Origin of the sequence: Nitrospirillum amazonense (assembly GCF_029594735.1) — a bacterium.
Taxonomy (GTDB): Bacteria; Pseudomonadota; Alphaproteobacteria; order Azospirillales; family Azospirillaceae; genus Nitrospirillum; species Nitrospirillum amazonense.
Genome location: NZ_JARPAF010000004.1, coordinates 866943 through 922686, shown reverse-complemented (window position 1 = coordinate 922686; position 55744 = coordinate 866943). Strand labels below are relative to the sequence as shown.

Annotated in this window: 55 protein-coding genes and 2 tRNA genes (2 of these 57 only partly in view); 22 read left to right on the top strand and 35 right to left on the bottom strand. The window is 66.2% G+C overall.

The genetic code is table 11. From position 1 onward, the window contains the following. From P5F91_RS24865 to P5F91_RS24770, 20 genes are all read right to left on the bottom strand, one after another. Window positions 1–381 carry the 5' portion of a type IV secretion system DNA-binding domain-containing protein gene (locus tag P5F91_RS24865; RefSeq protein WP_277908576.1) on the bottom strand. Its footprint begins 1608 nt before the window's first position, so 381 of the gene's 1989 nt are visible here — the first part of the coding sequence; its start codon is at window positions 379–381; its stop codon lies off the left edge, out of view. A gap of 32 nt (window positions 382–413) precedes the next feature. Next, complete coding sequence (locus tag P5F91_RS24860; protein WP_277908575.1) at window positions 414–752, bottom strand: hypothetical protein; 339 nt, start codon at window positions 750–752, stop codon at window positions 414–416. A 393-nt stretch (window positions 753–1145) separates the two neighbouring features. Further along, complete coding sequence (locus P5F91_RS24855) at window positions 1146–1532, bottom strand: hypothetical protein (RefSeq protein WP_277908574.1); 387 nt, start codon at window positions 1530–1532, stop codon at window positions 1146–1148. Between the two features lie 1622 nt (window positions 1533–3154). Further along, entirely contained in the window at window positions 3155–3490 is a 336-nt protein-coding gene (locus P5F91_RS24850) for a hypothetical protein (protein WP_277908573.1), read from the bottom strand. A 67-nt stretch (window positions 3491–3557) separates the two neighbouring features. Further along, entirely contained in the window at window positions 3558–3806 is a 249-nt protein-coding gene (locus tag P5F91_RS24845; protein ID WP_277908572.1) for a hypothetical protein, read from the bottom strand. A gap of 62 nt (window positions 3807–3868) precedes the next feature. Beyond that, entirely contained in the window at window positions 3869–4441 is a 573-nt protein-coding gene (gene ssb / locus P5F91_RS24840; protein WP_277908571.1) for a single-stranded DNA-binding protein, read from the bottom strand. A gap of 1879 nt (window positions 4442–6320) precedes the next feature. Then, window positions 6321–7307 (bottom strand): hypothetical protein, encoded by a 987-nt coding sequence (locus P5F91_RS24835; RefSeq protein WP_277908570.1) that lies wholly within the window; start codon window positions 7305–7307, stop codon window positions 6321–6323. Between the two features lie 16 nt (window positions 7308–7323). Beyond that, entirely contained in the window at window positions 7324–7521 is a 198-nt protein-coding gene (locus tag P5F91_RS24830) for a hypothetical protein (protein WP_277908569.1), read from the bottom strand. A 25-nt stretch (window positions 7522–7546) separates the two neighbouring features. Further along, window positions 7547–8059, bottom strand: a complete 513-nt coding sequence (locus tag P5F91_RS24825) for a hypothetical protein (protein WP_277908568.1) — start codon at window positions 8057–8059, stop codon at window positions 7547–7549. 77 nt (window positions 8060–8136) lie between these two features. Beyond that, complete coding sequence (locus P5F91_RS24820) at window positions 8137–8442, bottom strand: hypothetical protein (RefSeq protein WP_277908567.1); 306 nt, start codon at window positions 8440–8442, stop codon at window positions 8137–8139. Between the two features lie 42 nt (window positions 8443–8484). Then, window positions 8485–8895 (bottom strand): hypothetical protein, encoded by a 411-nt coding sequence (locus tag P5F91_RS24815; protein ID WP_277908566.1) that lies wholly within the window; start codon window positions 8893–8895, stop codon window positions 8485–8487. Window positions 8896–9900: 1005 nt separating this feature from the next. Beyond that, entirely contained in the window at window positions 9901–10782 is an 882-nt protein-coding gene (locus P5F91_RS24810) for a Mom family adenine methylcarbamoylation protein (RefSeq protein WP_277908565.1), read from the bottom strand. Between the two features lie 116 nt (window positions 10783–10898). Continuing rightward, complete coding sequence (locus P5F91_RS24805; protein WP_277908564.1) at window positions 10899–11615, bottom strand: hypothetical protein; 717 nt, start codon at window positions 11613–11615, stop codon at window positions 10899–10901. 527 nt (window positions 11616–12142) lie between these two features. After that, window positions 12143–12370 carry a hypothetical protein gene (locus P5F91_RS24800; RefSeq protein ID WP_277908563.1) on the bottom strand — a complete coding sequence of 76 codons (228 nt, stop codon included), beginning with the start codon at window positions 12368–12370 and terminating at the stop codon, window positions 12143–12145. Next, on the bottom strand, window positions 12367–12645 hold the full coding sequence (locus P5F91_RS24795; RefSeq protein ID WP_277908562.1) for a BrnA antitoxin family protein: 279 nt from the start codon (window positions 12643–12645) through the stop codon (window positions 12367–12369). Before P5F91_RS24795 ends, P5F91_RS24800 begins: the two co-directional genes overlap by 4 nt. Next, a complete protein-coding gene (locus P5F91_RS24790; RefSeq protein ID WP_277908561.1) occupies window positions 12632–12910 on the bottom strand; it encodes a BrnT family toxin in 279 nt (92 codons plus the stop codon). The genes P5F91_RS24795 and P5F91_RS24790 overlap by 14 nt, the downstream gene beginning before the upstream one ends. Window positions 12911–13043: 133 nt before the next feature. Further along, window positions 13044–13595 carry a hypothetical protein gene (locus P5F91_RS24785; RefSeq protein ID WP_277908560.1) on the bottom strand — a complete coding sequence of 184 codons (552 nt, stop codon included), beginning with the start codon at window positions 13593–13595 and terminating at the stop codon, window positions 13044–13046. A 66-nt stretch (window positions 13596–13661) separates the two neighbouring features. After that, window positions 13662–14849, bottom strand: coding sequence for a DUF932 domain-containing protein (locus P5F91_RS24780; protein WP_277908559.1), 1188 nt, complete (start codon window positions 14847–14849; stop codon window positions 13662–13664). A 1381-nt stretch (window positions 14850–16230) separates the two neighbouring features. After that, window positions 16231–16605 carry a hypothetical protein gene (locus P5F91_RS24775; protein WP_277908558.1) on the bottom strand — a complete coding sequence of 125 codons (375 nt, stop codon included), beginning with the start codon at window positions 16603–16605 and terminating at the stop codon, window positions 16231–16233. 68 nt (window positions 16606–16673) lie between these two features. After that, window positions 16674–16853: a hypothetical protein gene (locus tag P5F91_RS24770; RefSeq protein ID WP_277908557.1), complete on the bottom strand. Its 180-nt coding sequence runs from the start codon at window positions 16851–16853 to the stop codon at window positions 16674–16676. A gap of 204 nt (window positions 16854–17057) precedes the next feature. Here P5F91_RS24770 and P5F91_RS24765 point away from each other — a divergent pair, with 204 nt between their 5' ends. Then, entirely contained in the window at window positions 17058–17363 is a 306-nt protein-coding gene (locus P5F91_RS24765) for a hypothetical protein (RefSeq protein WP_277908556.1), read from the top strand. A 100-nt stretch (window positions 17364–17463) separates the two neighbouring features. Here the strand turns inward: P5F91_RS24765 and P5F91_RS24760 are convergent, their stop codons facing one another. The 3 genes from P5F91_RS24760 to P5F91_RS24750 form a co-directional block, all read right to left on the bottom strand. Continuing rightward, a complete protein-coding gene (locus P5F91_RS24760; RefSeq protein ID WP_277908555.1) occupies window positions 17464–17925 on the bottom strand; it encodes a hypothetical protein in 462 nt (153 codons plus the stop codon). Window positions 17926–18445: 520 nt separating this feature from the next. After that, a complete protein-coding gene (locus tag P5F91_RS24755) occupies window positions 18446–19030 on the bottom strand; it encodes a helix-turn-helix domain-containing protein (protein ID WP_277908554.1) in 585 nt (194 codons plus the stop codon). A gap of 792 nt (window positions 19031–19822) precedes the next feature. Beyond that, on the bottom strand, window positions 19823–20506 hold the full coding sequence (locus tag P5F91_RS24750; RefSeq protein WP_277908553.1) for a ParA family protein: 684 nt from the start codon (window positions 20504–20506) through the stop codon (window positions 19823–19825). 209 nt (window positions 20507–20715) lie between these two features. On the opposite strand from P5F91_RS24750, the gene P5F91_RS24745 reads away from it, so the two are divergent. The 5 genes from P5F91_RS24745 (at window position 20716) to P5F91_RS24725 (ending at window position 26275) form a co-directional block, all read left to right on the top strand. Continuing rightward, window positions 20716–21345 carry a hypothetical protein gene (locus tag P5F91_RS24745; RefSeq protein ID WP_277908552.1) on the top strand — a complete coding sequence of 210 codons (630 nt, stop codon included), beginning with the start codon at window positions 20716–20718 and terminating at the stop codon, window positions 21343–21345. 8 nt (window positions 21346–21353) lie between these two features. After that, window positions 21354–21674, top strand: coding sequence for a hypothetical protein (locus P5F91_RS24740; protein WP_145609921.1), 321 nt, complete (start codon window positions 21354–21356; stop codon window positions 21672–21674). A 126-nt stretch (window positions 21675–21800) separates the two neighbouring features. Next, window positions 21801–22106 carry a hypothetical protein gene (locus tag P5F91_RS24735; RefSeq protein ID WP_277908551.1) on the top strand — a complete coding sequence of 102 codons (306 nt, stop codon included), beginning with the start codon at window positions 21801–21803 and terminating at the stop codon, window positions 22104–22106. A 598-nt stretch (window positions 22107–22704) separates the two neighbouring features. Further along, complete coding sequence (locus P5F91_RS24730; RefSeq protein WP_277908550.1) at window positions 22705–23874, top strand: DUF3142 domain-containing protein; 1170 nt, start codon at window positions 22705–22707, stop codon at window positions 23872–23874. Beyond that, a complete protein-coding gene (locus P5F91_RS24725) occupies window positions 23861–26275 on the top strand; it encodes a hypothetical protein (protein ID WP_277908549.1) in 2415 nt (804 codons plus the stop codon). The genes P5F91_RS24730 and P5F91_RS24725 overlap by 14 nt, the downstream gene beginning before the upstream one ends. On the opposite strand, the gene P5F91_RS24720 is transcribed toward P5F91_RS24725, so the two are convergent. Further along, window positions 26268–28202: a phospholipase D-like domain-containing protein gene (locus tag P5F91_RS24720; RefSeq protein ID WP_277908548.1), complete on the bottom strand. Its 1935-nt coding sequence runs from the start codon at window positions 28200–28202 to the stop codon at window positions 26268–26270. The two genes, P5F91_RS24725 and P5F91_RS24720, sit on opposite strands and share 8 nt — an antisense overlap. A 189-nt stretch (window positions 28203–28391) precedes the next feature. Between P5F91_RS24720 and P5F91_RS24715 the strand changes: the two genes are divergently transcribed. The 5 genes from P5F91_RS24715 (at window position 28392) to P5F91_RS24695 (ending at window position 32439) form a co-directional block, all read left to right on the top strand. Continuing rightward, window positions 28392–30512: a tetratricopeptide repeat protein gene (locus tag P5F91_RS24715; protein ID WP_277908547.1), complete on the top strand. Its 2121-nt coding sequence runs from the start codon at window positions 28392–28394 to the stop codon at window positions 30510–30512. A 146-nt stretch (window positions 30513–30658) separates the two neighbouring features. Next, window positions 30659–31120, top strand: a complete 462-nt coding sequence (rpsF, locus tag P5F91_RS24710; RefSeq protein WP_145609915.1) for a 30S ribosomal protein S6 — start codon at window positions 30659–30661, stop codon at window positions 31118–31120. Then, window positions 31117–31398 carry a 30S ribosomal protein S18 gene (rpsR, locus tag P5F91_RS24705; protein WP_044561423.1) on the top strand — a complete coding sequence of 94 codons (282 nt, stop codon included), beginning with the start codon at window positions 31117–31119 and terminating at the stop codon, window positions 31396–31398. Before rpsF ends, rpsR begins: the two co-directional genes overlap by 4 nt. A 12-nt stretch (window positions 31399–31410) precedes the next feature. Further along, on the top strand, window positions 31411–31971 hold the full coding sequence (gene rplI / locus P5F91_RS24700; protein ID WP_145609914.1) for a 50S ribosomal protein L9: 561 nt from the start codon (window positions 31411–31413) through the stop codon (window positions 31969–31971). Window positions 31972–32091: 120 nt separating this feature from the next. After that, a complete protein-coding gene (locus P5F91_RS24695; protein ID WP_145609913.1) occupies window positions 32092–32439 on the top strand; it encodes a hypothetical protein in 348 nt (115 codons plus the stop codon). A gap of 21 nt (window positions 32440–32460) precedes the next feature. On the opposite strand, the gene P5F91_RS24690 is transcribed toward P5F91_RS24695, so the two are convergent. Genes P5F91_RS24690 through P5F91_RS24670 form a run of 5 tightly spaced genes read right to left on the bottom strand, consistent with a single transcriptional unit; the run spans window position 32461 to window position 37156 of the window. Continuing rightward, entirely contained in the window at window positions 32461–32805 is a 345-nt protein-coding gene (locus P5F91_RS24690) for a 4Fe-4S dicluster domain-containing protein (RefSeq protein WP_145609912.1), read from the bottom strand. Window positions 32806–32816: 11 nt separating this feature from the next. Next, entirely contained in the window at window positions 32817–34424 is a 1608-nt protein-coding gene (locus P5F91_RS24685) for an FAD-binding protein (RefSeq protein ID WP_145609911.1), read from the bottom strand. 11 nt (window positions 34425–34435) lie between these two features. Further along, the gene (locus tag P5F91_RS24680) at window positions 34436–35320 is read right to left on the bottom strand and encodes an NADPH-dependent oxidoreductase (protein WP_277908546.1); all 885 of its coding nucleotides are present in this window, start codon (window positions 35318–35320) and stop codon (window positions 34436–34438) included. Window positions 35321–35340: 20 nt separating this feature from the next. Beyond that, window positions 35341–36279, bottom strand: coding sequence for an ABC transporter substrate-binding protein (locus P5F91_RS24675; RefSeq protein ID WP_145609909.1), 939 nt, complete (start codon window positions 36277–36279; stop codon window positions 35341–35343). Continuing rightward, on the bottom strand, window positions 36266–37156 hold the full coding sequence (locus P5F91_RS24670; protein WP_145609908.1) for a TauD/TfdA dioxygenase family protein: 891 nt from the start codon (window positions 37154–37156) through the stop codon (window positions 36266–36268). Before P5F91_RS24670 ends, P5F91_RS24675 begins: the two co-directional genes overlap by 14 nt. 199 nt (window positions 37157–37355) lie before the next feature. Between P5F91_RS24670 and P5F91_RS24665 the strand changes: the two genes are divergently transcribed. Beyond that, on the top strand, window positions 37356–38648 hold the full coding sequence (locus P5F91_RS24665; protein ID WP_277908545.1) for a hypothetical protein: 1293 nt from the start codon (window positions 37356–37358) through the stop codon (window positions 38646–38648). Here the strand turns inward: P5F91_RS24665 and P5F91_RS24660 are convergent. Beyond that, a complete protein-coding gene (locus tag P5F91_RS24660; protein ID WP_277908544.1) occupies window positions 38645–40732 on the bottom strand; it encodes a methyl-accepting chemotaxis protein in 2088 nt (695 codons plus the stop codon). The genes P5F91_RS24665 and P5F91_RS24660 overlap by 4 nt on opposite strands. 319 nt (window positions 40733–41051) lie before the next feature. Between P5F91_RS24660 and P5F91_RS24655 the strand changes: the two genes are divergently transcribed. Next, window positions 41052–41342 (top strand): 4Fe-4S dicluster domain-containing protein, encoded by a 291-nt coding sequence (locus P5F91_RS24655; RefSeq protein WP_211106895.1) that lies wholly within the window; start codon window positions 41052–41054, stop codon window positions 41340–41342. Window positions 41343–41353: 11 nt separating this feature from the next. On the opposite strand, the gene P5F91_RS24650 is transcribed toward P5F91_RS24655, so the two are convergent. Continuing rightward, on the bottom strand, window positions 41354–41791 hold the full coding sequence (locus P5F91_RS24650) for a MarR family winged helix-turn-helix transcriptional regulator (RefSeq protein ID WP_145609904.1): 438 nt from the start codon (window positions 41789–41791) through the stop codon (window positions 41354–41356). Window positions 41792–42054: 263 nt separating this feature from the next. Continuing rightward, entirely contained in the window at window positions 42055–42549 is a 495-nt protein-coding gene (locus P5F91_RS24645; RefSeq protein ID WP_145609903.1) for a hypothetical protein, read from the bottom strand. Window positions 42550–42991: 442 nt separating this feature from the next. Between P5F91_RS24645 and P5F91_RS24640 the strand changes: the two genes are divergently transcribed. The 3 genes from P5F91_RS24640 to P5F91_RS24630 all read left to right on the top strand — a co-directional run bounded on the left by P5F91_RS24640 (window position 42992) and on the right by P5F91_RS24630 (window position 46810). Further along, window positions 42992–43903: a hypothetical protein gene (locus P5F91_RS24640; RefSeq protein WP_277908543.1), complete on the top strand. Its 912-nt coding sequence runs from the start codon at window positions 42992–42994 to the stop codon at window positions 43901–43903. 110 nt (window positions 43904–44013) lie between these two features. Beyond that, the gene (locus tag P5F91_RS24635) at window positions 44014–45162 is read left to right on the top strand and encodes an XdhC family protein (protein ID WP_277908542.1); all 1149 of its coding nucleotides are present in this window, start codon (window positions 44014–44016) and stop codon (window positions 45160–45162) included. A gap of 4 nt (window positions 45163–45166) precedes the next feature. Continuing rightward, window positions 45167–46810, top strand: a complete 1644-nt coding sequence (locus tag P5F91_RS24630) for an NTP transferase domain-containing protein (RefSeq protein WP_277908541.1) — start codon at window positions 45167–45169, stop codon at window positions 46808–46810. A 3-nt stretch (window positions 46811–46813) separates the two neighbouring features. Here P5F91_RS24630 and P5F91_RS24625 read toward each other — a convergent pair whose 3' ends face one another. After that, window positions 46814–48028 (bottom strand): hypothetical protein, encoded by a 1215-nt coding sequence (locus P5F91_RS24625; protein WP_277908540.1) that lies wholly within the window; start codon window positions 48026–48028, stop codon window positions 46814–46816. Window positions 48029–48167: 139 nt separating this feature from the next. Here P5F91_RS24625 and P5F91_RS24620 point away from each other — a divergent pair. Continuing rightward, window positions 48168–48242 (top strand) — tRNA-Val (locus tag P5F91_RS24620). A 73-nt stretch (window positions 48243–48315) separates the two neighbouring features. Then, window positions 48316–48390: transfer RNA gene (locus tag P5F91_RS24615), tRNA-Val, on the top strand. A gap of 60 nt (window positions 48391–48450) precedes the next feature. On the opposite strand, the gene P5F91_RS24610 is transcribed toward P5F91_RS24615, so the two are convergent. Further along, window positions 48451–49203 carry an SDR family oxidoreductase gene (locus P5F91_RS24610; RefSeq protein ID WP_277908539.1) on the bottom strand — a complete coding sequence of 251 codons (753 nt, stop codon included), beginning with the start codon at window positions 49201–49203 and terminating at the stop codon, window positions 48451–48453. A 222-nt stretch (window positions 49204–49425) separates the two neighbouring features. Between P5F91_RS24610 and P5F91_RS24605 the strand changes: the two genes are divergently transcribed. Further along, window positions 49426–50412, top strand: coding sequence for an ABC transporter substrate-binding protein (locus tag P5F91_RS24605; RefSeq protein ID WP_277908538.1), 987 nt, complete (start codon window positions 49426–49428; stop codon window positions 50410–50412). Here P5F91_RS24605 and P5F91_RS24600 read toward each other — a convergent pair. Next, the gene (locus P5F91_RS24600; protein ID WP_277908537.1) at window positions 50409–52532 is read right to left on the bottom strand and encodes a putative bifunctional diguanylate cyclase/phosphodiesterase; all 2124 of its coding nucleotides are present in this window, start codon (window positions 52530–52532) and stop codon (window positions 50409–50411) included. The two genes, P5F91_RS24605 and P5F91_RS24600, sit on opposite strands and share 4 nt — an antisense overlap. 420 nt (window positions 52533–52952) lie before the next feature. Here P5F91_RS24600 and P5F91_RS24595 point away from each other — a divergent pair, with 420 nt between their 5' ends. From P5F91_RS24595 to P5F91_RS24585, 3 genes are all read left to right on the top strand, one after another. Continuing rightward, on the top strand, window positions 52953–54980 hold the full coding sequence (locus tag P5F91_RS24595; protein ID WP_145609888.1) for a serine/threonine-protein kinase: 2028 nt from the start codon (window positions 52953–52955) through the stop codon (window positions 54978–54980). A 14-nt stretch (window positions 54981–54994) separates the two neighbouring features. Continuing rightward, window positions 54995–55546 (top strand): hypothetical protein, encoded by a 552-nt coding sequence (locus P5F91_RS24590; protein WP_186291339.1) that lies wholly within the window; start codon window positions 54995–54997, stop codon window positions 55544–55546. 64 nt (window positions 55547–55610) lie between these two features. Then, on the top strand, window positions 55611–55744 hold the start of the coding sequence (locus tag P5F91_RS24585; RefSeq protein ID WP_277908536.1) for a glutaminyl-peptide cyclotransferase. Its footprint extends 673 nt past the window's final position; the window shows 134 of its 807 coding nt (coding positions 1–134); its start codon is at window positions 55611–55613; the stop codon falls past the right edge of the window.

Here is a 55744-nt window from a genome sequence, read left to right as displayed (position 1 = left end):
GCCCAACCGAACGCCGGCCATGATGTTCGATATGACCCCGTTTTTAATGTCCAGTATGACAGGTTCAGTGAGAACCCTTGAGATCCGAATTGGCTCACGCGATCCGTCAGGATATGGGAACGTAGTGACGCCCATAGGATTATCGTTGAAGCTAAATGTGAACCTTGCGACAGCCCAGGTTAGGAACACCTGAAATTGATAAAGGGTTGTGGTCTTGTACGCGTAACCGAACGCTACGGCGATGAAACAGAAGAACCCACCCTTGTACATCCATTTCACCACCTGGAGGAACATGGCCAGGTTATGATGGGTGATTTGGCCGCCACGGACTACGCCGCCGATGAAGCTGCTCTTATTCCGGTTCAGGTTAGGTAAGGCCATGGAAACCCCATCCGATCTTGATTTGTTAGCGGCTAATCCGCGCTACTAGAATTCGGTTTATCAACCAACAGGCCTCGCCTTCTTAAGGTATCTGCGACCGTACTCCTGGCATTCATAAACACATCGTCATCGACCCCTAATTTCGCAATTTCAAGGATCAATAAGGTCGCCTGAAGCTGCATGGCATTCTGCAGTTTCTGCACCTCCTCAGAGTTTTGTTCAGGGGCTCGCGGAATACCATACTCGACGCCGTATTGAAGCAACGCTCGAACCCAATCGGACGTCGTGTCAAAGCCATCTCGAGCCGCCGCTGCACCTAGACGCTCCCGTAAACCGGGACGCAATCGAATATTGTATGCGGCGAATGGCATAAAATCCCCCAACAAACATCACCCCAAGAACATCTCAAATATTGGCGGCGATATCAAGCTGCTTTACATTTGCATTACGCTGTGTAGCAGAAAGCGTTACAGCTAACAGGCTGATTTATCAGCCACTAGCATGCAGCTTCAGCTGCGGCAGGTGTGTTGCTCCTGATCCGGTACGGCATCACGATATATGGTTCAGAGCCTTCGATTCATCATTTGCCTACCATCCGGGTCGGGGACACTTAGGGTGCCGGGGCGCTTGCCATGGCTTCTGGGTAGCGGGGGCCGAATAGGCCCCCGCTGTGCCCTTAGATTTATATGTGTGCACCACCAACGTTGGGTTAAGGCGGATGGCAAAAAAGAAAGAGCGCCCTCCTTTCGGAAGGCGCTTCCATATCAGGACATGGCGCGAAGGAATGATAGGCATTCCGCTAAATTGCTGTGGCGCCTAAAGTCACTGAATTCGTGCCAGCGCAGGTCGTTCATGTCGACTTCATCATTGCCGAATTCATCTTCGTAAGGTCTGTGTACGGGATCGCAGCGGACAGTGATCCAACTCCCACAAAGTTTAGAGGCGGCCACATATTCATCGTTTCCCGACGCCGTCGGCGCGATGATGTGGAATTTATAATCTAGGCTGGTTGCAGATATATAGAAGTCCTCCGGGACGGGTTCTGCGTTTAGAACAATCTGATCGCGTAGGTCACCTAGAGTGGAATTCAGGTACCAGGTTTTGCCGTTGATTTTGATTTCACGAGTGCTGTCGGTCTTCAGAGACATCATGTTCTCCTTGTGGATGATCCGTCCTCTCGACGGCGCCCCTGTTGGGTCTGGGGTGTAGCGAAGTGTCGAGGACGCCGGCTTAAGCCGGCGCCAGCCCCATGGGCTGGGCCACGGGGAAACGATTTTTTTGGTACAAAAAAATGGTGGGTCCCGTGGATCCTCGGACGCTTCGCGGAACCTCAGGCACAATGGGGGTGTCAGAGAGAGGACCCCCCGTTTCAGAATAGAGCACGCCTTTCAGTTTGGACGCCGTTTCTTGAACTTCACAACATCGGCGCGCGGGGGGCCGGGGCCCCCAGCCGGCGCCGTCACGTCATCCTGCTGGATGGGTGAACCTGTTTGCCACGCGGTGCGGTATTGGCGCCTGGCTGCGCCGGTCGAGGGAGAGCTCCGCCACCCTCCTGGCGCTATCGGACAGCCGGCGCCGTCGCGCCAACCTGTCGGATTGGTGATCCTGCCCGCCAGGCGGGGCGGTATCGGCGCCCGGCTGCGCCGGTCGAGAGAGCGACGCCACCCACCCTCCTGGCGCTATCGGACGCGGGCACCACGCACTGTTCCTGCCGCGCTTCCTCCACCGGCGCGCGGGGGGCCGGGGCCCCCAGCCGGAGCCGTCGCGCCAACCTGTCGGATTGGTGATCCTGCCCGCCAGGCGGGGCGGTATCGGCGCCCGGCTGCGCCGGTCGAGAAAGCGACGCCACCCACCCTCCTGGCGCTATCGGACGCGGGCACCACGCACTGTACCTGCCGCGCTTCCTCCACCGGCGCGCGGGGGGCCGGGGCCCCCAGCCGGCGCCGGCGCGCCAACCTGTCGGATTGGTGATCCTGCCTGCCAGGCGGGGCGGCATCGGCGCCCGGCTGCGCCGGTCGAGAGAGCGACGCCACCCACCCTCCTGGTGCTATCGGCCGGTGGCACTGCGCACTGTTCCTGCCACACTTCCTCCACCGGCGCGCGGGGGGGCCAGGGCCCCCAGCCGGCACCGTCGCGCCATCCTGTTAGATGGGTGATCCTGCCTGCCATGCGAGGCGGTATTGGCGCCCAGCTGCGCCGGTCGAGAGAGAGGCGCTACCCACCCTCCTGGCGCTATCGGACGCGGGCACCGCGCCCTGATCCTGAGGCGCTTCACCGGCACGAGGGGGGCCGGAGCCCCCAGGTGCGGCGCCATCGCGTCATCCTGCAAGTTCAGACGCATCCACACTTTCCACATGGCAAAAGGGGGTGTTCTGAGCCCCATAGCTCAGAACACCCCCGTAAGTCGGCCGCAGGGCGGCCGGCGTTGCCTTGTGGTAAGTGTGGATGCTTCCCCGGCTCCCGTCCAGGGAGCCAGGGGTTAGGGGCGGCGCAGCAGTGTCCTGGCTATCAATGGGAGGCGCTGTTACTCGGGTACGCCCGAGTTGATCCGGGCGAAATCTATGCATCGTCCGCCCACTTGGTGCAGCCCGCCAGCGGGTTGTCCACGGCGTCCCGTAGGTTACTCCTTCATCGGCGCGCGGGGGGCCGGGGCCCCCAGCCGGCGCCGGCGCCTAGCGCTGGTTAGCCCGCAGATTGGGGGACAGTCCACCGGGTAAGGGATGCGCAAAAACGCCCCTGGCTCTGGATCAAACCAAAGCCAGGGGCGCCGATTTCATTCGCTGCAGATAGCCGCCTCGATCGCAGCAGCGTCGGCCAAGGGTCTTTCAAGTTGCATCCGTTCGATAAGCTCGTCATGAATGCGCGCGTATGGCAGAATGTGCTGGATCAGTTCCTGTGTGGTTCTGATGTCAGTGGTCAGGTCACAAGCGGACCACGCCACCACATCGGGACAATGGACAGCGGAGTGAGGATCATGCTGGATCAGCGTCATGTCCTGTACGAAATACCAGAATGATCCTTGAAACCCGTCATAGCCGATATGGACGATATTCATGGGGTGGATAGGGGCGGCTTCATAGCGGGTGCGAGCGGGGATTTGAGCGGTCATGTCTGTTCTCATCCTGCTGGCCCGGGGCCAGCTTGGCGGGATTGTGGGGTTTGATATCGGAGCTGGATTAGATGACGGTGACGACACCGGCATAGCCGTGCACGACGAACGGCTGACCATCTGTGTGGTCGATGATGGTAAACGTATCGTCCAACTCCCATTTGCCCGTCCGGGGATCGACTGTTCCTCGGACAATGGGGCCTTCAATCCGCTCTTCTTCGGTTTCGCACATGACGCGAACCGGGGTGCTGGGGAAGCCACACGCCAACCCCAAAAGCTCGCGTTCCGGCTGGGTCATACGGATAGAATTGTGCATGGTCTTATCCCTTCCGAAAGGATGCCGGGGAGGGGTTGCCTCCCCGGTGTTGGTTGTTCTTTTCAGAAGGGCACTTCGTCATCCAACTCGTCGGACGGCTTACCGCCACCACCGCTGTAGCTGCCACGCGGGCCGCTGCCCAGCGTGCCGCTGTTGGTCAGGCTGCCATGGCTGGAACCACCGTAGTTACCGTAACTGTAGCTGTGACCCGAACCACCATTGCCCGAACCGTAACCACCTTCGTACCCTCCGCCATTGCCACCCTGGCCACCGTCACGGCTGCCCTGGGGATCGCCCAGCAAGGTGATCTCACCCCGGTAGGGACGCAGCACCACCTCGGTGGTGTACCGCTCGACACCCGACTGATCCGTCCACTTGCGGGTTTCGAGCTGGCCTTCGATGTAGACCTTGGACCCCTTTTTAAGGAAGCGCTCGGCCACGCCGATCAGCGCCTCATTGAAGATCACCACCTGGTGCCACTGGACCCGTTCCTGCCGCTCCCCGTTGCGGTCCTTCCAGGTTTCAGAGGTGGCGATGCGTAGGGTGCAGACCTTGCCGCCGTTCTGCATGCTGCGAACCTCGGGCTCCTTGCCCAGGTTGCCGATGAGGATGACTTTGTTGACGCTGCCGGCCATGTTAGAGGTCCTTTACTTTCGGGCAGTGGGCCATTCCCGCCGCCTCATAAAAATATATTGCCTCAATACTTGCGACATCGCAAGTCGCATACTTAAGCACCGCAAGCATAGACCGCTACATGTATTGCATGACTAGCCATCAATACTTGGCATCACCCTTGCGATTTTCTGCCTGAATGCAAAGCCACAGTGGAGTTGCCTTGGGGGTCGCCCGAGCCCCACGAAGGTGGGGTCGGGTGCCGGCACGACGGCCGGCGTCAGCCGGCCGGCGCGACCCCTGCGCTGGGCAGATGACGACCACGGTCAAGCTTGATGGGGATCGGTGGCGCGCAGCGACACGCCTGCTCGACCTGCCCACGCGGTCACCGATGACGGCTGCCCGTGCTTCCGGTGAAACTACCCCTTCCCCTGTTCCAGGCTCAGCATCACCAGGCGAGGCGCCTGGGCCCCCTGCCCTGCCGCCGAGGTCCACCAGGTCTTGATGGGCCAGCCCCGGGGCAAGGCGCTGCACCCGCCGGCGTGCGCGCCGGCGGCGGGAGAACCTGGGCTTGCTGCCGTCCACCGGCTGGGACTGCCCCCCGGCCGCCGCCAGGCGCCGGTGGCCACCGCATAGGTCAGGATGCAGCTGCAGGTTCTGCGCGCCATCGGGGGCCACCAGGTGCCGCCCAGGCCCTGCGCCTGGGCCTGGCCAGGCCGACGGCCTGGCTGACCAGCTGGGCGCCGCGGCGCCCTCCGCATAGTAGGCCCCGGGTGAGATTTACCGAAGGCCGAGACCCGCTGCTGGCGGGGCTCGGCGAAGCTTGGCCCTGGGCGCCGTAGGCGGCCAGGGACTAGGGCCCGTATGGGCCCGTAGCGCAGTTGCCGAACCTGCCCGCCAGAGGCGGGCACCAGGCCCATGTTGGAAGCCGCCTGCCAACCTGCTGCCAGGGGTTGCTAAGCCCCACCTGTAGAGCTTCTGGGCCAATCTGGTTCAGGGCGCCATGTAGCGGCGCCAAAGACGAAAAAGCAGCTACCATTGCCGACGCGCTGGGTGTTCGGTCCCAACCGGCAATGTCGCGTAGTCCCTCAAAGACTGCCGCATCCACACTTTCCACAGGGCATGAGGGGCTGTTCTGAGCCCCATAGCTCAGAACAGCCCCGTAAGACGGCCGCAAAGGCGGCCGGCGTTGCCCTGTGGTAAGTGGGGATGCTCCCCCGGCTCCCGTACAGGGAGCCAGGGGTTAGGGGCAGTGCAGCAGCGTCCTGGGGATCAAGGGGAGGCTCTGCTCTCGGAGGAGCCTGGGCTGAACCAGGCAAGAGGGAGGTGCTGCGTGGCCCCTGGTGCGGGCCGGTATCGGCCCGCTGGGGGCGTCCTAAGGGCGCGTCCCTCTTCGGCGCGCGGGGGGCCCGGGCCCCCAGCCGGAGGCGGCGATCGGTTTTCTGGCGCTGAACGCGTGGCCGTGCCGTGAGCGCATCCGGCGCCCGGGCTGGGCCGGGCGAGAGAGGTGGTGCGTGCCCCCAGGTGCAGGCCAGCATCGGCGCGCTGAGGCTGTCCTTGGGGGGCGCGACCTTCACCGGTGCGCGGGGGGCCCGGGCCCCCAGCCGGAGGCGGCGCTTGGTTCCTTGGCGCTGAACGCTTGGCCGTGCCCTGAGCACATCCGGCGCCCCGGGGTGGGCCGGACGAGAGAGGTGGTGCGTGGCCCTGGTGCAGGCCGGCATCGGCCAGCTGGGGCCTTCCTTAAGGGCGCGTCCTTCACCGGCGCGCGGGGGGCCGGGGCCCCCAGCCGGAGGCGGCGCTTGGTTCCTTGGCGTGCCGGGAGCGCATCCGGCACCCGGGATGAGCTGGGCGAGTAGAGGCGCAGCGTGCCGCTTGGTGCCGGCCGGCAAACTGGCGCAGGCCCTATAGCTCCTCGAGCTGGAAACGCTTCGCCAACTCAGCGCGCAGCTGCTCCACATACTCCAGGTTTGGATGCGACTGGATCAACTGCAGAAGGGTCGGGCGAGTATGTGTGCGCGGGTCGGGCAACTCCTCGCGTTGATCCGCCCATTCGAGAAGATGACGCGGAAACCGCTGTACCGTGCTTGCCGCCATATCGACTGGTTGCCACCGTAATCGGACTTGTTCCGAGAGAAGCCCCAGACTCTCCACCGTCCATGTGTCTTCCGGGATGCCGCAATCCTTGGCTACGTCCCGCAGGGTTTCGTCCAGAAGCTTCAGGCGCCTGGATAGGGTCATAGGCCGGTGCGCTGTTCCTCCCCGGCGGGAAACAGAGAGTAGATTACGGATTTCGTGGTCAAGTCGGCTGGTGATGCCGGCCAGGCCCGAATACCTGCCACGGAACCTCACCAGGTCGGCTGGTGCGCGTCCTGAGTTGATTTCCCGATGGCTGGAGAAACCGGCGGCGGCGAACTGCCTGAGCATCTGGTTTGCGGCGGCCAGTACGGCGTCGGCGACTGGTGCCGGGATCATCTCGGCCGGAACCTCAAACGGCGCGAGGAACGCGGCCAGGTCCTTCAACAGGATCGGTGTGACAGGTGGCAAAGCCCCGGCCATAGCGGCTGCGCGTCTGGCGATGGCTCCCGCCATGCGTTCCATGCCGTCGATATTGAAATATCGGGTGGGCCCGGCTTCTAGCCGGGCGAATAAAATATTGGCGTGGCGGATGTCACCGGCGGCCGCGCAGACGCTCGCGGCCTGAGTTATCCGCCGGGCTTCGTCATCTGACCAGGCGGCGTGTGGTGCCGGCGTTGCCATAAGCTGGGTTGGTTCTTCGGCAACGGTTGGCGGGATGTCATCCCCATCGCCCTTCGAGGCGACGCCGAAGGCTGTCGCGATTTCCTGCACTGATCCTGTGCCGGTAATGCGGCCGGGCTTCATCGCGTTCACTTTGTGTTCAATCCTGTCACCGGCCGTCGACCAACTGGGCTTCCGGGATGAACGCGGCCGGCAGGATCAGCATACGCTTGCCTCCGTCAACGCGCTCGACCTCAAGCAGCCCCTCAAAAGTCCGCTCATCGCAGAGCCTGATCACGCGGACCAGGTTACCGCTTTTCCGGAATATGCCCACGGCGCCGGGGGCGGGAATGGCGTGGCTATCCATGCGAGGTCCTCCCTGATGGGGATGATTAGTCGATGACTTCCAGCAATTGGCTGGAAGCTGCCGCCTGACGCAGAAACTGATCGGCAAGCCGCTGATGGTTGGGCATCGAGGCGGCGGTTTTGGCGTCTTCGCGGTAACGCTCCGTTGCCACTTCCAGGGCACCACGGATGATATGCCGCACTTCATCTTCCCGGGTCAGATCCAGAAGGTAACGCGGAGCGCTGCGGATCAGCTGCGTCTCAACGATCCACACATCCAGATCATCGGCGGAATAATGGCCTAGCTCGCGCACCGCTTCGAGGACATGTGACCGGACAATGTCGGTGACCCCTTCGACCAAGCCGACGACCTGGCCGTCCTGACCATACCGGAGGTAAGTGCGAAGCGGATGAGGAAACTCCCCATCGAGCACCAGGCTGGGCAGCATGGCATCCAAGATGCTGTTGGCTTCCTTTTCCGCCAGTTCCTTGGTCTCGCACACCATCATGATGAGGCCCGGAACCACAGGGTTGACGCCTTGGGCAACGTAGATCGGCATGGGATGTTCCTCTTTTTTGATCGTGGCATTAGCCAACGGTTAGCGGCTTGTGGGCCTGCTCGAACGGATAGACTTGCTCAATCTTCAAAATAATCTGCGGCTTCACCGAGTAGGTATTTCCCGTCTTTGCCGAATATTCCGGGCCTTCGATTTTTGACGGAAAGTATCACGTTTCTCAGCTTCACTCGTCCACAGATATAGAGCATTGCCAGGTCAAGGATATATCGCTTGGTTATGGGAACAGCTGTTTCGCTATCGATGCGTGGTTTGCTCAATACCGCGTACGACATGGCCCGTACTTCCCACGCCGCACATCTCCAGATGTCAGCAATATTATTCAAAGCGCGAGTGACCGCCGAATAAGTTTTATTTGGTTTTGTCATGGCCTTACCCCATACCCTGCTGACTTTTTACAACCATGGCCCTTATGGATGGCGTCCGCAGGGGCAGTCGTACGACTCAATGCCTGTTAGACCACAATATATTCCCTCCTCCTCGTGCATTCCGTCGCCGTCATAGTCTTTATCCTCACCGTCGTCACCGTCCCGCTCATAGTAATCATCACTTTTATCCTCGGCGATGTCCTTTAGCGGCGCATTTGCCTCTTCAATAATTTCCAAGTAACCGGACGATTTAAGGGAGGATACGGCGACCTCTTTAAATTCACATGGGACATAATGCATTAAATTGTCCACGGCACGGCCAAACCTTTCCGCGTAAATTTCATAGTACAGGCCACATCCACGGTATGCCTCTTGAGCACAACGCTCCAGTTCAGCCGTGAATACGTCTAAATCGAACCCGGTGGCAGCAAAGGCGGCGATGGCGCTGGACATTTATTTCACCGTTGGGCCTGTGGCAGTGGGCCAATCCCGCCGCCTCATAAAAATATATTGCCTCATTACTTGCGACATCGCAAGTCGCATACTTACGCATCGCAGGCATAGACCGTTACCTGTATTGCATGACCAGTCGACAATACTTGGCATCACCCTTGCGATTTTCTGCCTGAATGCAAAGCCACAGTGAAGTTGCCTTGGGGGTCGCCCGAGCCCCACGTAGGTGGGGTCGGGTGCCGGCACGACGGCCGGCGTTAGCCGGCCGGCGCGACCCCTGCGCTGGGCAGATGACGACCACGGTCAAGCTTGATGGGGATCGGTGGCGCGCAGCGACACGCCTGCTCGACCTTCCCACCTGGTCACCGATGACGGCTGCCCGTGCTTCCGGTGAAACTACCCCTTCCCCTGTTCCAGGCTCAGCATCACCAGGCGAGGCGCCTGGGCCCCCTGCCCTGCCGCCGAGGTCCACCAGGTCTTGATGGGCCAGCCCCGGGGCAAGGCGCTGCACCCGCCGGCGTGCGCGCCGGCGGCGGGAGAACCTGGGCTTGCTGCCGTCCACCGGCTGGGACTGCCCCCCGGCCGCCGCCAGGCGCCGGTGGCCACCACATAGGTCAGGATGCAGCTGCAGGTTCTGCGCGCCATCGGGGGCCACCAGGTGCCGCCCAGGCCCTGCGCCTGGGCCTGGCCAGGCCGACGGCCTGGCTGACCAGCTGGGCGCCGCGGCGCCCTCCGCATAGTAGGCCCCGGGTGAGATTTACCGAAGGCCGAGACCCGCCAAGCGGGGCTCGGCGGAGCTTGGCCCTGGGCGCCGCAGGCGGCCAGGGACTAGGGCCCGAATGGGCCCGTAGCGCAGTTGCCGAACCTGCCCGCCGCCGGCGGGCACCAGGCCCGCCTTCCCCTTTATCCTATTCCTGACAGTGTCACGACGCCGATCGGCGCCTTCCCCGGTGCCTTGGGTCACCTGCGACCGCCCCGCCTACATCCGCAAGGATGGCCTAGGTGTCAAAGTGACCGCTCAGGGGTGAACAGAGAGGGCTGATACCAGACGGGGGCCTGCCTGAGCTGGCTTAGCTTGGGATAGGGCGCAGGGTCGGGGTTTGCGCTCAGCGCGGCCGCCTTGGCGGCCTTGTCCAATGGGATGACGTAGACGATCTGGCCCGGGTGGCGGACGCGGCGGAAGGTCGGGGCTTGAAGGACACGAGATAACCAGGCCCGGGGACACTCACCAGGCCGGCGCGGGTCGGCGCCGGCGGCCACGAGCTGGGCGGCGGCATAGTCGCGGCCGACATCGCCCGCCCGAATCTTTGATAGGGCACGCTCGCTGACGACTTGCCCGGCCCGGGTCAGCCAAACCCATCTTGGTGAGGTGCGGCCGCAATGCAGGGCATTGGTCGCCTGGTAGATTTGCCCGACGTGGGCGCCCTTGGTCAGCAGCCCGCCGGCGTCCCGGCGTTCCATCGGGTCGGAATAAGATACGATGGAACGGACGGACTTGTGACGCTGCACCAGGTCGAGGGCGCGGGAAAGGAACCACGATTCCCCGTTGTAGGGTACTTCCTCGTCGAGGCAAACAAAGCGGCCTAGCTCAACGCCTTCGGCCTGACCCAATCCGGTGTAGCGGGGCACCACGGCGGCCTGGGCCGGCACGCTGAAGGCGGCGGCGCCGACGAGCTGGGCGCCATGCACACCGGCGTCCAGGAACAAGCCGACGCATAGGCGGACGGCTGGCATTGTGCGGCTGTAATGGTGGGTGGTGATGAAGCGCCGGGCTTGATCGGTGCTGATCACGTCGACGGCGTAGCGGGCGGGTTGAAAGAGGGCGCGCGCGGGCTTGGCCCAGCGTTCGGCGCCCTGCCGCCATCTTTTCTCGGGCGTGCTGAACATGGGCGGATCTCAAAGCGGTTGGCTTGGTGCCGAAATTTCATCCCTGCGGCGCGAATTGCCTGCGGGGCGCCGCCGTCTAAAAGGCCGGCGGCCGTCGGCGGCCGCCGGCCGGCTGATCAGGAGAACTCGCCTACGCCCTTGAAGCCTTCGGCCCGCCGGCTTTCTTGCCGAATTTCGCTGGATAACCGCACATCACCGTAGTAACGACGGTCAAAATAATCCGAAGAACTGTCACTATTGTCGCGGTTATAAGCGTTGTGGATTGCTTCAAGTACGGAAAGCACTGCCCCATATTCAGGGCTGTACATTTCCTTTCCAGCAAACCGATAGTTTGGTGCGCCCCGGCTTTGGTTTACCCAAGCGACATATTCGGGGTTCCAAACCACCATGCCGGGCGGAAGCGCATTAATGGTGACGTCTACCGACGCCCCGCCAGAAAACAAGCTGAAACGCACCGACGCTTTCACCGTTTGGGGCAGCCGCCCAGCCTTCTGGGCATCCTTGATGTCCTGCCGGATGCGGGCGGCGATTTCCTTGTGGCTCAGGTTGCGGGTTGCCTCGAATTTCGACCCGCGCGTTTCGTTGGCAGGATCGCAATACGCAACCTTCGGTGCGCGGGAAACCTTGCTTTCCCCGGCAGTTACCAGGGCTTCGGCGAGGACTGCGGCCAATTGTTCACCACGATCGGAGGTACCAAGGACGGTTGAGAGCGTCAGGCGCGTCTGATCAACCTTCCTATCATGCGTCGCTTGGGCTTCCGCCGCCCGGCGGCTGTTTTCTTCCTCCACGCGCCGGGATTGCTTGAACGACGCGAGCGAAACAATCGTGGTCATTGTCTTATTCCCCTGAGGCAAGGCAGCGCTTCCGAACAGTAAATAATGAAGCGCGCTTGCCTTCTTTTATCCTGGGCAGTGGGCCAATCCCGCCGCCTTATGTAAAAGAGAATACCTCAATTAATACTATGGGGCAAGCACACAATAGGGTTTAATTTGACGTTATAAACTTACAACATTCGTTTCCTTTGCAGATATTGAGTAAAGGCCTCGACGTTACCAAAATCAATGAACAACCTGCGCCATCATTACCTGAATACGTCAAGGACAAGCGTTCCCGATATGAACACATTCCGGCCAATGGGCGTGTGGTTTGGCTGTCCAGGAAATGGCCCGCGTCAAGGCGGGCCTGATGCTGGTGGGGGTCTCGGCTCGTAGCCTGTTGGCTGGGCTGGGCTCGCCGATGAAGAGGCCTGCGATGTTTGGCCAGGTCCCCGGCGCGTGGGGGGCCGGGGCCCCCAGCTGGCGGCGGGCGCCAGGCGGGGGCCTCATTCCATCAACAAAAGGGGGGCGCCTAGTATCAGATCTCAACGAATGACGGCACCAGTCGTCAGCAGTTTGATGTTGCCGGCAGTCGTGTACCTGAACAGATGCTCCTGATTGTTGCCGTCCTTGTAGACACCACCCTTTGCGGTCGCTGTCAGGGTGTAATATTTGAGGTAATTGGCTGACCAATTCCACTTGGGGACTACGGTCAAGCCATTGATCACTATTGGAACCCCGGCTTTTGCACCAACCGTCTCAGCTTTTTTCATGACACTTCCCTTTGACTGTCGATGAACTGACGCAAAGCGTCGTTGATGCGGCCTTGGTACCCGGCGCCCTGCCGCTTGAACCAGTCCAGCACATCGGCGTCCAGGCGCAGGGACAAGGGGACCTTAACCGGCCGGAAGAACCGGCCTCGTTGTCCGCCTGAAAAGTCGGTGATCTCGGGGGCGTCGCTGGTGTCGATGGGGCGGGTGTCTCTGTCCAGTTCGTCCAGTTCAGCTAGAAGCTTGGCGGATATCGGTGCAGGGTTACCCTTTTTCATAGTGTTTCCTTTCTGCGGGCGTTGCCCGGCGGGCTGTGATGATGCGGCCTGAACCGCCATCAATCGGATGATCGGTATGAACGACGAAAAGGACGGTGGGCCGGTCGGCGTAGGGGCGGCCTATGGTTCTCCACCGTTCCTCATCGGGATGGGGATCGGGGTAGGACACCGCCCAGGGGTCGCCCAGGGCTCTTTCGGCCTGTTCGAAACTCACCCCATGCTTTGCCTTGTTGATTCTGGCTTTGTTTGGGTCCCACGTCCACATTTCCCATCTCCTGTATATACTTAACTGTATATACAATTCCGTATTGCGTCAAGCGCTTTGTTGCTCATGGTATGGCGATGAATAAAAAAAGAGCGGACCATTTGGGCCCGCTCCAAGTCTGCTCCTAATAAATCTATCGCCTACCCTGTTCCTGACTATCGCGCCTGGATGTTTCATCCAATCCAACGCTTGGGTAAAAGCGTCGTGGGCCATCGGGAGGGTTATAGGCGTCGGCAATTGCCGTCAGGCACTCGCACAACAGATGGTATTCACGGGTGAAATACTTCCATACTTCAAACGGGGGATCGCCCTGGGGGTGTCCTTGCACCCACTCCAGATAGGCGGGGTTCCACACGTTGAAGGTTGGCGGCACTGCGGTGATGGTCAGATAAATGACGTCGCGCGCCCGCCCAGAACGGACGGAAACTTTCAGTCCCGCCGGCAACCGGCCCTGTCGTGTTGCGGCGCGGATGTCAGCCCTGATGTGCTGTGCGATCTCGGCCCTCTCCTGGTCCTTGGTGGCGTCGTAGCGGTTCCCCGTCTGGGCGGCCCGTGGGGCCTGGCCCTGGGCGGGGGCCAGGTCGAGAAAGCTCAGCTGAACCGCAATCATCAGAAGGGCTGGCGCCGCTTCCATCGGCTGACGGGCCTGGTTCCGGTAGGCGCAGAAATCGACAACATCACCCATGATGTCACCCTTGAAGCATGGTGGTGTGGGGGGATTGGGGGCCGTATCACACGGCCCCCGCTGGGATCAGCGTGTTACTCGCCGCATCATGCTGGCGGCCTTTTCTTCGAGTTCGATGCGCTGATCCTGGTGCCCGTCCCCACGGGCGACGGCGGTGATCCCTTGCACGAAATCATAGACGCTGGACGCTTCATGCCCCTCCTCGGCGAGAACGGTATCGAGGATGCTTTTGGCGGCCTTCTTGCTGAACCCGTTCCGCTTGAGGAAATTCAGGCGGTCATCTTCGTCCTTGGCCACGATCTGGGCCTTGGCCGCATTGATGCCGTCGATGAAGCCCTTGGGGCTGCTGTTGGCGAATTCGGACAGCGCCGGGGCGGCCTCGAACATGAAACGGCTCGCGGCGTGCTTGGAATGCCGGATCGTGAGTTCCTGCACCCCCTCAACCCCCCAAAGATTGCGGTTCTGGCACACCCCACGGAGGTAGAATGTTCTGATGCCCATGGTGGTCTTACCGACTTCCGAATTCCAGGCGTAGAACCCCCGGAAATAGATGTCGGGCTGACCATCGGGCAGAGTGCCGGCCTCAATCGGGTTGAGGTCATCGACAAGGAAGATGAAAACGTCTCGGTCCGACAGATAGAGGGTCGTGGTTTCCTTGGTGATTTCCCCACAATGGGGCCGATAGATCAGTGTGGACCAATCGATTTGCCCCGGCACGCGCCACCGGCTGTCACCCGCCCCGTTACCGGCAAAGGTCATGATGGCCTTGACCAGTTCGTGGTCGTAGATGCGCCCATATTCCGGGCTGGTCGCGGCCCGCAGTTCCATGGCGCCGTTACCCGTGGCGTACGTCTTGATCATTTCCGCACGGTGATTGATCAGGCCATGCTGCATGTTGATGCCGGCCAGGAAGGCGGGGAGGTTCCGCAGATACCCGGCGGGGGCGCCAATAAGGCTCGCCAGCTGGCCGAAACTCCAATGGTTGGGGCGGACTTCCTCATCACCGGGCAGAATGAGGGTCATCTTTTCAGCGTTTTCCCTGCCGGCGTTCACCCGGATGTCGCGGGTTTCCATCGTCCGCTGCTTGCTGAACTGCGAACGCATCAGAACCGTGTTGTACAGGGCGTCCAGGCTCAGATAGCGCTGATCGCTGGGGCGGCTGAACCATTGCGAGCTGACGGCGCCGTCGCGCTTCCCCTGGAAGGGGTCGACCTTGTAGCCGGCGGCGGGGTTTTCGATGATCGGAGCAAACATTTATTTTTACCTTTTTATGGGCAGTGGGCCAATCCCGCCGCCTCATAAAAAGATATTGCCTCAATACTTGCGACGTCGCAAGTTGCATACTTAAGCATCGCAAGCATAGACCGCTACCTGTATTGCATGACAAGCCTTCAATACTTGGCATTACCCTTGCGATTTTCTGCCTGAATGCAAAGCCACAGTGCAGTTGCCATGGGGGTCGCCCGAGCCCCACGAAGGTGGGGTCGGGTGTCGGCACGACGGACGGCGTGAGCCGGCCGGCGCGACCCCTGCGCTGGGCAGATGACGACCACGGTCAAGCTTGATGGGGATCGGTGGCGCGCAGCGACACGCCTGCTCGACGGTCCCACCTGGTCACCGATGACGGCTGCCCGTGCTTCCGGTGAAACTACCCCTCCCCCTGCTCCAGGCTCAGCATCACCAGGCGGGGCGCCTCGGCCCCCTGCCCTGCTGCCGAGGTCAACCTGGTCTTGATGGGCCAGCCCCAGGGCAAGGCGCTGCACCCGCCGGCGTGCGCGCCGGCGGGAAGTACCTGGCCTTGCTGCCGCCCACCGCCTGGGACTGCCCGGCCGCCGTCAGGCGCCGGTGGCCACCACATAGGTCGGGACGCAGCTGCAGGTTCTGCAGCGCCATCGGGGGCCGCCAGGTGCCGCCCAGGCCCTGCGCCTGGGCCTGGCCAGGCCGTCGGCCTGGCTGACAAGCTGGGCGCCGCGGCGCCCTCCGCATAGTAGGCCCCGGGTGAGATTTACCGAAGGCCGAGACCCGCTGGCGGGGCTCGGCGGAGCTTGGCCCTGGGCGCCGCAGGCGGCCAGGGACTAGGGCCCGAATGGGCCCGTAGCGCAGTTGCCGAACCTGCCCGCCAGAGGAGGGCACCAGGCCCTATCCTGTTTGGGGATGCTTATCGCGCGCCAAGGAGCAAACCAGGCAGAAGAGAGAAATCCGCCAGCTAAATGCCTACTTGAGGCGACCAAGAGGTGACCAGGCTAAGGGAGCCGCGAAGCCGTGGACTTGAATAGATCGAAACCACATCGAAGGGATGGGCCCGTAATCAATACCGCGTCGGCCTCCAGACCGAGTGCCCTAGGAGCGATACCGACGTGTCGATGAGCTGAATCAGGAAGCATGAAGTTGATGGCCTGTCATTCCGGCGTGGCCCCATGCTCGGGCTTCATGGCCAGCGATATGGCCCAGTCTCTGGTGGCGGCATTCCACGGTCGACTGATCCCTGAGGCATGTTCTGAAGGGAGGTTCGGATTGTGCGACCACGAACGCGCGATCTGGGCTGACGTGGAGAGGTGCGTAGTGGTCGTACAGGTTGACGCATTCGGCGCCACCTGAGTGGTCGACTTGCCCCATGGATTAAGGGTGTCGAGCTTCAGGCAAGGCCGAACTTAAAGTCGGTGAAGTTGCCATAAATCATCCGCAGGGAGATTTTCCACCCGATGTCCGTTTTGATCGCGACGGCGGTTTCCCAGACACCGTCGAATTTATACCCGAGCTTAAAGGTGTTCGCATCGACTTGAGATGAGAAAGGGAAGACGAAGCGATCGGGATTGCTCATGAAAAAGTTGTCGCCATCCAAGATGCATTCATCCGGGATCTGGTCGAGGATGTCAGGGACGGGACGACGGACACGCCAGAGGCGACCATAAATCGCCATCGTGGACACCTTGGCATCGAGCAGGATGTCGTCGCGTGAGCGGCGAGTGTCGAGACTTTGTTCGGTGACGGGGAGAAAGGTGTCGGGCATGGTAATCCGCCTTACGGATAAAGCCGCACTGGAGGCAGGGTCGAACCACTGGGGTGCCCTGCCTCGCGTTAGTGAGGACGCATGTTGCCAATCGACAGAGACATCGACGACTCGCTGTTGACGTAGCTGTAGAACCGCCGGGCCCGCTTCTCGGGCGGGGTGTTCTGCGACGTGTGGCCGAAAAAGCTCGGAGCGATGATCGGCAGAACGAGGATCAGGATGATGATGATGGTGAAGATAGTGCCCATGATACCCTCCGTTGTTAGATGCCGCGGATGCAGAGGCTAAGTCCGCCCGCGAACAAGGGCGCCCTCCGGGCGCTTGCTTGCCCTTGTTCGCACAAGGGCGGCTTGGCCTCAAATATGGAGCGGCCTATCAACGGAGGGTGGCACCGGCGCGTTGACTTTGGCATCCTGTGACCCCTGTTCATGATTCGACTCCGGGAGATTGCTGTGTCCACTGTCCGCGAAACGCTGAAAAAGCTTGAGGCCGAAAAGGCTGAACTGCAGAAAAAAATTAGCGAAGCGCGATCGGCCGCCTTGTTGGAGATTGGGGCCATCTTCGAGCGGGAGGGATTACTCCAGGAGCTGGACCTGGAAGTTATCACCGGCATCGCCAAGGAGCTGGCCGCGATGTCCGCAGACGACCCCCGCATCGAGGCATGGCGCAAAAAGGGAACTGAGGTTCCTCGGCGTGGCCGCCGCTCCACCAAAACTGTTCCGAATTCGGAAGCCCCTTCCAGTCGCGAAGCCGCGTAGGGGAGCGTCCTGGATTTTAGCGCCATGATACCCTCCTTTCCCGGTTGTTGGTCTGTGATTGGGGGCTGAAAGCCCCCAATCACAGGAAACCTGTTGCTCTTCACTTCATGCTATCTGCCTGAGCCTCCGCGCTGACAGCAGCATCCGCCATTTGCTTTTCCTGGACCATTTGCTGGATCAAATCGTCAGGTATGACGGCATAGGCGCTCAGCAATTCGACTAAATCTTCCAGCCCGGTGATGGGGCGATCCAGATCGGTGGTCGACCAGGCGACGATTTCAGGAGCTGGATCGTGCCATGGCGGCCGTCCGGTGACGACCACGTCGACGTTCGGTTCTTGACCTGGTGCTGTTATAGCCTTCAAGAAACCTGGAAACGCAGCGTTGTTGGCGGGCAAGGCGATACTGGGCATCATCAGGAGGTCCAGCCCTTCCGCCTGGCGCTGCAGGAGCTGGGCACTCAGGACGATGTACCAGTAGGATCCAAGGTAACCATCGTACCCGAGGAAGATGCGGTGATCGGCGTTGAAGCCGACCACCTCGTGGCGCGTGCGACCGAGCATATTGCCCTCACAAGTCAAGCCCCTGCAGCCCCGGCCGCTGATGCAGCGGGCCAGGACAGGGATTTTGAGAAGAATAGGTGGGTGGCGTCAGGTGACCTGGTGGACAAGCGATAGCTAGTCCCGCACCGACGAACCTACGTTTCCGCTCGCGTCATGAGGGGGAATGCGAGAAATCCGGAGCTATGCCCTGGGATTTCATGGCCAGCTGAGCTGATCCATTTCATGTGGATTCTCCACATCTCGAGCAGTGGGCCAATCCCGCCGCTTCATTTATGACTATGCATCACCAGGAACAAAAAGGCAACTCTTAGTATCAGGGAAACTGAGGTTCACGCCAAAATTTATGCCGGCATGACTAGCACCAGGTCACAGCAGTCGCCTATAAGCCGGGCGACGGGTTCGAGCCTGAAAGAGGCAGCCCTTGCATCAAAACGAAGGTCTATGAGGCGGCTTCGCCAGCTGGTGACTAGGCCCTCCCCTGCCCTATTACCGTAGGCTACATCTCTCCGAGTGCAGTCGGTTACAGAGCATCGCCGGAGCTATAAGAGCGGAAGGAACAATTGGCGCCTTGAAGTGTCAGCCTGTCTGCCACTCGATTGATAAAGGATCGCTGCATCCCAAGCGCGGGCCAACCAAGCAAGTTAGCCTGAGGCGTAGTTTCGGCGACGAGAAGGGTGACATCACGCTGGCCGGCCTTCCATTCATCGGTCTCCATGTACGCTTTTGCCATAAGCTCGGCTTGCTCATCGAGCCTCGCTATGTATCCCCTCATGGCTTGGAGGATGCCTTCAGGTGCGGGGTTCCGTCCCTTATCATAGTGATAGATTGTGTCGTTCCGGACGGAAAACACAAAGGCAGCCTCCGACCTGGAGAGGCCGGTACGTTCGCGCAATGACCGGAAGAGGGACATGGTGTTACCCGCAGCACACGCAGAGGGGAACTGCATTACCAAGGATGGGGCGCGCAGACAACCAGGCGCTACATGTATGGCCCGATGAAGGGCTTTTAATAGAAGGTTGCCGTACCTCAGTGGAGGATTGAGGTACTTGAGCGGCTGGCTGTAGAGCTGATATCCGTCAAAGGCGGGGCTGAACTGGTAGTTCATGCTTGGCACTCAATTCCTGCAGTGGGCCAATCCCGCCGCATTTGGTTATTATAGCCGCAATATAGGTTGCGGCAAATATTATACTACAACTGATGGGTTTTACTTGTCTTGGGCGTTTTGGTTGTCGTGTTGCGCTACCATGGCCGAATGAACGTCACGCAGTCGTATGGTTTACCGGCCACCATCCCAATGGGAGGAATCATAAATCGAAAAGCATCCCATTGGGATGGTGGCCAGTGTTCAGAATTCGGAATTCACCAGCTGTACCATCGGCTTCTGCTGGTTGGGAGAAAAGAGAGTCGCTCACCCCAGCCAAATTTTTCGCAGGTCCGAGGACGATCATACCCCTACCCTACTTCAGCGTCACCTGTAGAGGCGCTGCAGCCATTCAGCGTCCTGTAATGGCCCGCCTACCTCGCAGTTGCCGGCCGTCCTCGTACATGTCAGCCTGATTGACTGGGAACCCCGAGGCTCTAAGAATCTCGAGGATGATTATGCGGATGGGACGCCCTTCCTCCTTCGCCCTGGCGGCGATCGCATCCCTTGTGTAAGGCGGGATGTCGATCTTGAACGGCACCTGTACACTGGGTATCTCCTCGGGGAGGAGACTGGGAAGGTCCGCAGCTTCTCTGAAATCGGCGATAGCCACATCTGTGCTTGGAACAGCATTGAGAGCTTTCCAATCATCAGTCGGAGCCTCGCTTGCTGTTGTGGCAGCCGCGGGCTTGATGATGACCCCCAGGTCGGTAGAGCCCAACCTGGGAGCGTCAGGTCGCTTTGCCATTGCCATCCTCACGCTGCACTGGCGGCGGCCGCCCGGGCCACCTGGGAAAGGACTGAAAGAATGTCGTTTGCTATGCTCTTGATGTTGAGGGCCGCGTTGCCCTCAGGATCCGTGATGGACGGGCTCTGCCCATTGTATGTTAGCTCTTTAAAGGCGGTCCGATCCATAAACGGCGTCGGCAGCACGCCGATTGAGTAGCTTTGCAGGGCGCTTTTTGTGTGCTTGGCGACTAAGGTCTCCTGCATGACCGGCCAGCGGGATAGCAGGAATCGGGTTTCGATCTTTCGCCCAATTGTTTCCTCAGCTGCCCTGGCTAATTGGGCGGTTTTTGCGCCATCCCGAGCGTCCATACGGGAGGGTTGTATGGGTATAATGATCAGGTGAGCCCGGGTAAGGGCCATGAGGGTTAGCTGGGAGGCAATACCCGGGAGGTCGAGAAGGATGAAGTCGTTTCCCTGCGCCTCGCTCAATCTCGCATAGAGATTTCTTTCGTCCGTATTGGGGAAAACGGTTATTGGGGCATCCTGCCTTGCAGCATTGTAGAAGTTGATAATATCGGACGCGTGCCCGTTTGCATCGCAATCCAGAATGGACACCGTGTGTCCACACGACCGCAGATACTGCGCGAGAGATGTGGTGATGGTGGTTTTTCCACACCCCCCTTTATGAGAGGCAAATGCGATAACGGGCATGTCCAACTCCTAATCTCATCTGGCCACATACTCGCACGAAACACGAACCCGATCAAGCGAACCCGATCAAGCGAACCCGATCAAGCGAACCACAGCACGATCTGGACGAGGCCGCCAAACGCACCGCCGCCGGCCTCACCATCCTGACCATCAACGCCCTCATCGCCCTGGTCGCCAAGGTGAAGCCGGCGTCGGGCGGTAAGCGCCCGGTGGCGGAGGAACTGCCCCCGCCGCCGGCGGACCCGCCGTTGCCGCCAAAGGTGCCCAAGCCCGACCTGAAGACTTTACGGGAGCAATATGCCGAGCAGATCAAGGATGCTAAAACGTTTGAACCCCAGGGGCTCACTCGTGAAGAGGGAAAGCGGTACTTGGATAGCGAACAGGGGGCGCAGCTCCTGCAAGAACTTAGTGCTGCCGATCCGAAAGCAAGTTTCAGTCAGGTTTACGAACGCGGTTTGGGCATGGTCAGATCAGGATCAGACATTCCAGAGCTGCGCAAAATATCAAGCCCGTTAGTTAAGATCGTTCCCCAGGGGGCTAGCGTTACCCCTTACTCACCATATTTCACCACCATGGAACATTTGGATGAGGCGATAGCGTCGGGAAAAGGATTGGATGAATATTTGGCATTACCGATAACTAGCAGCGCACCCACGTATGACATTTACCAAATATCACCTCTCACTCAGGTGGATTCACCGGCGGTTTTTGTGAATAAAGTGGCACCTACGAGTGAGCTTGGTGGTTTGGTGCAGCACGTTGGCGGTGCGACACAGTACATCGTGCCAAATAGATCATTATGGGGAAGTCCGATCAAAATCGGATCGATAGGAAATTAGAGGAAAAAATGAATCAAGATCTTATAAAGAGACTTGCGACTGATCTAGAAGCGTTGCTGTGGCGTTATGCGAATCAGGAGGCGGAGGCAGCTTCCCTATTGAAGGAATTGGAGCCTATAATTCGAGAGGCGAAGTCGGGAAATATTATAGTACCTCTCGAAGATGTTCCGGGGGCGTGGCTTTTCATTGAGGGAAAGTTGAGAAAATATAGTGACCTCGAAGATGTGTACGCGCAGTTCAAAATTCAGGTCGTGGAAGCGGAAAATCCGACATTCAAAAGAATACGGGACGAATTTTTTAGAAGGAAGGCTGAACGGGAGAAAACCTGATATCGGATTGAAATTTCCATTGGCGGCCATGGCTGTGCAGCAGCGGTGTCAATCACGCCATCCGGATGCAGGGAAAGCGTGGCTGGCATTGCTCCCTATCAAGCCGCCTCCTACGGGAGAAGGACAATGGATCAGGAGCGCCTCAAGCAGTTCGCCCTCGAACTGGAAGACGCGGCACGCCGCTATGCCGCAATGGACCCGGAGGTGAGATCCTTCGCTGGTTCGGTCGAGGGTGTCAGCGCCGACGCAAAAGCGGGAAGGATTCTGACGCCGCTCGAACATATACCTGGGAACTATTATTTCAGTGAAGGTACTCTGCGGAAGTATCGCGACCTCGAGCACGCTTACTCCAAATTCCAGATAGAGGTCACAGGTGGTGAACCGCCAGCATTGATCGCTTTCAGAAATAGGGTGAACGCCCAGAAGAATTAGCTCCTTATGGTAAGGATCTATTGGGATTCAATCATCCGTGCCCACCGGTATCATCGGTAAAACTGAAACATGGGTCATTCCGCCTTCGGTAGCGCATGAAGCGATTGCCAAACCCATCGGAGACGTTGGAAAACTCGAGCAGTTACTGGGCTTGGATCCAGGATATCTTGGCAGTTCTCCAGTTCGAGTGGACATTCCGGCATCTGCCGGATACCGCATCCCCACAGGAAATAAGTTCGCGGCAAATAATTTCTGGCGTCCGGGTGGGCTCACGTGGCCAGGAGGCCTACCTGAAGCTGTTATATATCCCGTGACACCGATTATCTCCTGAAAGCCGCCCCTCTGGCGAGACCGTCGGGCGGCGGGTTTGAGGTTAGCTTCAGGCGCACCTTCGGCGGCTTGGAAATTCCGTTTCGGCGGGGCCGGCGCGACGGTAGAATGCGTCCGTCCAGCCTACCCTGCCGCCCGTCCCCCTCCCATGCCCCTGCCCAGGCCCCGGATCCTTCTGGCCGCCCTGTTCCTGATCTGCGCCGGCGCGGCGGCCGCGGGCCTGATGCCGTCCCACCCTGCGCCCCATTTGGGTCCATTGCCTACCCCCTTGCCCAACGACATCTATGTCTGGCAGCGCGCCTGGACGTCCGCGCTGGGTCAGGCCATGGACCAGGCGGCGCCCGACGTCGCCGCCTGGCGTGTGCTGGCGTCGGAGGTCTCGGCGGAGGGGCGGGTGGCCCCCGCGCTGCTGAACGATGCGCGGTTGGAAGCCTTGCGCGCGCACCTGGCCGGGCGGCCGGTCATCCTGGTGGTGCGCATCGACGGCCGGTTGAGCGATACCGATTCCGCCCCCCTGGTGGCGGCGGCCCTGGCGCCGCTGGAACGCTGGCGCGAGGCCGGAGTCGCGGTGGCGGGGCTGGAGATCGACCATGACTGCCCGACAGCGCGTCTGCCCTTCTATGCCCGCTTCCTGACGGACCTGCGCGCGCGGCTGGGCGGCGGGGGACCAAGTCGCGGGGACTTGGGCGGCACGCGCCTGTCCATCACCGCCCTGCCCACCTGGCTGCCGGCCCCTTCGCTGGCCGACGTGGTGGCGGTGCCCGATGAGGTGGTGCTGCAGGTCCATGCCGTGGCCGCCCCCACCGACGGGCTGTTCAACCCGGCCCAGGCCGCCCGCTGGGTCGCGGCCTACGGGCAGCGCTTCGGCTCGCCCTTCCGCGTGGCGCTGCCCGACTATGGCGCGCGGGTCAGCTGGAACGCCGACGACAGCCTGGCGACGGTGGAAGGGGAAACGCCCCTGCTGGGCGGCGGCGCGCATGCCGCGGAGCTGATGGCCCGGCCCGCTGACGTGGCCGCCTTCCTGAAGACCTTACGCGCCGAGGCGCCGCCCAACCTCAAAGGCATCGCCTGGTTCCGCCTGCCCACCGCCGAGGATCGCCGCGCCTGGTCGCTGGTCACCTGGGCAGCCGTGGCGCGGGGGAAGACGCCCATCGGCCATATCGTCGTGCGGGCCGAGGCCACGGCGACGCCCGGCCTGTCATCCCTGGTACTGGTCAATGACGGTGCCGCCGATGCCGAGGTGCCCGCCGGCCTGGACCTGCCGGCTGCGTGCCCCCTGGGCGACGGTGCCAACGGCTATGCCCGCGATCCCCTGGCCCCCCAACCCCGCCTAGTGCGCCTGTCCCCCGGCCTGCTGCCGCCCGGGGAGCGCCGGGCGGTGGGCTGGCTGCGCTGCCCCGATTCCCCCTCACCGCTGGTGATCCATGTCCGCCCCTAGCCCTCGCGTCCTCACCCTGTCCGTCCTGTTGCTGACCGGTGTCGCCGGCATCGCCATCGCCTGTGGGCCGGATTTCCCCTGGCAGTTGCTGGACCGCCGTGAGGTGACGCTGGCGGAGACGCCGGCCAACCCCTTCGCCTGGGAGGCGGCGCATTTGGTGCCCGCCCCCACCGACACGATGAAGGCGGTGGAGAACCGCTGGGCGACCGATGATACCCGGGCCAAGCTGCGCACCGACGCCGAAACGGCTGGCTTGCCGGCTGACGCGCCGGCCCTGATCGGCGCCCTGCGCGCGGCCGGGAACGGCGACAAGGCCTATGCCCTGGGGGAAAAGCTGCCGGCCGCCGTACGGCTCTACACCGCCGCCGCCGTGGACTATAAGGCCGGCCGACTGGACCAGGCCGCCGCCCGCTTCCAGGCGATCCTGGACCTGCCGGCGGCCGATGGTGCCCCCCGCGCCGTCTGGGCCGCCTACATGCTGGGCCGGGTGGCGGCGAAACGCGACCAGGCGGACGCGGCGGTGGCCGCCTTCGCCAAGGCCCGCGCCCTGGCCGAAGGCGGCGCCCCCGACCCCCTGGGCCTGGGCGTGGCCAGCCTGGGTGAGGAGGCGCGCATACGCCTGGCGCAAGCGGGGCTGTCCCTGGTGACGACGGCTGAGACGGATGACGACACGGTGGCGGGCAGCCTGCCGGCCACCCTGCGGCTTGAGGCGACCGGACCACTCAACGTACCGGCGCTCGCGCAGGCTGTGGCGCTGTATGCCCAACAGGCTGCGCACGACTCCTATCAGGGTGTAGCGTCCCTAAACATCATAGCGAATCATCTTCTGAATAATGACGACCTTTTAGACGCCACGGTTACCGATCCACTACTTCAGCAACTCTTGGCCATCCATGTTTTGGCCTTTGAAGATGATAGACGCCGTTTACACGTTTTACACACGGCCAACGACCCCGCTCCCTATACCCCCCATTTAGTTTGGCTAAGCAGCGCACTGCACATGGCCCATATCGGCGAACCCGATGGTCCTGTGCCCGCAGCCACCGATCGATTGGCAGCACTTGCTTATCGTCGAGGCGACTATGAGTCGGCTGCCCGCCTGGCGGCGATGAAGCCGGGGCCGCTGGCCAGCTGGGTCCTGGCCAAGCTGGCCCTGCAGAAAGGCGACCTGACGCAGGCTGCCAAATTCTATGCCGAGGCCTCCGCTGCCTTCCCAACCACCGGTGATGGTCCGCTGCCAGCGGCGAAGCGCAACCGCCTGGTAGGCGAAAGCGGTGTAGTGGCCCTGGCGCGGGGCGAGTACGTGGCGGCGCTGGACCAGCTGATGCCCATGGCCGACACCTATTGGGGCGACGTGGTGCACATCGCGGAGCGCGTGCTGACCGTCGATGAGCTGAAGGCCTATGTCGATGCCAAGGTGCCGGCCAGCGTCGTCGCCGGCTGGACGCAGACGGTCGACAACAAGCAATGGCCCAACACCCTCCTGGACACCATGGGCGTGGGCTACAAATACGATGAGGAGGCCGACCGGCTACGCTACCAGGGCGCACCCCTTGGGTTGCGCAGCCTGCTGGCGCGCCGCCTGATGCGGGCGGGGCGGGGCAAGGAGGCGCTGGCCTATTATCATAATCCGGCCGTTGCCAAGGACGCGCGCGCCTACCTCGATGCGCGGGACGATGCCGGCAACGCCTGGTGGGCCGCCAGCCGCGCCCGCGCCTGGTTCCAGGCGGCGCAACTGGCCCGGACGAAGGGCATGGAGATCATGGGGACGGAGGGCGTGCCGGACGAGGCCGCCCTGCAGGGCGCCTACGATGCCGGCATCGGCCAAACCACGCTGCCGCCCGCCGGGGCCCCGTACGTGACGGATGGGGAACGCAAGCGCTTCGCCGACAGCGCGCCGCAGCCGGACCAGCGCTTCCACTATCGCTTCATCGCCACCGATGCCGCCGAGCATGCGGCCGACCAGTTGCCGCACACCAGCCAGGCCTATGCCGCCACCCTGTGCTGGGCGGTGACTTATGCGCAGGATCAGAGGATCGCCACCTGGACCGACGATCCCGCCACCATCGAGGATCCCTACTGGCAATCCGTCGTCCGCCGCATCATCGAGCGCGACAGGCAGGCGCAGGGCCGGGTGGCGGCCCTGTATCAGCGCTACCTGAAGACCGGCCCCTACCAGCCCTGGGCGGCCCATTTCGGCCGCGCCTGCCCGGCGCCGGACTTCGACGCCGCCGCCAAGGAGTGGTGGCGGGCGCCGGCCCGGCAGGCACATCACTGGACCCGGCAGAACCACCGCGAGGCGCTGATCGGCGGTGCGGCGGTCCTGGCCGTGCTGGTGGCCGGGACCGCCCTGCTGCTGGTTCGCCGCCGGCGCTCCCCTTCCGCCAAGGGCGTCAGCTGAGGAAGTAGTCCAGCTCCTTGCCCTTGTCCCCGGACAGGTAGGCGTCCTGCCACTGGTCGTTGGTGGACAGGAAACCGCCTTGCGGGGTGCTGGGGGCCGGCTGTCCCTTCAGCAGGGCGTCCCGCTCCCGCTCTTCCAGGATGGCGCGCTGGCGGTAGTGCTCATAGACGTCCAGGACATGCACGGCATAGGCCTGGGCCAGCGGCTGGTTGCCCTGGATGATCAGCAGGTTGTCGTCGTTGGCGTAGGAGGCCTTGTAGCCCAGGTTGTGGCTGCCGGTGATGACGACGCAGTTGGGGGAGAAGGGGTCGATCACCACGATCTTGTCGTGGATGATGGCGGCCCCGGCGGTCAGCAGCTCGGGCTGCAGGTCGCCCGTGGGCATGTCGACGGCGGCGGCGCGCACCACCAGCACCTGCGGCGCGTCCTTGGGCGCGTAGACGGAGGGCTTGGGGATCTTGGCACCCTGGGCGCCCTGGGCATCCGTATCGTCGCCCGTGTCATCGCCGCCGCTGGCATCCCCCTCGATGGGCAGGGCCTGCGGGCTGCTGACGGCGCCCATGACCATCAGCTCGGGCCGCTGCTTGCCCAGGTCCACCGCCGCCTCGATGATGCTCTGCTTGCCTTCGACGGAGGGGTAGAAGGTCAGGAACAGGATGGCGTGCTGCGCCTGGTCCATCAGCTGGAAGACGTCGGCCAGATCCGGCGGCGTGGCCGACGTCTTGGTGGTAGCCAAGGTGGTCGGCGCGCACCAGACGCGGGGGTTGCTGGTAGAATCCGGATAGGCGTGGCCGTCGGCCCGGCGCAGGGGCTTTCGCTGGACATTGTGGTTGGGCGCGCCGGTGTCCGCCTGCACCGGGAAGCTGGCCGTGTCCGCCTTCAGCCGGTTCCAGTAATCCAGGTAGACCTGCGCCAGGGTGGCGTTGTGGGTGATGATGGTGTTGTTGGACTGGGTGCACAGGCCCGTGGGCGTCCAGTTGGTGCTGCCGGTCAGCAGGGCCAGCGGCCGGTCGCCCGCGTCGGTGCGCACCAGGAACTTGTTGTGGCCGATATGGGCGCTGTTGTTGAACAGCCGGTCGATGACCTCCCCCGCCGTGCCGCGCAGGGTTTGGCGCGCCGCCTGGTTGGTGCGGTCCCAGACGGGGTTGGTCTTCGTCGCCTCCCCCGCTGTCGACAGGATCGGGTGCAGGCGGTCGCCCAGCCCGGTCAGGCCCGCCACCAGTTCCTGGTCCGACAGTTCATAAAGGGCGGCATAGACCTTGTCGGTCGGTCCCACCTGTTCCAGGAAATCGGTCAGGGTGGGCAACACGTCCCCGGTCAGGAAGGTGCGGATGGCGTTGCCCGGCTGCCGCACCTGGTTCAGGACATAGCCCTTGCTGGGCGCCTGGCCGGCGGGGGTGTGCAATTGCTGGCGCAGATTCTGCGTCGACAGGATGCCGTTGGTGAAGACGGCGGTGAAATCATCATAGGTCCAGGTGACGGTGATGGGGTTGGTCACCATCGCGTCGCCGCAGATGAACAGCGGCCGCGGCGTCCCCGTATAGGCACCGGGCTGCGCGCTGCTGAACGTCTCCGTCCGCTTGACCCAATCGGCCACCGCCTCCCGCCCGAGCGCCGCGTAGCCAACGGGGATGATCTCATAATGGCAGGTGAAGGGCTGGCGTATCGACAGGCTGTCGCGGCTGCGCCGCAGGGTCAGGTCGCGCCAGGAGAATTTCTGAATGGGCCAGACGCTGGTGTCCTGCTGCTGCCAGTTCGGGTTGGACTGGTCCGTGAACGCCACCCAGGTGGGCAGCAGCCGGCGCTCCCCATCCGCATGCACGCGCGTGATCATGAAGCCCAGCAGGCCGTCGATGCGCGTGGCCGGGCGCCACGCCAGATAGGCCACTTCGTTGTTGCACCAGGCGCGCGCGGGAACCTGAGACATGGGCGACCTCCGTCACGATAGGAGAGGTCATGGTGCGCCCGGGATGTGACGGTCACGACCATAGCGTGCACGCCTGTCGATGTACTTCCTCGGGTAGAGTTTGGGGGGTTGGGCCTGGAAACCGCGGCGCCATCGACGGGGGGCTGTCGGCAGGCTAGTCTGCGGCCTGTCATCGCGTGGGGAAACGACATGAACCGCAACCAGCGCCGCCTGGACAAGAAGCAGGGCGCGCCCGCCGTGCCGGCGGTGGCGCAGATGCTGTTCAGCCAGGCGACGCAGTACCAACAGGCCGGCCGCCTGGCGGAGGCTGAGGCGGCCTACCGCAAGGTGCTGGCGCAAGCCCCCCGCCATGCCGACGCGCTGTACCTGCTGGGCGTGATCCACCACCAGACCGGCCGGCATGCCGACGCCGCCGACCTGCTGGGCCAGGCCGTGGCCGCGAAAGGCGACGCCCCGCACATGCAGGCCGCGCTGGGCACTGTGCTGCTGACCCTGAACCGGCCGGCCGACGCCGTGGCGGCCTTGCGCCGCGCCCTGGCGCTCAAGCCCGACCAGCCGGAGACGCACACTACCCTGGGCAACGCGCTGAAGAACCTGGGCTGCCTTGACGAGGCCGTCACCCATTATGAGAGCGCCGTCGCGCTGAAGCCGGACTATGCCAACGCCCATAACAGCCTGGGATACGCCCGCCAGGCGCAGGGTCGGCTGGATGAGGCCGCCGGCCATTACCGCCGCGCCCTGGCGCTGAACCCGCGCCTGATCCTGGCGCAGATCAACCTGAGCAAGACGCTGATGGCCATGGGCGACCTGGCGGGGGCGGAGACGGCGTTGCGCCAGGCCCTGGCGCTGGACGCGGCCCATGCCGACGCGTTGAACAATCTGGGCGCGGTGCTGCAGGCGCAGGATCGGACGGATGAGGCCACGGCCTGCCTGCGCCAGGCGGTAACCCTGGCGCCCGACGACGCCGACGCCCACCTGAACCTGGCCCGTGTGATGGCCAGCGACCTGTTGGTGCGCGACCCCGGTCTCTTGCGCCAGGCCCTGTCGCATGCCGAGCGGGCGCTGGCGTTGCGCCCCGGCCATGGCGCCACGCTGGATGTGCTGGGCACCATCCTGCAGCGCCGGGGCCGCCTGACGGAGGCGGAGCGCCATTTCCGCGCGGCGCTGGCCGTGACACCCGATGACGCGGAAATCGTCCACAACCTGGCCACCACCGTGCAGGCCCTGGCCCGCCAGGATGAGGCGGAGGCGCTGTACCGCCAGGCGCTGGCCCTCAACCCCGATCATGCCGACGCCCGCTATTGCCTGGGCACCACCCGCCTGGCCGCCGGGGATCTGGCCAGCGGCTGGCCGGATTATGAGGCGCGCTGGCGCGGGCGGCAGCTGGCCCCCTTCTGGCGCCCCTTCCCCGTTCCGCAATGGCGGGGCGGGAGCCTGGCAGGCAAGCGCCTGCTGGTGTGGGGGGAACAGGGCCTGGGGGATGAGATCCTGTTCGCCAGCCTGCTGCCCGACCTGCACCGGCGGGTGGCGGCGGAGGGTGGGCAGCTGGTGGTGGAGTGCGCGCCGCGCCTGGTGGGCCTGATCGGCCGCGCCCTGCCGGGCGTGGTGGTGCGGGCCCCAACCTCCGCCCCCGGTGCACCCACGCTCACGGACATGGACCTGCACCTGCCCATGGGCAGCCTGGCCGGATTGCTGCGCCCCCGCCTGGCCGACTGGCACGGTGGCGCCCCCTTTCTGGCCCCGCGCCCGGATCTGGCCGCGCTGTGGCGGGACCGGCTGGACCAGCTGGGTCCCGGCCTGCGCGTGGGTATCAGCTGGCGCAGCGGCATCCGGCGCGGCGACCGCGACGGCGCCTACACCACCCTGGCCGACTACGCCCCGGTGCTGACACTGCCCGGCATCATTCCCATCACCCTGCAATACAGCGCGCCGGAGGAGGAGCTGCGGCCGGTGGAGCGGGCCCTGGGCCTGACCCTGCACCGCTGGTCCGACCTGGATTTGCGCGAGGATATCGAGGGGGTGGCCGCCCTGACCGCCGCACTGGACCTGGTGATCACCGCGCCCACGGCGGTGGGGGAACTGGCGGGGGCGCTGGGTGTGCCCTGCTGGCGCCTGGGCACCGACCATGACTGGTCCATGTTTGGCGCCGGCGCGCGGCCGTGGTTCAACACCATGGCCGTCATCCCGGCGGCGCCGCAAGGGCCGGCGGCGGCGGGCTGCGTCGCCCTGGCGGCGCAACGTCTGCTGGCGCTGACGGGGATGCGGGCAGACTACCTTTTCCCTTGCCCCTCGGACGGCGTTCCTATATAAGCCCGCGCTTCAACCGCTCCTTGCCGGTGCCTTTGCCATGGCGCCGGCTAGGTCCGTGCGGCTGGCCCACCCCCTGGTCCCCGGAATGATCCGGCGCCCCGGGCGGGAACAGCGGCGGACCATGTAACAGCCATGAGGAGTATCAAATGGCTTTGTATGAGACCGTGCTGATCGCACGGCAGGACATCACGTCCGCCCAGGTGGAAGGCCTGACCGAAACCTTCACCGGTATCCTGAAGGAGAACGGTGGCCAGGTTGCCAAGGTCGAGCAGTGGGGTCTGAAGACCCTCACCTACAAGATCAAGAAGAACCGCAAGGGCCACTACGTCTACTTCGCCCACGATTCCGCCCCGGCCGCCGTCGCCGAGATGGAGCGTAACATGGGCCTGAACGAAGACGTCCTGCGCTTCATGACCACCCGCATCGAAAAGATCGAGGAAGGTCAGACCGCGATGCTGTCCAACAAGGGCGATCGCGGCGAGCGTGGTGAACGCGGCGAGCGTGGCGAGCGCGGTCCGCGCCGCTTCGAGGATCGTGGTGACCGCGGCGATCGCGGCCCCCGTCCGCCCCGCCGCATGGAAGCCTCTTCTGAAGGAGACCGGGCATGAGCTTCGGCACCCAGGGTAACGCCGGCGCCCCGCGTCCGGCCGGTGGCGGCGGTGGCCGTCGTCCGTTCTTCCGTCGTCGCAAGACCTGCCCCTTCTCCGGTCCGAACGCCCCGGCGATCGACTACAAGGACGTGAAGCTGCTGTCGCGCTTCATCTCCGAGCGGGGCAAGATCGTGCCCAGCCGCATCACCGCGGTTTCGGCCAAGAAGCAGCGTGAGCTGGCCCGCGCCATTAAGCGCGCCCGCTTCCTCGCCCTGCTGCCTTACATCGTGAAGTAAGGAGTAGGAACGATGGAAGTCATTCTGCTGGAGCGCGTCGAGAAGCTCGGCCGCATGGGCGAAGTGGTCACGGTGAAGCCCGGCTTCGCCCGCAACTACCTGCTGCCCCAGAAGAAGGCGCTGCGCGCCTCCAAGGACAACCTGGCTTTCTTCGAGAGCCAGAAGGCCAAGCTGGAAGCGCAGAACGCCGAGCGCAAGGTCGAGGCCGAGAAGGTCGCGTCCAAGATCAACGACCTGTCGGTCATCATCATCCGCCAGTCTGCCGAAACCGGCATCCTGTACGGTTCGGTGAGCGCCCGTGACGTTGCCGAGGCGGTCACCGCCGCCGGCACCGCCGTGGAGCGCAACCAGGTCGCCATCGACACCCCGATCAAGACCCTGGGCCTGTTCAAGGTCCGCCTGGTCCTGCATCCGGAAGTGTCGGTGAGCATCACCGTGAACGTCGCCCGCACCACCGAAGAGGCCGGCCTGCAGGCCGCCCGCGGTGGCATGGTCGCCGGCCAGCGTGATGACGAGGACGAGGAAGAGGTGGTGGAAGCCGCCGACGAGGCCACGGAAGAGACCGAGGCCTGATCCTTCGCCGGATCATCTGAATAACAGGACGGCGCGGTTCTTCGGGACCGCGCCGTTTTGCTTTTGCGCTTCCGCCAGTCGCCGTCTAGCCTGCGCTGAATTCTGATGGGGATGGGGATCATGGCAACGGAAGCGGGCGGATTGCGCCAGGCGGCCAAGTGGGTGGCCATCATCGGCTTGGCCGGCAACCACGTGCTGGCCTACCAGCAGGCGGTGGACCGCATCCGCGCCCCGTCCCGCGCCCTCGCCGACATGGCCGGCGCCATCGGCCAGATCTTCGGCCAGTCGCCCGACCGCTTCAAGGCCGGCGACCTCAGCCTCGGCGACAAGATCGACCTGTTCGTGAACCCCTACACCTCCGTGCGCGACATGGCGCATTGGGAGGGGTTGAACCACCTGCTGTTCTGGCCGGGCCTGGCGGCGTTGATCCTGTTCCTGATCCTGACCTTCGGTGGCAAGCGGGCGTAACGCATCCGGGCGTAACGGCCCTCAGCCCGCCCGCGCCCGCGCGAACAGCTCGCCCATGCGCCAGTGCAGGTTGGCATGGGCGGGGTCGCCTTCCCATTCGTTCCAGCCGGAATCGCGGCGGAACTGGCCCAACAGGCCGGACGCCATGATGGATGCCGCATCCACGGCCACCGGCTCATCGCAATTGGGCGCCACGTACAGGGCGTCGGCCTGGCAATACAGCTCACACAGGAAGCAGGTTTGACAATCCTCCTGCCGGGCGATGAGGGGCAGGCCATCTGTGCCGCGCTCGAAGACGTTCGTGGGACAGACCTGGACGCAGGTGTCGCAACGAGTGCAGCGGTCGTCGACCACCAGTTCGATCATGGTCGTTCCCCTCAGGCGACGTTACTGCGCCGGGCCGGGCTGCGCTGAGCTGGGCCATCGGCGCGCACCCAGACGGTGTCCAGGCCGCCCGACAGCAGGCGATGAGCCAGGTCGGGGTTGAGGCCGGGCGCATCCTCCCGCCGGTGCAGGCCGCGCGTCTCCCCCCGCGCCAGGGCCGTGGCGGTGCTCCAGCGGGCGCAGGCGACCAGGGCCGCCGCTTCGCGTGCCCGCACCCGGGCGGTGGCATCGGGTCCCGGTGCCAGGCGGTCACGGGCATCGCGCCACAGGCCATCCAAGGTCGCCAGCGACTGGGCCAGGACGGGCCCGCGCCGGAACAGGATCTTGTCATAGGGCAGCATCTCCGCCCGCACCCCCTCCGTCAGGTGGCGGGTCAGTGCCGCCGCGTCCTTCAGGGCGCCCGCGGTGGGGCGCAAGCCTGCGCCGCCAGCGGCTTCCACCCCCTGGTGGGCGCGGCGCCCCCGGGCGCTGGCCAGGCGGGCGGCGGCCTGGCCGGACCAGGTGCCCGACGACACCGCCCAGGCGGAGTTCTGCGCCCCGCCGCCGGAGGTGGCGCCGGCGATCAGTTCCCGCGTTGCGGCGTCGCCGGCGGCATAGAGGCCGGGCACGTCGGTCTGGCAGTCATCGTCCACCAGGCGCAGGCCGCCGGTGCCGCGCACCGTGCCCTCGCCATGCAGGGTAATGGGGAAACGCTGGGTGAAGGGGTCGATGCCCTGGCGTTGGAAGGGCAGCAGGATGGCGGGCTGGATCTGGGGCAGGATGGCCCGCAGATCCGCCGGCATGCGCGCCAGCGTGGCATAGACCGGGCCGGCCAGCAGGGCGCGGGCCAGCGGCAGCGTCACGTCGGGGTTGCCGCCGGTGTCGATCTGCCGGCCGTCGGCATCGAAATAGTCGGCGAAGGCATAGGAGGCGGAGCGGGTCTGGGTGGAATGCCGCTCCGCCACCGTATGGTAGGTGGAGAACTCCATGCCCGACAGCCGGGCGCCCGCCTCCGCCGCCATCAGGTGGCCGTCGCCGGTGTTGGTGCGGCTGCCCAGCAGCTTGGACAGGAAGGCGCAGCCGCCGGTGGCCACCACCACGCCGGCGGCGCGCACCGTCCAGTTCCCGCCCTCCCCCTGCCGGCGCAGCCCGCGCGCGCCGGCGACGGAGCCGTCGGCATGCAGCAGCAGCTCCAGGGCTGGACTGTGGTCCAGGATGCGCACGCCCGAGGCCTCGGCATAACGGCGCAGGGCCCGCAGGTACTCCGGCCCGCGCAGCGACTGGTAGTGCGGCACACCACCGGCGGTGACCGAATGCCGGTAGTAGTCCGCCAGCGTGGGCAGCGTACGCCAGGTGGTGTCGATGATGCGCGCCATCCAGCGCGGGTCGGCCAATCCGAGGGCGCGTGCGTCCCGGTCCCGCACCGCCTGGGCGCGCTTCTCCGGGTCCGGCGGCACCCACCAGTGGTTGGGCCCAGCGGTGGCGGTGACGCCGCTGGTCCCGCAATAGCCCTTGTCGGCCAACACGACCTCGGCCCCGGCCCGCGCGGCGGCCACGGCGGCCCAGCATCCGGCCAGGCCGCCGCCGATGATCAGCACATCGGCTTCCAGATGAAGCGACATGGGGGCGGGTCTCAACGCAGGGGGAAGCCGAAATCCAGCAGCGTCTGGCGCAGGCGGTGACGCCCGGTCAAGGCGGCGGGTCCGCGCACGCGGTTCGTCACCGTCTCGCTCCAGTCCGGGGCGGCGATGCCCTGCTCTGCGTAATAGGCGCGCACCTGGCCGTCATAGTCGGCGATGGCGGCCTCGGCCCCGGTGGCGTCGTAGCGTTCGTGATGCAGTACCACGCTCTGCGGCAGGCGGGGCTTGATGCCCGTGGGCCGGGCGGGATCGGCATAGCCCACGCATAGGCCGAACAGGGGCAGCACCTTGGGCGGCAGGCCCAGCTCCTGCGCCACAGCCTCCGTCTCATTGCGCAAGGCTCCGATATAGACGGTGCCCAGGCCCAAAGATTCCGCCGCCACCACGGCGTTCTGCGCCGCCAGGGTGGCATCCGTGATGGCCACGATCAGGGTTTCCAGATAGTCGAGCCCCGCCGCCTCCCCCACCTTGGCCTTGGCCAGGGTGTCCAGGCGCGACAGGTCGGCCAGCCAGACCAGGAACAGGGGCGCCTGCTCGATATGCGCCTGGTTGGCCGCCCAGGCGGCGAAGCGGCCTTTACGCTCCGCATCGGTCACCGCCACCACGCTCCACGCCTGCAGGTTCGACGAGGTGGGGGCCGACTGCGCCGCCGCCACCAGGGTCTCCAGCGTGCCCTGGGGCAGCGGGTCGGGCCGGTAGGCCCGCACCGACTTGTGCGACAGCAGGCCGGTCAGCAGGTCGTTCCACTGGTCCGGGCCCAGCGCTTCCGCCTCCAGCGGCACAGCGCTGCCGTAGCGACGGCGGAGCAGATCGGCGACCGGGTGGTGGGTGCGGTCACGGCGCTGGGCGAAGGCCGGAACAAGGGTGACAACGCTCATGGGATCGGTCTCCGCGACGATTAGGGGTTCAGCGAGAAGCTGCGGTCGTAGGTGGGTGCCACGTTCACGGGACGGGGAATGACGCCGGCCTCGAAGTACAGGTCGGCCACGGCCTGGTGCACGGCAACGGCGTCGTCCGTCACGGCCGGCAGCACGATCACCTGCTGGCGGGAAAAGGTGAGGGTGGCCACCTCGATGGGCGTGCCGGTGTCCCGGGCATAGGCCTCCGCCTGTTCCTTGCGGTGGGCCTGCGCCCACTGATAGGCGCGGCGGACCCGGGCGATGAAGTCGGTCAGTTGGGCGCGCTTGGTGGCGATGGCGCTGTCGCTGGCGACGCCGCATTCCACCTCGCGCACGGTGCCCTGGCTGCCGACCAGGATGCGCATGTGGTCCTGCAGCTGGGCGGCGGCGACGTAAGGGTCCCAGATGGCCCAGGCGTCGATGGACCCGCTGGTCAGAGCCGCCTTGGCATCGGCCGCCGTCAGATAGACCAGGGTGACCTCGGCCAAAGGCACGCCCGCCTGCTTCAGTGCCGCCACCACCAGCAAATGCCCGGGCGAACCGCGCACTAGGCCGACGCGATGGCCGCGCAGGTCGGCGACCGTGTGGATGGGCGCCTTGTCCGGCACCACGATGGCGCTGCCCCCTTGCCCGAAGTCCCAGACATTGATGGTCTTCAGGCGGGCACCGGCCGCCAGCGCGAAGGTCGTGGTGGCATCGCCGACATAGCCGAAGTCGATGGCATCGGCGTTCAGCGCCTCCACCAGAGGCGCGCCCACGGGGAACAGCGCCCATTCGATGCGGTAGGGCACATGGTCCAGTTCCCCCGCCGCCTTCAGCAGCACCTGCACGGCGCCGCGCTGGTCGCCCACGCGCAAGGGCGCCAGCTCAGCCGCCGACGCCGGCACGGCGAAGGCGGCCAGCAGCGCCGCCAGGACCAGGCCCTTAAAGATCCGCATAATGAGCCTGGTCGGCGATCAGCACGCGCTCCACCACGCGGGGGAAGTCGCCGTAATTGCGCACGGCGTAGTGCACTGCGGCGCGGTTGTCCCAGAAGGCCACGGAATTGGGCCGCCAGGAGAAGCGCACCTGGTATTCCGGCCGCTTGTATTGGGCGAGGATCAGGTCCAGCAGCTCCCGGCTTTCCGCCAGCTCCACGCCCAGGATCTGCGGCTTTTGCGAGTAGTTGACCCACAGGATGGTGGCGCCCGTCTCGGGATGGCGGCGGGCCACGGGGTGGGCGACGATGGGATAGTCCTTGCCCGCGCGGTTCAGCGCCTCGCGGAAGTCGTGGGTGACATGCAGCCCTTCCAGCCGGCGCTTCACCGCCTCCGGCAGGCCGTTGTAGGCGGCCTCCGCATCCACCCAGATGGTGTCGCCGCCTACTTCCGGAATGGTCACACCGCGCAACACGGCACCCCAGGCGGGGACCAGGCGCCAGCTGGTGTCGGTGTGGTATTTGTCTTCGTACGGCGTCGCGACCTTGCCGGCCTTGGCCGCGGCGGCCGCCCGTTCCTGCTCGTACTTGGCGAAGTCCGCCGCCGTGATGCCGTGCACCTGCGGGTTCTTGTCCACGCCGGCGGTGGTGGGGTGGGTATAGATGGGGCCGAAGCGCGCGGCGAAGGCCACCTGCTGGTCGCGGGTGATGTCCTGGTCGCGGAAGAACACGACCTTGTGGCGCAGCACAGCCGCCTTGATGGCGTCGCGGGTGGCATCATCCAGAGGGCGGGACAGGTCCACGCCGCTGATCTCCGCCCCGATGGTGGGCTGCAGGCGGCGAATGACCAGGTCGCCCGCCTGGGTGCTGTCGGCTTGCTTCAACGATACTACGCCCATGTCATGCCTCCGGCTGGGCGGCGGCAATGGATCTGCCGCCGTCGATGGGAAATCGGGGTGAAGGGATGTCGTGAAGGGGAGTGTAGGACAGATCAGCCGGTGAGAAATTTTAGAAATGGTGCAGGCCGTCTTTCGATTTCTTAAATGCCCGTCTTGGGTTAAGGCTCTGCCGTCCCCAGGTGCTATCGGGATGCCATCTATGCCGCGACCCCGTTTTTCCTATGTCGTCCTACTGGCGCTGACGTTGCTTTTCAGTGGCCGGGCCGGGGCCGCGTCCAATGCTGCCTTCATCACCCTGGTTCCCGAGAGCGATGGGCTGACGGCCGCCTATCACCTGGACAGCCCCGTCACCAGCCTGACCCTGGGCCGGGGCCCGGTCGCCTGGCAGAACCCGGTATGGCGGGTCGAGACGCCGGGAATGGAAATACGGGGCCCGGAGGTGCGGGCGACCGACGGCCACGCCTTCAGCGACTTCACCCTGCGCATCCAGGAGGACCGCCGCTTCGTCGACCGCACCTATCCCGTGCTGCTGCGCCTGGGGGATCGCGGCTTCCTGGTCTACGGCCCCTTCCTGATGGCGCGCTCGGCCGGCATCGGCACGGGCCTGAAGCATGGCATCGTCACCACCCTGCCGACGGGCAGCCAAGCCCTGGGCGGCTATTTCTTCGTCGGCCCCGCCGACTATGTGACCCCCGTCGACGCCAAGCGGCCGGATCTGGGGCGCCTCATAGCCCGGCCCGATCTTCCTGACGCGTGGCGGGCGGAGGTGACGCCGGGCCTGTCCCGCGCGCTGGCCTATTACCGAGCACGCTTGGCGCCGCGCGACGCCGTATCCCCCATCATCGTCTACCAGGACCGGCCAGCCCCCTTCCTGCGGGGCAGTGTCACCGGCGGCGGCATGCTGCTGCTGCAGATCGGCGGCGTCTGGCGCGTGCCGCGCCTGGAACTGAAGCCGGAGCGGGACCGCCTGCTGGCGCACGAGGTCTTCCACCTGTTCCTGCGCCGCCACGATGCCGCCGACTTCCCCGACTGGATGAACGAGGGGGCGGCCGACTACGCCACCGGCCTGGTCACACGCCACGGCGCCCTGCCCACCTTAGGCGAGGTGCAGATACAGCTGGACCTGTGCGTCACCAGCCTGGGCGACCGACCGCTGGACAGCCCGGCCACGGTGGCGCGCAACCGCATGCCCTACGCCTGCGGATTCATCGCCCACTGGCTGGTGGACAGGGCGCTGCGGCAGGGACGCACGGACAGTGACGCGGCCCTGTTCACGCTGTGGGCCGACATGGCGACGCGTGACGGCGTCACCGCTGGCGACAGCCTGCGCCAGGCGGCGGCCCGGGCTCCCGCCGCGGCGCGAGCGCTATCCCTGCTGTTGACAGGGTCTGGCGGCGGCCGCTGGGCCTTGTGGGCGGCCGCCGTGTCGGAAACGGGGGTCCCGGCCCGCTACACCGACGGCCCGGACCCCCGCGTTCTCCTATCGCCTTAAGCCGCGCGAATACCCGCCAGGAAGCGGTCCACCGCGTCGCGCAAGCGGTCGGCGTCGCCGGTCAGTCCCTGCGCCGCGCCGTGCATGTCGGCCACGGTCCGGCCCGTCTCCCCCACCGCGGCCGAGACGTCGGCCACGTTGCGCGAGACGTCGCGGGTGGCGTCGGCGGCCTGGCGGACGTTGCGGCTGATCTCACCCGTGGCGGCGGCCTGCTCCTCCACCGCGGCGGCGATGGCGGTCGACACCTCGCTCATGTTGCGGATGGAATGACCGATGGTGCCGATGGCGCCCACCGCCTGGTCCGTCGCCTTCTGGATGGCATTGATCTGGGCGCCGATCTCATCGGTGGCCTTGGCCGTCTGGCCGGCCAGCTGCTTCACCTCGTGCGCCACCACGGCGAAGCCCTTGCCGGCCTCCCCCGCCCGGGCCGCCTCGATGGTGGCGTTCAGGGCCAGCAGGTTGGTCTGGCTGGCAATGTCGTTGATCATCTTGACCACGTCGCCGATGCGCTGCGCCGCCTCCGCCAGGCTGGCGACGGTGCCGTTGGTCTGCTCCGCCTCATCCACCGCCCTGGACGCCATGGAGCTGGAATGGGCAACCTGCTGCCCGATCTCGCGGACGGAGCTTTCCATCTGTTCCGCCGCCGCCGAGACGGTCTGCACGTTGCCCGAGGTCTGCTCCGCCGCCTCGGCCGCCGCCGCGACCTGGGAGGAGGTGGCGTCCGCCATGCCGCCCAGGGCGCCGGCGATCTGGGTCAACTGGTGGGACGAGGCCTCCACCGATCGCAGAACCTCGCGCACCTGGGCGTCGAACTCGCCCACCAGGGCGTCCACGGCGCGGGCGCGGCGCTCGCGCCCCGCCTGCTCCGCCCGCTGCGCGTCCTCAAGCCGCTGGCGCTCCAGCGCGTTGGCGCGGAAGGTGCCCAGGGCGCCGGCCAGGTCGCCGATCTCATCCTGGTTGTCGGCGTAGGGGATCTCCGCCTCCAGATCCCCCCGCGCCACGCGCAGCATGACGCCGGTCATGGCCGTCATGGGACGGGTCACGCGCCGGGCCACCATGACCACGCCGCCAACCCCCAGGCCCAGGCACAGCACCAGCAGCACGCCATCGACGATCAGCCGCCGCAGGGCCGCCTGCCCCTCATCCCGGGCCAGGTCGCGGGCGGCGTCCAGCGCCGCCATGGGCACGGCAGCCAGCACCTCGAACGAGGCGTTGCTGCGCGCCATCCACTGGTCGAGCGAGACCGGTGAGGGCGTGCCCGCCAGCACCGCCTTCTCGATCTGCTCATGCAGCCCCATCACCTCCTTGAAATAGGCGGCTTCAGCCGCGGCCATGGCCTGACGCACGCCATCGGGCACGTCCTCCCGCAGGCTCAGCGCCTTGGTCAGGCGCCAGCCGGCCTCCAGCTGGCCGCGCAGGCCGGCGGACTGGGCCTGCATGGCCGGGGTATAGGTCTGCCCCTGCAGCACGAACATCAGGATGTTGCGCTCCAGCCCCGCCGCGTCGCGGGTGACGTAGGAGGCGTCCTTCAGCGCGATCAGGCTGGCGAAGGCCGGGCTTTCCCGGCTGATGCGGGCGCCCAGGGTGGTGCCCACCGCCTCCAGCTTGGCGACCAGGCCGTCGGAGGCGGCGTTCCAGGTTTTGAACAGGTCGGCGGGGCGCTGGTCCTGCGGCTGCAGGACCGCCTTGTCGGCGACGGCGCGCACGTCGTTCAGCGTCTGGCGCGCGGCCGTCAGATCGGCCACGCCAGCCCCGGCGCCGCAGTCCAGGTCCGCGCACGCCGCCAGCACCTTGTCCATGGCCGGGTTGGACTTGGCCCGCAGGCCCGCCACCTCGGCCAGGGCCGCGGGGGAAGCCGTCGTCTTTTCCGGAATCAGGCGTTTGAACGCGCCCCGTTCCAGCCGGGTATTCTGCAGGGCGCGGAAGACGTCACCCACGGCATCGCCCATGCGGGCCGTGCGCGCGGCGCGGCGATAGTCGGCGTACGCGCCCGTCGTGGCGATGCCCAGCACCACCACCAGCACGGCCAACAGAATGCCCAAAACGGCGTTCAACAGAACGGCGATGCGCACGGATTTCAGCATGCCAAACACCAGACCCCCCCCTGTCCCGCCGGCGCCGACACGGGCCGGGCCCTCCTCGCGGGACTACAGGGTTATGGTGGGCGTCGCCTCACCCTTGGAATAGATATCCTGATGTATTGCTATCAAAGGCGAAGCCCGGTTCGGAACGCGAGCGGTCGCATCCAGAACGGCATCCACCACGGCGCGCGACCAAGCCTGGCGCGGCTGTTTCCTTAGGCTCGGACGCCCGGGCGTGGAGCGTTTGGGGACGCGAATTTCCGGGCGTGGGACGGCCCGGTACACTGACGCGAGTGACCACCCGTAGTCACGGAGGAATATCTTGGCCGACACCGCGTCTTGCAAGCAGCCCCCAGGCATCATCGTCCCGCGCATCGACCGCAACCGCTGCGAGGGCAAGGACGACTGCGTGCGCGTCTGCCCCTATGACGTCTTCGAGATCGGCGTGCTGCCGGCGGCGGAAAGGGGGGAACTCAGCCTGGGTGGCCGGGTGAAGGGCTTCTTCCACGGCTATCGCCAGGCCTTTGCCGTGCGGGCGGACCAGTGCCGCGCCTGCGGCCTGTGTGTCAGCGCCTGCCCGGAACATGCGATCACCCTTATCCGCGCCGCGTGAGGTGGGGCGCCCTACCCCTCCAGCCGGTCGAACAGGGTGCGCAGCAAGGGCGAGAGGCGCCGGATCTCATCCCGGTGCACCCGCGACAGGCCGGCCAGCAGATCCTCCGCCGCTGGGGTCAGGCTGATGACCACCTGGCGCCGGTCCTCCGGCCCCGGGGCGCGGCGCACCCAGCCGTTGCCCTCCAGCCGGTCGATCAGGCCCACGGCGCTGTGCGGGCGCACGCACAACCGCTCCGCCAACTCCCCCACCGTGACATGGTCGCGGCCAGGATACCCCTTAATGGCCAGCAGCGCCTGGTGCTGCTGCGCCGTCAGGCCGGCGACGGCGGCCGCATCCTCGCTGAACGACAGGAAGCGGCGCAACACGTGGCGGAACTCCGCCAGCAACTCGTAATCCGCCTTCTCCAGCGGATCCGCCCGCTCGGGCACGGGGGGCGGGGTGGACATGGGGCGGTCGCTCCTTACAAGCCTTGGCACACCAAGAGAGCGCCCCTGGACCGGGAACGCAAGGCAGGGCTGAGGGAAGGCCTCTTCATAAATATCGTATTGCGATATATTAAGGCCACGGCCGCCTACCGGTGCTGTGACGCGACAGTAACCGGCTGGCACGGCGCGACCTGCTGGCGGTCCGCACCGTCAGCCACCTTCACGAGCAGCGGCGCGAGGCGCTGCTGCGCCTGGGTGGGCGGCAGGCAAGCTGACGCCGCCTCTCAGACCGTGAGTTCCACATGGTGGATCTCACCGTTCTGGGCCATCAGGGCCTGCAGATAGGTGGAAATCTTCCGGGCGCCGTCGCTGTGCACCGCCAGGCATTGCCGCAGGGCGTCGGCCAGACGGGCATTCTCCAGCCGTTCCGCGTCGCTGAGGTGGGCATGCTGGGGCGCCAGGTGGTCCACCACATGGTCCAGCTCCCGGCCGGCGGCCGGCGACGCCACTGGGGCCCCGCTGCGCACCAGCCCCCGCAGGTTCTGGCGCAGCCGTTCCTCATGGTCCGGTTCCAGCGCGCCGGTGGGGTCGACCTCATCCACGATATCGTCGAACAGGGAGCGGCCGTGACGCGCGCCCTCCTCCGGGGACTGACGACGGCGCCGGTCACGCTGCCGCGCCTCACGCTCCTGCACCGCGCCCACACGGTCGATATGAAGGGTCGCCGCCGGCGGCTGGGCGGGGGCAAGGTCCAGAACGGGCAAGGGTGCGACGATCATGACGCCTCCACGGTACAGCGAATCGGGCATGTCCACAAGAGAAGCACTTTTCATCGTTAGTAGAAGATGATGATTACGGCCAAAATTCGTCAATATCGCCGGCATGGTTACTGACCTCCGCCAAAGACATCGGCCTTGGCGCAGAAATCATCCCCGTGCTTTTTTAGGAGGCGGACCAAGGGGCGCCTATGCCCATTGGGGAACATAGACGGCGTTTCCCACCGCGCCGCGACCGGATCACCGGCCCTCCGAGAACCCGTCGCGCCAGCTGGAGGTTGCAGGCGCGCGGTATATCGCCCACGCCGTATATCGCCCACGACGGCTGCCCGCGGTGATTGATAGCCATTTTCCATCAAGGGGCTGTGCTGTACCGGACGAGGGCTTGCCCCGGTGGCCGGTGCCCAGTACGGTCGCGGGAAACGGCAGAACAAGGACGTCCAGGATGGACATTACCGGCGAATACTTGGTCGCGGCCCCGCTGGATCTGGTGTGGGTGGCGTTGAACGACGCCGAGCTGCTGCGGCAGAGCGTGCCGCCGGGCTACGACAGCACCATCACCCTATCCGACCTGGACCCGCCGCAGGGGTGCGTCCTGCACGGCGATGGCCAGCAGGCCGCCGTCCGCCTGGTGGACGCGGGGGACGGTCAGACCCGGCTGGTGTTCAGCGCCACCGTCGATGCGGACGCCGAAGCGGACACCCGCGCCTTTTTCGCCCATCTGACGGGCCTGCTGGCCACGGCCGCCACCACCAACCCCGCGCTGGTTGCCGATGTGGCCCTGGCCGAACCCGCCGTGGACGCCGCCGCCATCGCCGAGGCGGTGCCGGCGGATGCCAAACCCAAGCGCACCCGCACCAAAAAGGCGGTCGAGGTTCCCGCAGCCGGGCCAGCGACCGGACCTGAAACAGCGCCCAAACGCGCGCGCAAGCCCAAAGCGGAACCGGCGCCCGCCGAAGTACCAGCCGCCGACCAGCCCGCGCCCGCCGAGTCCATTCCCCTGGTGGAACTGGCCCCCTTGACCGAGGCCATGGCCCCCACCCTGGTCGCGGCGGCCCAGGATGGCGCCGCGCGCGACGAGCTGGCGGCGCAAACGCCCGAACCGGCCGCCTTGCCGCTGGAACCGGAAACCCACGCCCGCGCCATCGAGCACCAGGTGCGGCCCACGGAGGCCGAAGCCCTGGGTTCCGCCGGCATCTCCCTCCCGCCGGAGCCCGCGGCGCCCGAGCCCTCGGCGGACACGGCGCAGCCGGCCCCGACGATGGCCCATCCGGTCACCCACGCCGGCCTGCGGCCCATGATCTGGATCCCCCTCCTGGTGCTGGTCCTGCTGTTGCTGATCGTGCTGATCCGCTAAGCCAGCATCATCGAGCACCCTAGGTCGGCCCCGCAGGCTGGCAATCCACGCCCCGACGTCCTATCTGGGAAGGGGCCCGGGCGCCCGCCCAAAACCGCGTCGGTATACCCATGACCCTCGACTCCCCCGTTCCCCCTTCGCCCCCGGAGGCATCGCAGGACGCCGCGCGGGTCAACGCGCCGGTGGACGAGCTGTCCATCCTGCGCACGGTGGAGGGCTGGCTGGCCCGGGGCCAGGCGGCAGCCATCGCCACGGTCATCGCTACCTGGGGATCCTCCCCCCGGCCGGTGGGCAGCAAGCTGGCCGTGGACGCCCGGGGCGGCATGATCGGCTCCGTCTCCGGCGGCTGCGTCGAGGGGGCGGTGGTGGAAGAGGCCCTGCGCGCCCTGGAGGATGGGGAGCCGCGGCTGCTGACCTTCGGTGTGCCCGATGAGCGGGCGTGGGAGGTTGGTTTGGCCTGCGGCGGCACCGTGCGCATCTATGTGGCCCCCATGGGCCCCGGCCACGGCGCCTCGCGCCGGCGGCTGCTGTCGGCCCTGCTGGCCGCGGCCGACGCCAAGCGACCGGCGGCCCTGGTCACCGACCTCGCCACCGGGCAGCAGACCCTGGTGGACGCGGAGCGGCAGCAGGGTGAAACCGCCTTGCCGGAGGCCGTGCGCGCCCAGGTGCTGGAGGCCCTGACCCAGGATCGGTCCGTCCTGATCGCGCCGGAGGAGGTCGAGGGGGAATGGTTCGCCCAGGTATGGAACCCGCCCCTGCGGCTGATCCTGGTGGGCGCCGTGCACATCGCCCAGGCGCTGACCCCCATGGCGCGGCTGGCGGGTTATGAGGTGACCGTGGTCGATCCCCGCGCCGCCTTCGCCAGCGCCGCCCGCTTCCCCACGGGCGGCGGCGTCACCCTGGTGCGGGAGTGGCCGGACGATGCCGTTGCCGCGCTGGCGCCGGACCGGCGCACCGCCGTCGTCACCCTGACCCATGACGCGAAGCTGGATGAGCCGGGCCTGCGCGCGGCCCTGGAAAGCGACGCCTTTTTCATCGGTGCCCTGGGCAGCCGCAAGACCCACCAGCGCCGTCTGGAACGCATGGCCGATTTCGGCCCCACCGCGCTGGAGCGCATCCACGGCCCGGTCGGCTTGGACATCGGCGCCCTGACCCCGGCGGAGATCGCCGTGTCCATCCTGGCCGAAATGACCCTGGCCCTGCGCGGCGCCAAGACCGCCCGGCGCCAATGCCAGGCGCCCCAGGCAACCGGACGCTGACACCATGCGCTTCGGCCCCCTGCCCGTCGCCGATGCCGAGGGGGCCGTTTTGGCCCACAGCCTGAAGGCTGGCACGCTGCGCTATCCCAAGGGTCGCCGGCTGTCGGCGGCCGACCTGGCCGATCTCGCCGCCGCCGGCGTGACGGAGGTGGTCGCCGTACGGCTGGATCCCGACGATGTGGGGGAGGACGCCGCCGCCGCGCGTATCGCCCGCGCCGTCGCCGGCGCCGGCCTGGCCCTAACGCCCGCCACCACCGGCCGGGTGAACGTGATGGCGGAGACCGGTGGCCTGCTGCTCGTCGACGCCGCCCGCCTGAATCGCCTGAACCAGGTGGACGAGGCGGTGACCGTGGCCACGGCGGCGGCATTCTCTCCCCTGGCGCCGGGCGCCATGGCCGCCACCATCAAGATTATTCCCTTCGCCGTTCCTGACGGCCTGGCGGCCCGCGTGGAGCAGGCGGCCAGGGGCGACGTGCCGGCCCTGCGCCTGGCCCCGTGGCGCGGCGTCCGTGCCGGCCTGGTGCAGACCCGCCTGCCGGGCCTGAAGACGGTGACCCTGGACAAGACGGTGGCCGTCACCGAGGCACGCCTGGCCCAGGTGGGCGGCACCCTGGTGGCGGAGCGGCGCCTGGCCCACGACGCTGCGGCCGTGGCCGGGGCACTGGCGGAACTGTCATCCCTGAACCTGGATCTGCTGCTGGTCATCGGCGCCTCGGCCATCACCGACCGGCGCGACGTGCTGCCCATGGGCATCGTCCAGGCGGGTGGCGAAGTGCTGCATTTCGGCATGCCGGTGGATCCGGGCAATCTCATGCTACTGGGGCGGTTGCGCAATGTGCCGGTGCTGGGCCTGCCGGGGTGCGCCCGGTCGCCCCGCATCAACGGGTTCGACTGGATCCTGCAACGCGTGGCCGCCGGGCTGGAGGTCACGCCCGCCGATATCATGGGCATGGGGGTCGGCGGCCTGCTGACCGACATCCCCAGCCGCCCCATGCCTCGTCACCGCGCCATCCCCACACCGGGGCCGCAGGCCGCCCCGGCAGTGGCGGCGGAGTTTCCCGTCACCACGCTGGTGCTGGCGGCGGGATCGGCCCGCCGCATGGGCGCCAACAAGCTCTTGGCCGACTATGCCGGCCAACCCCTGGTGCGGCACGCGGTAACGGCGGCGCTGGCCGCCAACCCGAGCCGCGTGACCGTGGTGCTGGGCCACCAGGCGGCGGAGGTGCGCGCCGCCCTGCGCGGGCTGGACGTGCGCTTCATCGAGGCGGTGGACCATGCCCAGGGCCTCAGCGCCTCGCTCAAGGCCGGGCTTGGCGGCGTGGCCGGCGGCACGGGCGTGCTGGTCTGCCTGGGCGACATGCCGCGCGTCACGGCGGACACGCACCGCCGCCTGCTGGCCTGTTTCACTGCGGCGGCGGGCCGGGCCATCGTCGTCCCGGTGGCGGAGGGGCGCCGGGGCAACCCCGTGTTGTGGCCGGCCGACCTGGTTCCCGCCATGGCCGGCATCACCGGTGACCAGGGTGCGCGCAGCCTGCTGGCCGCTCATGCCGACCGGGTGGTGGACGTGCCGTCCGACGGCGGCGTGCTCCTGGATGTGGACACGCCCGACGCCCTGGTGGCCCTGCGCACGCTGGAACCGGTGGCCTGAGGCTCAGTTCAAGCGCCAGCCCAGGCGGAAGTCCTGCTCGAAGGGGTCGGCGTGGGCGATGGCCGCCGCGAGGATGGTCAAGCGGCCCAGCCGACGCTGAAGGGCCTCCCGCCCCGGGTCGCCCACCACCTTCAGCCAATCGGCAACCCGGGTGGCATCGACCACGTTGCAGGACAGGACGTGCAGGATGGCGCTGTCCGCGTCCATCGTGGTTTCAGGCGGCATGCGGTAGATCAGGCCGGCGCTTAGCAGGCGCAGCCGCTCATACTCCTCCCCCGTCAGGGTGCCGTTGCCGGAGCGCTGGGAAACCAGGCCGGCGAGGAAGGCGTCCACCGCCAGGATGCGCTCAACCCAGGGGGCCCGCAGCAGGGCGTGGCGCGCGGCCTCGTCCATGGGTTCCAGCAGATCCGACAGTTGCTGGTCCACCATCAGCGGCGCCTCGGCATAGTGGGAAAAGTCCAGCTTCTCCACCAGGTCGGCCGGCAAGCCCGCCTCCGCGTACTGCTTCCACGCCGCCGCCTTCCGGGCGTGGATCATGGGCAGATCGGTCAGCTTGTCGAAGGGCAGATCCTCCTGGCCCTCGCGCAGCAGGGTGACACGCAGGGGCGCCTGGCGCACTGGCACCATGGCCACCTTGTCCAGATACTGCCGCAGCGCCGCCTCCGGCTGGAACACCGCCCGGTCATGCCCCTCTATCCCCCGGGGCAGCCAGGTGGCGAAGGCGGCGTAAAGCCGCATGAAGGCGGGGCGGCCGAAGGCGAACTGGTCGTTGTAGCCATCCGCCGGCGTCCAGCTGTCCGGCGTGATCAGCCCGGGCGTGCGGAACCAGTCCTCGGGCAGCGTGTCGTCGAAGCGGCTGTCGTAGCGCACCCGCACGATGGCGTCGAAGGGGGCGGCCTTGCCGTCCGGACCCTTGTGCCCCAGCGCCAGGTTCAGGCAAAGCTGCACCGCGTGGAACATGTCGAAGACGGAAAAGGGCGGGCGGTAGTGCCACCGCTCCGCCATGCGCCGCTTCTCCGCCGCAAAGGGGGGACGTGCCGTCACCAGGTGTGCGGCGGGTTGGTAGGCGGCCAGCATCTCCACCCGTTCAGCCTCCGGCACCTCATCCCACAGATGCAGGAAGGTGGTGACCTCATGACCGGCCACCAGGCGACGCAGGCTGTCGATGCAATGACGCCAGGTCCGCGGCTGACCGCTCAGGCACAAGGCGACGCGCATACCCATCCCTTCCCTTGGAAACCGACGCCGCCAGCCTGTCGGGGCGGCGGCCGGACCTCAGAATGGATTTATCAACCGCCCCGAACAAGCATATTGACACAGGCCCCCCGTCCCTCTACAAACCGCCCCCACGACGGATGGGCGCGTAGCTCAGCGGGAGAGCATCGCCTTCACACGGCGGGGGTCGTAGGTTCAATCCCTACCGCGCCCACCATCCGTCGAAACCAACGTGGTCAATACCTTAGATCATGTTGCCGTCGGCACAGGCCGGCACAGCCCGGACGGATGGGCGCGTAGCTCAGCGGGAGAGCATCGCCTTCACACGGCGGGGGTCGTAGGTTCAATCCCTACCGCGCCCACCATCCGTTCCCCTTCCCCAAATATAACGCCCCCAGACATACCGGCTCAGTGGTCGGCTGCCCTCAAGCCATGCCCACGTCGCGCGCCAGGTTCAGGAAGCGCAGGCCGCAGTCGACCGCGATGTCCTGGTCGGTGATGGTGTCGTGGTTCAGCAGGAAGACCACGGCATCCGCCACCTGCTGCGCGTCGGGCGCGCGGTCCAGGGGGTTGCGGCGGCTCAGGCGCTGGAACTCCGCCTCGTCCTGGCCGGGGGCCGGCAGGACGTAGCCGGGGGAGACGGTGTTGACCCGAACGGCGGGGGCCAAGGATCGCGCGAGCAGCCGCGAGGCGCCGGCCAGGGCGTATTTGGACAGGGTGTAGGACAGGTGGTCCGGGTTGGGGTTGGCCAGCTTGAAGTCCAGGATGTTGACAACGGTCCCACGCTGGCCTGGGCCCAGCCCCTGGTGCAGGGCGCGGGTCAGCAGCACCGGCGCCAGGGTGTTGACCGTCTGGTGCACCAGGAAGCCCTGCGCCGTCAGGCTGGCGGCATCATCCCATTCGAAGAGCGAGGCGGAGTTGACCAGGCCCGCCAGCGGCTGGCCGGCGGCGGCGGCCGTGCGCGCCACCAGGGTTTCCACCTGGGCGGGGTCGGCCAGGTCGGCCCGCACCACCAGGGCCTGACGGCCCAGCGCCCGCACCTCCTCCGCCGTGGCCGTCGCGGCGTCCACCGAGGCGTTGCAATGCAAGGCCACATCCCAGCCCGCCCCGGCCGCCGTCAACGCGATCAGGCGCCCCAGGCGCTTGGCCCCGCCCGTCACCAGCAGCCAGCGGCTCATGACCGGGCTCCGGCATGGGGGATGGCGGCCAGGGGACAAGGCAGGCGACACGGCATGGGCGGGAACGGCTTTCCGGCTGAGGGCTGAAACGGCTCCTTTGAGTCTTATAGGTCCGCCTTCCCCGCGCGCAACATCCATCGCCGCCGGCCCCGCTTCCGTCGCCCCGGCACAGTGGGTATGCTCTGCAGCCGTTAACCAGTCGCAGAAGATGAGGGAACCTCCATGCCTGCCCGTCCCGTCCGCCGCGCCTTCCTGAAGGCCGGCCTGGCGCTGGCCGCCCTGCTGTCCGCCTCTGTCCCCGGCCATCCGGCCCGCGCGGCGGAAAAGCTGGTGTTCATGCTGGACTGGCAGGCGGAGGCGGAGCACGGCGGCTATTTCCAGGCAGTGGCGGAGGGCCTGTACCAGAAGGCCGGGCTGGACGTGACCATCGTGCCCGGCGGCCCTGGGATGAGCGCGCAGCAGATGCTGGCCGCCGGCAAGATCGACGGCACCATCGGCTCCAACGCCTTCTACGTGCTGAACCTGGTGGAGGCCGGCGCCAAGGTGAAGGCGGTGGCGTCCATGTTCCAGAAGGACCCCACCATCCTGATGGCCCATGCCCAGAACACCACCAGCCTGGCGGATCTGAAAGGCCGGCCCATCTTCCTGGGCGATCCCAGCATCAACACCCTGTGGCGCTGGCTGAAGAGCAAGTACCCGTTCGAGGACAGCCAGATTCGCCGCTACACCGGCAACCTGGCGCCTTTCCTCACCACCCCCACGGCGGCGGCCCAGGGCTATGCCACCAGCGAGCCGCTGATTGCGAAGAAGGCCGGGGCGGACGTGAAGGTCTTCCTGCTGGCCGACCAGGGCTATGACGGCTACAGCGGCCTGGTGATGTTCAACGACGCCTATATCCAGGCCCATCCGGCGGCGGTGAAGGCCTTCGTCGCCGCCACGGCGGAAGGCTGGCGCCACTACCTGCACGGCGACGCGGCGCCCGCCGACGCCCTGATCCGCAAATCCAACCCCGATATGGACGCCGAAACCCTGGCCTATGGCCGCAAGGCCCTGCTGGACGACGGCATCGTGGAGGGCACCCCGGCGGCTCCCGACGCCATCGGCCGCATGACCGCCGCCCGCTGGGACAGCTTCACCAATGAGATGAAGCGCCTGGGCATCTACAAGGCGGGCACCGACTGGAAGGCGGGCGTGGACCTCGCGAATTAGGCCGGCACCGCCACCGGCCCCAGCAGGGCCATGAGCTGCGCCTCCGGCATGGGGCGGCCCAGCAAGTAGCCTTGGATGATGTCGCAGCCGAGCTCGCGCAGGCAATCCAGCTGCGCTTCGGTCTCGATGCCTTCGGCGATGGTTTCCAGGCCCAGGTGGTGGGCCATGGCGATGACGGCGGCCACGATCTGGCGGCTGGCGTCGTCGTCCGGCAGGCCGTCGACGAAGGACTTGTCGATCTTCACATAGGCGGCCGCGAACTTGCGCAGGTAGGCCAGCGAGGAATAGCCCGTGCCGAAATCGTCGATGGCGAAGCGGAAGCCGTTGGCGCGCAGGTCGTGCACGGCCTGGAGGTTGCCCTCGGCATCGCCCATCAGGGCGCTTTCCGTAATCTCCAGCGCGATGTCGCCGGGGGTGCAGCCCTCCTCCATCAGGATCTGCAGCAGGCGGTCGCCGCAGCCCTTGTCGCGCAGCTGCACGGCAGAGAGGTTGACCGCCATCTTGAAGCCCACCACGCCCCGTTCGCGCACCTTGCGCGCCGTGCGGCAGGCGGTGCGAAATACCCAGTCGCCCAGCGGCACGATCAGGCCCGTCTCCTCCGCCACCGGGATGAAGCGGGCGGGTGAGACGGGGCTGAGGTCCTCCGGATGGTTCCAGCGCACCAGCGCCTCCGCCCCCATCAGGGTGCCCCCCACGCCGGTGGCGGCCGGGCGGTATTGCGGCTGGTAGGCCAGGGTGAAGCCATCCACCACGCCATCGCCCCCCGCACCCGTGGCCATGCCCAGGCCAACGCGCAAGCCCTCCTCGATCCAGGTGCGGTCGCGCACCCGGTCGCCGATCTCCGGCGTGAAGAAATGAAAGCGGTCGCGGCCGGCATGCTTGGCGGCATAGAGCGCCACGTCGGCATGGCGCAGCAGCGCTTCCCACGTGTCGCCGTCGCCGGGGGCCACGGCCACACCGACGGAGCAGGCCAGGCGCACCTCGCCCCCGCCCGTCCCCTCCAGCGCCAGCGGGTACTGGAAGGCGGTCACCAGCCGCTCCGCCACCTGGGCCACGGCGGCCAGCGCCTCTTGGCGCTTGTCGGCCCCGGTGAGCGACGGGCCGGCGAGGGAGGCGCCCGTCAGGATGATGGCGAACTCATCCCCGCCCAGCCGGGCCACGGTGTCGCCCGGCCGCACGGTGCGGCGGATACGCTCCCCCGCCGCGACGATGGCGGCATCGCCGGTGGGATGGCCACGGGTGTCGTTCAGCAGCTTGAAATGATCGAGATCCAGCAGCAGCAGGGCCACCGGCTCCCCCGTCCGCTTGGCATTGGCCAGGGCCAGGCGCACCCGGCCGATCAGCAGCGCGCGGTTGGCCAGGCCCGTCAGCGCGTCGTGGAAGGCCAGGTGGCGGTTGCGCTCCTCCGCCTCCTTCTTGGCGGTCAGGTCGCTGAAGACGGCGATGTGGTGGCTGATGGCGCCGTCCTCATCCCGCAGCAGGGTGATGCGCAGCCATTCCGGATAGACGGTGCCGTCCTTGCGGCGATTCCAGATCTCCCCCGCCCAGGCGCCTTCGTCCCGCAGGGCCCGCCACATGACGCGATAAAATTCCGGGCCCTGGCGGCCGGAATTCAGCAGGCGCGGATCCTGGCCCAGCACCTCGTCGGCGCTGTAGCCGGAAATGTCGGTGAAGGCGCGGTTGACCAGCACGATGCGGTTGTCGGCGTCGGTCACCATGATGCCGTCGACGCTGTGCTCGATCACGCGGGCAGCCACGCGCAGGTCGCGGTTGCTGAGCGCCAGGGCGGCCGCCTGCTCCTCCGCCAGGGTGCGCGCCTGCTCCAGCTCCCACGTGCGCTGGCGCACCAGGCTGCGCAGCGTCTCATGCCGGCGCACACGGCCGTGGACCAACGCCGCCAGCGTCAGGCCGGCGACTATACCCAGGGCGCCCAGCCCCATGACCATGGGCATGCCCATGCCGGATTCCCGGCCGAGGCCGGCGGCGAACAGGCCGGCGAACGACAGGCTGGCCAGGGTGACCACCAGCACCAACGGCCCCCAGCGACGCTCCACGGCGAAGGTGCCCGAACCCGGTGGGGCCGGCACGTCGCCGGTGGACTCATCGCCTGGAAACAACATGGGATAAGGCATCCTGATCAGTAAGGCCCCGATTCTGCGCGTCAGCAGCCCGAAATCAACGTCACGATTCGCTGGGGCAACAATGTTGTTTCCGGACGATACGCGCCAGGCATCATGCGCCAGGCGGCAGGCAGGGGGGATTGATCCAGCGCAAACCTTGATGCACTGGCCCCTGATGCACTGGCCCTGTCCATCGGCGCAGCTGCGCGCCCACCCCGGCCCCCTACACCCTGGCCCCACACCATGGATTGCCATTCCGCCTAGAATTACGCAACCGTTCAGCCAATCGCCTTGATCCGATTGTCTATTCCGGCCAGCCGTCTTGTTACCGCCCGTGCCAATCGGGCATGATCACCATGAGGGGGCCGTATACGCGGCCGGGGCGTGAGGGACGGCGGGGCGCCGACCGGACGGGGTATCATGGCGGCGGCAGACAGAGAGTTCCCGGTTCCCGACCTGGGCCCCATCGATCTGGGCGGCCGGGCGGAGATACAGCCCAGTGCACCGCTGCCCGCCTTCGACACGCCCGGTGGCCGCGCCTACCTGGCCCACCGCATGCGCGAGAAGAAGACGGAGTTGTTCGCCATCGTCTGTGAACAGCCCGTGCCGCCCCGCATCGAGGCGATGAGCAGCTTCCGCGCCATCGAGAACAATAACCTGCTGCACCTCATGGACTGGGGGGTGGTCGACTGGTCGCCGGAGCACCGGCGCCGCTTCGTCTGTATCTTCGAACGCCCGTCCGGCCGCCGCATCATGGAACGGCTGGACGACGTCATTGAGGGCATCGCCGATGACGCCCTGGTGCGGGTGGTGCTGCCACAGCTGACCTCGGTACTGCGCGACATCGCCCAGCGCAGCCTCAGCTGCGGCGCCCTCAACCCCACCAACCTGTTCATCCGCGAATCCGCCGCCGCGGCCGTGGTGCTGGGCGATTGCGTCAGCCTGCCGCCCGGCTATGCCCAGCCCCTGGTGTACGAACCGCTGGACCGCGCCCTCGCCGACCGTTCGGGCCGTGGCAACGGCACCATCGCCGACGACCTCTACGCCCTGGGCGTCACCCTGCTGTCCCTCTATTTGGGCCGCACGCCCGGCCGGGGGCTGGATGAACAGACGCTGCTGCAGGCCCGCATGGACAGGGGCACCTATTCGGCCCTGACCAGCGGTACCCGCATCCCTCAGTCGCTGGTGGAACCGTTGCGCGGCCTGATCACCGACGACGCCCGCCAGCGCTGGACCCTGAACGACCTGGACATGTGGATGCAGGGCCGGCGCCTCAGCCCCAAGCAGGCGCAGCTGCCCAAGCGCGCGCCCCGGCCCATGGAGTTCCAGGGCCGGGAGATCTGGCACGTGCGCGGGGCCGCCTGGGCCTTTTCCAAGTCCCCCATCGCCGCCGCCCAGGTGATCGAGCGGGGGGAGCTGGACCGCTGGCTGCGCCGCTCCTTGAATGATGAGCCCCGGGCGGAGGCGGTGGCCAACGCCGTGCGCAGCGCCACGGCCGGTGGCCGCGCCTCCAACGTGGAGGAGCGCCTGGTGGCGCGCGTCTGCACCGCGCTCGATCCCCCCGGCCCCCTGCGCTACAAGGGCCGCGCCATCATGCCCGACGGCTTCGGCACCGCCTTGGCCGAGGCGCTGGCCACCGGCGAGGGCGGCCAAGCCCTGGCCGAAATGATCGTGGGCCAGTTGCCGGCCTTCTGGATCAGCGTGCAGGCCGAATACAAGGCCGAGCAGGTGCTGATGATCCAGCAGTTCGACGCCGTGCGCGCCGTGCTGGAGAATACCAGCCCCGGATTCGGCATCGAACGCGCACTTTATGGCCTCAGCCCGGTGGCGCCCTGCCTCAGCCCGGCGGTGGCCGACTATTATCCCCTGACCCTGGGCGACCTGATGGCGGCGCTGGATGCGGCCGGTGCCGGCGCCGGGCCGGGCCGCGACCCCATGGACCGCCATGTCGCCGCCTTCATCGCCACCCGCAATCCCAAGCTGAACGAGCGCCTGCTGGCCACGCTGGCGGCGGAAACGGCACGGCGGCCGGTGGGCGTACTGGCCATCCTGGCCGACACCCAGCGCCGGGCGGGACCGCCCAAGGTACCGGGCCTGGCCTTGTGGATGACCAGCATCCTGGATCCGTCGTTCAAGCGCTTCCGCAACCTGAAGAAGCGGGAGGAGGTGCGGGCCGCGGCGCAGAAGGCGGCGCGCGAGGGCGTGCTGGACGCCCTGCTCAGCATCGTCGACGACCCCAAGGCCCTGACCCAGGACCATCACGGTTTCCTGGACGCCATGCGCCGCCATGAAAGCCTGACGGCCCGCATCAACAAGATCGAGGAATCGCTGGGCGACCGCAGCGACGTGGCGGTGACGCGGGGCAAGCGGGTGGCCGCCATGGTGGCCAGCGGCATCTCCCTGGCCGGCCTGGCCGTGATCGTCACCTTGATGGCGGGCGTGAAGTGAGCCAGGGTGGTGTCATGAACAGCGCCTCATCCCCCCGTCGCCGCAGCTATGGCGGCCTGCTGGCCGCCGCCGTGCTGCTGCTGCCTTTGGGCGCGCTGGTCATGCCCACCTCGGTGCTGACCGTCATCGGGATGGTGCCGACCCTGGTGGCCTGGATCGTCGACCGCGATCCGGACAAGCCAGCGGCCGTGACGGTGGGCGGCCTGAACCTCTGCGGCGTCATGCCCTTCTGCATCCAGCTTTGGCAGCATGGCCATACCATGGACTATGCCGCCGGCCTGTTGGTGCAGCCGGTGACCTGGCTGGTCATGTATTCCGCCGCCGGCGTGGGCTGGCTGCTCTACTTCGGCATCCCGCCCCTGGTGGCCGGCTGGGCCGTGGCCCGCGACCAGGCCAAGATCAGGGAACTGGACGAACAGCGCCAGGCGCTGGTGGAGGAATGGGGCATCGAGGTCACGGGCCAAGGCCTGAAGGCCGAGATGCCGGCCGAGGGCGAGGCGGCGTCGGAAGAGCCGCCGGATCCGCTGGCCGAGTCGACCCAATCCGGCGAGCCCGCGACGCCGTGACCGCCCCTGCCCGCGGCCCGACCGCCTATAAAGCTCTCCCGCCCGCCGCCTGAGCCCGAGCCCCATGCCCCTGCCCCCCGTCCGCGCTCCTGCCCACACCCATGTCCGGGCCCTGCTGCTGGCCCTCGCCCTGGCCATCCTGCCATTCACCGCGCACGCTCAGGAGGCGCCCCGGAAATACGGCGTGGAAGTGGTGCA

What these genes read in the sequence shown, in the direction of transcription:
- P5F91_RS24600 (WP_277908537.1), bottom strand. Translation starts at nt 52,532, where the DNA reads ATGTTGTTTCCAGGCGATGAGTCCACCGGCGACGTGCCGGCCCCACCG.
- P5F91_RS24680 (WP_277908546.1), bottom strand. Translation starts at nt 35,320, where the DNA reads ATGAGCGTTGTCACCCTTGTTCCGGCCTTCGCCCAGCGCCGTGACCGC.
- P5F91_RS24850 (WP_277908573.1), bottom strand. Translation starts at nt 3,490, where the DNA reads ATGACCGCTCAAATCCCCGCTCGCACCCGCTATGAAGCCGCCCCTATC.
- P5F91_RS24810 (WP_277908565.1), bottom strand. Translation starts at nt 10,782, where the DNA reads ATGTTCAGCACGCCCGAGAAAAGATGGCGGCAGGGCGCCGAACGCTGG.
- P5F91_RS24635 (WP_277908542.1), top strand. Translation starts at nt 44,014, where the DNA reads ATGACCCTCGACTCCCCCGTTCCCCCTTCGCCCCCGGAGGCATCGCAG.
- P5F91_RS24630 (WP_277908541.1), top strand. Translation starts at nt 45,167, where the DNA reads ATGCGCTTCGGCCCCCTGCCCGTCGCCGATGCCGAGGGGGCCGTTTTG.
- P5F91_RS24590 (WP_186291339.1), top strand. Translation starts at nt 54,995, where the DNA reads ATGAACAGCGCCTCATCCCCCCGTCGCCGCAGCTATGGCGGCCTGCTG.
- P5F91_RS24755 (WP_277908554.1), bottom strand. Translation starts at nt 19,030, where the DNA reads ATGAACTACCAGTTCAGCCCCGCCTTTGACGGATATCAGCTCTACAGC.
- rpsR (WP_044561423.1), top strand. Translation starts at nt 31,117, where the DNA reads ATGAGCTTCGGCACCCAGGGTAACGCCGGCGCCCCGCGTCCGGCCGGT.
- P5F91_RS24675 (WP_145609909.1), bottom strand. Translation starts at nt 36,279, where the DNA reads ATGCGGATCTTTAAGGGCCTGGTCCTGGCGGCGCTGCTGGCCGCCTTC.
- P5F91_RS24750 (WP_277908553.1), bottom strand. Translation starts at nt 20,506, where the DNA reads ATGCCCGTTATCGCATTTGCCTCTCATAAAGGGGGGTGTGGAAAAACC.
- P5F91_RS24790 (WP_277908561.1), bottom strand. Translation starts at nt 12,910, where the DNA reads ATGTGGACGTGGGACCCAAACAAAGCCAGAATCAACAAGGCAAAGCAT.
- P5F91_RS24830 (WP_277908569.1), bottom strand. Translation starts at nt 7,521, where the DNA reads ATGGATAGCCACGCCATTCCCGCCCCCGGCGCCGTGGGCATATTCCGG.
- P5F91_RS24695 (WP_145609913.1), top strand. Translation starts at nt 32,092, where the DNA reads ATGGCAACGGAAGCGGGCGGATTGCGCCAGGCGGCCAAGTGGGTGGCC.
- rplI (WP_145609914.1), top strand. Translation starts at nt 31,411, where the DNA reads ATGGAAGTCATTCTGCTGGAGCGCGTCGAGAAGCTCGGCCGCATGGGC.
- P5F91_RS24860 (WP_277908575.1), bottom strand. Translation starts at nt 752, where the DNA reads ATGCCATTCGCCGCATACAATATTCGATTGCGTCCCGGTTTACGGGAG.
- P5F91_RS24805 (WP_277908564.1), bottom strand. Translation starts at nt 11,615, where the DNA reads ATGACCACGATTGTTTCGCTCGCGTCGTTCAAGCAATCCCGGCGCGTG.
- P5F91_RS24725 (WP_277908549.1), top strand. Translation starts at nt 23,861, where the DNA reads ATGTCCGCCCCTAGCCCTCGCGTCCTCACCCTGTCCGTCCTGTTGCTG.
- P5F91_RS24715 (WP_277908547.1), top strand. Translation starts at nt 28,392, where the DNA reads ATGAACCGCAACCAGCGCCGCCTGGACAAGAAGCAGGGCGCGCCCGCC.
- P5F91_RS24595 (WP_145609888.1), top strand. Translation starts at nt 52,953, where the DNA reads ATGGCGGCGGCAGACAGAGAGTTCCCGGTTCCCGACCTGGGCCCCATC.
- P5F91_RS24670 (WP_145609908.1), bottom strand. Translation starts at nt 37,156, where the DNA reads ATGGGCGTAGTATCGTTGAAGCAAGCCGACAGCACCCAGGCGGGCGAC.
- P5F91_RS24605 (WP_277908538.1), top strand. Translation starts at nt 49,426, where the DNA reads ATGCCTGCCCGTCCCGTCCGCCGCGCCTTCCTGAAGGCCGGCCTGGCG.
- P5F91_RS24855 (WP_277908574.1), bottom strand. Translation starts at nt 1,532, where the DNA reads ATGATGTCTCTGAAGACCGACAGCACTCGTGAAATCAAAATCAACGGC.
- P5F91_RS24775 (WP_277908558.1), bottom strand. Translation starts at nt 16,605, where the DNA reads ATGCCCGACACCTTTCTCCCCGTCACCGAACAAAGTCTCGACACTCGC.
- P5F91_RS24780 (WP_277908559.1), bottom strand. Translation starts at nt 14,849, where the DNA reads ATGTTTGCTCCGATCATCGAAAACCCCGCCGCCGGCTACAAGGTCGAC.
- P5F91_RS24690 (WP_145609912.1), bottom strand. Translation starts at nt 32,805, where the DNA reads ATGATCGAACTGGTGGTCGACGACCGCTGCACTCGTTGCGACACCTGC.
- P5F91_RS24735 (WP_277908551.1), top strand. Translation starts at nt 21,801, where the DNA reads ATGGATCAGGAGCGCCTCAAGCAGTTCGCCCTCGAACTGGAAGACGCG.
- P5F91_RS24685 (WP_145609911.1), bottom strand. Translation starts at nt 34,424, where the DNA reads ATGTCGCTTCATCTGGAAGCCGATGTGCTGATCATCGGCGGCGGCCTG.
- ssb (WP_277908571.1), bottom strand. Translation starts at nt 4,441, where the DNA reads ATGGCCGGCAGCGTCAACAAAGTCATCCTCATCGGCAACCTGGGCAAG.
- P5F91_RS24795 (WP_277908562.1), bottom strand. Translation starts at nt 12,645, where the DNA reads ATGAAAAAGGGTAACCCTGCACCGATATCCGCCAAGCTTCTAGCTGAA.
- P5F91_RS24820 (WP_277908567.1), bottom strand. Translation starts at nt 8,442, where the DNA reads ATGACAAAACCAAATAAAACTTATTCGGCGGTCACTCGCGCTTTGAAT.
- P5F91_RS24845 (WP_277908572.1), bottom strand. Translation starts at nt 3,806, where the DNA reads ATGCACAATTCTATCCGTATGACCCAGCCGGAACGCGAGCTTTTGGGG.
- P5F91_RS24610 (WP_277908539.1), bottom strand. Translation starts at nt 49,203, where the DNA reads ATGAGCCGCTGGCTGCTGGTGACGGGCGGGGCCAAGCGCCTGGGGCGC.
- P5F91_RS24785 (WP_277908560.1), bottom strand. Translation starts at nt 13,595, where the DNA reads ATGGGTGATGTTGTCGATTTCTGCGCCTACCGGAACCAGGCCCGTCAG.
- P5F91_RS24645 (WP_145609903.1), bottom strand. Translation starts at nt 42,549, where the DNA reads ATGATCGTCGCACCCTTGCCCGTTCTGGACCTTGCCCCCGCCCAGCCG.
- rpsF (WP_145609915.1), top strand. Translation starts at nt 30,659, where the DNA reads ATGGCTTTGTATGAGACCGTGCTGATCGCACGGCAGGACATCACGTCC.
- P5F91_RS24665 (WP_277908545.1), top strand. Translation starts at nt 37,356, where the DNA reads ATGCCGCGACCCCGTTTTTCCTATGTCGTCCTACTGGCGCTGACGTTG.
- P5F91_RS24760 (WP_277908555.1), bottom strand. Translation starts at nt 17,925, where the DNA reads ATGCTCGGTCGCACGCGCCACGAGGTGGTCGGCTTCAACGCCGATCAC.
- P5F91_RS24825 (WP_277908568.1), bottom strand. Translation starts at nt 8,059, where the DNA reads ATGCCGATCTACGTTGCCCAAGGCGTCAACCCTGTGGTTCCGGGCCTC.
- P5F91_RS24770 (WP_277908557.1), bottom strand. Translation starts at nt 16,853, where the DNA reads ATGGGCACTATCTTCACCATCATCATCATCCTGATCCTCGTTCTGCCG.
- P5F91_RS24815 (WP_277908566.1), bottom strand. Translation starts at nt 8,895, where the DNA reads ATGTCCAGCGCCATCGCCGCCTTTGCTGCCACCGGGTTCGATTTAGAC.
- P5F91_RS24660 (WP_277908544.1), bottom strand. Translation starts at nt 40,732, where the DNA reads ATGCTGAAATCCGTGCGCATCGCCGTTCTGTTGAACGCCGTTTTGGGC.
- P5F91_RS24650 (WP_145609904.1), bottom strand. Translation starts at nt 41,791, where the DNA reads ATGTCCACCCCGCCCCCCGTGCCCGAGCGGGCGGATCCGCTGGAGAAG.
- P5F91_RS24640 (WP_277908543.1), top strand. Translation starts at nt 42,992, where the DNA reads ATGGACATTACCGGCGAATACTTGGTCGCGGCCCCGCTGGATCTGGTG.
- P5F91_RS24625 (WP_277908540.1), bottom strand. Translation starts at nt 48,028, where the DNA reads ATGCGCGTCGCCTTGTGCCTGAGCGGTCAGCCGCGGACCTGGCGTCAT.
- P5F91_RS24800 (WP_277908563.1), bottom strand. Translation starts at nt 12,370, where the DNA reads ATGAAAAAAGCTGAGACGGTTGGTGCAAAAGCCGGGGTTCCAATAGTG.
- P5F91_RS24720 (WP_277908548.1), bottom strand. Translation starts at nt 28,202, where the DNA reads ATGTCTCAGGTTCCCGCGCGCGCCTGGTGCAACAACGAAGTGGCCTAT.
- P5F91_RS24740 (WP_145609921.1), top strand. Translation starts at nt 21,354, where the DNA reads ATGAATCAAGATCTTATAAAGAGACTTGCGACTGATCTAGAAGCGTTG.